This is a genomic window from Shewanella sp. TB7-MNA-CIBAN-0143 (genome assembly GCF_040310065.1).
Taxonomy (GTDB): Bacteria; Pseudomonadota; Gammaproteobacteria; order Enterobacterales; family Shewanellaceae; genus Shewanella.
In genome coordinates this window covers 288,358-346,028 of record NZ_JBEOPL010000001.1, presented here as the reverse complement: position 1 = coordinate 346,028, position 57,671 = coordinate 288,358, and the positions used below count along the sequence as shown (strand labels likewise).

Genomic DNA, 57,671 nt, shown 5'->3' with positions numbered 1-57,671 from the left:
GAAGAATAAACTCAATAGAACGCTCTACTGCCTTTTTCATAATAAAAAAGGGAACATCTTTTGTTTTGCCGTTTGAACTAGCCTTTTTGTTAATTGCTCTGATTTCACAGTTCGATATCGGAGGAATATCCGAAGGCATCATAGGAAGCAGATCAGGGTAGCGAGTAGCAAGCCGTAGTGTTCTATTTAGCGCAGAGATTTGCTTAACAACTGTCCCCGTTGTATTTAAGGCGTATACTGATTTTTTTTTGCCTGAATTCACCTGATTTCTAAAACCTTTCGAGTTATAATCATCTTGCAAACTATCCGAAATATCAGCCAACTCTCTGAAATTACTCCAACTATTGGTTGGAATGCCAAGGTCAAACATTAAATGCTTAATATTAAAAAGGCTCTGTTGTCTCACTTTTGGATAGAGACTCTTCTTGACATATCTGGATAGGTCACTGCTAGAAATATTTACATGCGCCTGGAATCTTTCTGTAAACCCTAAGTTATGAGCTGTAGTTAGGTACAAGTTCTGAGCAAAATCACGAACCATTTCTGATGTCGCATTTTTAGGATTACGTATATCTTGCTGCCATCTCAAAAATCGAATGAAATACATTAGTTTAGCTAAATACTTCTTGATTGACTGGTGACTATCCAATGCCTGATTGGTGGCTCTAGAGTCAACAACAGATAACAGCACTAGCCATTTTACAGTCTTAAGTAATTCAGGCTCGTCAACAAGTAATAATTGACAATCTAATATTAGCTCGAAATCAACATCACCTTTTTCACCGTTAAGTAACAATATCCATTTATTGTCACTAAATGGACTTAAAAGTTTATCACAAACAGGAGCTTCGATATTGCTAAAGTCAATCACCACTTCAAGCTTATTTAACGCGATTTTGTTCACTCTCACAAGTTGAAGACCTTCAAATAAGGGTTTTCGTCTTTCTGCAGATTAAAAAGCGTCTCCGCACCAGATAATTCGAAGCGAACATCTTGGTTACGCCTGTATGCATCGATCGCGTAATTATTAAATACCTTCCACAACTGCCACTTCTTCATCTCTGCTTCACTAAGTTGATCGAAGGCATACTCTAATGCAGCATTCCACAATAAAGTATTCAATATAGAGTGCTTGCTGGCAACAAGCACTGGTCGCCTATTGGTACAGGTTGGGCAAAACTCAACCTTATTACAAGCTTGGCCTTTTTTGGTATACGGCCCGTCGATTGGATCCGTACAATACACCCCACCGAACTGACTATTTAAGATTTTCTTGGCCCCTTCAACACTAGCAAGGTAGTCACTACGATCAATACCGGCAAAATCAATAAACTCATCAATCTGCATCGTTACTAGAGCCTCTAGTGAATTTTGAAACTTACGAATATCAAGTTCATTGTTGAAATTCAATGCTAAGTGCTTCAAATAAGCTGAGGTTGAGGACATATTAGTATGCCTACCTTGTTTCATAACCTTAAGAGGATCTTTAGTTAATAGGGCCGTTAATTGCATACTGCTTTGCCTGATCATACTGGGGGGTACCTGAACGGCACCATGAGTCAATTCAGATATGACTTTGGCAAAAGACTTTGTACTTGCTCCAGCACTTAAAGGGGCAGGAAAGTAACCACTATTATTTCTGTTTTGATTCTTGTACAAAGTTAAGAATAAACGATTTTTATTGTGATCTTTCGCCATATTCCTGTAGCGGCTTGTTGCGGACTGGAGATACCTTATGACTTTAGGGACACCTAGCCTCAATCGTTCGCAACCTTCAAACACTAGTACATCAATACGCTCCTCATTCGGATCAGCTTTTGTTAGCCCTATACGTCTCTTTGACATATTCGCACGGTTTTTATTATCAATTAAATGATACACACCCTCATTTTCAACTAAACAATCACTGTTTAGGTAGCGAATACTAGACTCATTATTTGAAGTATCAATATACAAAATACATTGAGCTAAAATTTGTGCTTCTGAATGAAGGTTAAAATGGTTGTTAATATCAATGATTAAATTACCTCCCATAACTCGGCATCGTCGGCTTAAATAACTATAAAGAATACGGTTATGGTATCTTCGAAGTTCTTTTTTCTCAAAGGAATCCCGAGGAACGACTCCTTCTTGATAGTGATATATATAAGCCGATAGGCCATCAATACCGTAACTTTCAATTAATAAGATTATTTCTTGAAACTTTAATTTTGAGCCAACTCCAGACGAGACTAGCTCTTCACGATAGAGCAATAATTCATGAATCTTGGCGGCTATCTCAATATTTTGTTTTTTATTCGCTGAGCGGATGGCAAGTAAATGCTTTGCAATAATCGTACGAAGCCGCTTTTCTGCGTTTATTCTAATAAGTTTTAGATTGTCATTTAAAAAAACACAGGTGGCTCTAATCAAATCATCAGTCGACTTAATTTTCACCCCTGTTGCGCTCATAACGCTGGATAGCATTGATCTTATTTGATTATTATCACAATCTAAGCCTAACTCATTAATTACGCTTTCGACTTCAGGTATCCCTTCCTTAGATCTAGCACGATTATTGGTGACCATAGAACGGGCTAGTCTGGGAGGTAATTTTAAACCTTTAATCCTAAGGCCGTGAGGCCAAATACCATTAGACGCGGAGTGTTTGAGGAAAGATGAGAGGATTGAAAGATAATTATGGGCATTAGTACCTTTGCCATAAGTTTTTATTACATGTTCTCTATATGCATCTAAGGCAAACTGCCAATCTAGATGAGCAACTTCTGCATGACCAACACGATTTAACTTCCTAATAAGGCTAATCGTAGATTGGGAGTTTTTACTCGCTAGGAAAGTTAAGAAAGTGTATAATCTGCCATAGATAGTACTGTCACCTGATATAGTAGTGTTAAGTGTTTTTGATACATACTCTTCAAACGACTCATCAAAACACCGCAAGAATGACTTACCTAAGGATTTAAACTCCTTTATATCAGAAAACTTTCTTGATTTTTTAGAGCGGTTTCGGTTCAAATTACTTTTGCTCTGTCATTAACTGAAAAAGGAGCTAATTATTAGCTCCTTTTATACCACATCCAGTCTTAAATTAGAAAACTTCACCAGTTTCTAAATCAATATTTTCATCACTAGCAGATGAGCTAGCTGGCGTTTTTGAACTTAATAGCATCGCACGTAATGTCGTATCAATTTCTTGTGCCACTTCAGGATGTTCAAGTAAGTATTTACCCGCGTTAGCACGTCCTTGACCAATTTTTTCGCCTTTGTAGCTGTACCAAGCACCGGCTTTATCAACCAGCTTGTGTGCAACACCTAAGTCAACTAGTTCACCGGTACGGTTAATACCTTGTCCATAAAGGATCTGGAATTCAGCTTGCTTAAATGGAGCTGCAATCTTATTTTTAACCACTTTAACGCGAGTTTCATTACCGATGACTTCATCGCCATCTTTAATCGCACCAGTACGACGAATATCTAAACGAACAGATGCGTAGAATTTAAGTGCATTACCACCAGTGGTCGTTTCAGGGCTACCAAACATTACACCAATTTTCATACGAATTTGGTTAATAAAAATAAGCAGTGTGTTTGATTGCTTAAGGTTACCAGCAAGTTTGCGCATCGCTTGGCTCATCATACGAGCAGCAAGGCCCATATGCGAATCACCAATTTCACCTTCAATTTCTGCTTTTGGTGTTAATGCTGCAACAGAATCGACAACGATTACGTCTACCGCACCTGAACGCGTTAACGCATCACAAATTTCTAGTGCTTGTTCGCCTGTATCTGGCTGTGAACAAAGTAAGTTATCAATATCTACGCCTAGCTTTTTGGCATAAATTGGGTCAAGAGCATGTTCAGCATCGATAAACGCACAGGTTTTACCTTCTCGTTGCGCAGCAGCAATAACTTCCAATGTCAAAGTAGTTTTGCCACTACTTTCAGGCCCATAGACCTCCACTATTCGACCTAAGGGGAGTCCGCCTGCACCTAACGCGACGTCTAATGAAAGTGAGCCGGTAGAGATAGTTTCAACATCCATTGTGCGGTCTTCGCCCAACTTCATGATCGAACCTTTACCGAATTGCTTTTCAATTTGACTTAACACTGCGACAAGTGCTTTTTGTTTATTTTCATCTGTTTTAGACATGTTATAACCCTTGCATATTTTTTGATTTAAGATGAATATTTATTCACCACCACCACTTGTTAATATATACAGCTCATATCAAATTAGTATATTGGGAACGCTATGAACCGGTTCTTTGCGTCGAACTTGTTCTAGGCAGCGATTAAAGAGGGGGTTAATCTAGGTGAACCATTTAAAGTTTGGCTTTGGTAAATTTCAACGATACGTCCCATTGGCAAACCGCCCGCACCGAGTGCGATATCCAATGAAAGCGAACCGGTAGAGATAGTTTCAACATCCATTGTGCGATCTTCGCCCAACTTCATAATTGAGCCTTTACCAAATTGCTTTTCAATTTGGCTTAAAACGGCGGCTAGTGCTTTCTCTTTATTTGGATCAACCTTCATTATAAAACCCTCTTAAGGCATTCAATACGTTTAGTAAAATGCTATTTCGACTTAGGTGAAGTGACGTGAATCATTTCAATATGTTCATCAGTATACTGTATAGTCATACAGTATCAAGTGCTGAGCTGATTTTTTTTTAAACCTTTGAGAATTGATCATTTACATCAATATTTTATCCTCATAAAATTTTTTGTTTGAATCTATTTATACGCTGGGGGCAAATATTGTTAAGATTAGCCCCATAAGATTTACGTCCTACGATTGATTAATAGTGAAGTGTTCATAATGACAGTGATTGATACCAGCGATTTAGAAAAACACACCCCGATGATGCGCCAGTATTTGGGCTTAAAAGCGGCCCATCCTGATATGTTATTGTTTTATCGAATGGGTGATTTTTATGAGCTTTTTTACGATGATGCTAAACGCGCTTCTGAAATGCTGGGTATTTCACTGACGGCTCGTGGAAAAAGCGGCGGTGACCCGATTCCCATGGCAGGCATTCCATATCACGCTGTCGAAGGCTATTTAGCAAAATTAGTTAACATTGGTCAGTCTGTAGCCATTTGTGAGCAAATTGGTGATCCAGCCACATCAAAAGGCCCTGTTGAGCGCCAAGTGGTGCGCATTGTTACCCCTGGCACCTTAACTGACGAAGCTCTACTGCAAGAAAAACAAGACAATTTATTGGCAGCACTGTATCAGGGTAAAAGCGGTTTTGGTTACGCGACTTTAGACATTTCGTCTGGTCGTTTTGTTGTTGCAGAATTACCCACTCGTGAAGCTTTAGAAGCCGAATTACAGCGGACTAATCCAGCAGAGTTACTTTACAGTGAAGATTTTGCTGACATGTTATTAATCAATAACATGAAAGGCATCCGTCGTCGCCCAGAGTGGGAGTTTGATTACGACACATGTATTAATTTACTGCTCAATCAATTTGGCACCAAAGATTTGCACGGTTTTGGTATTACTGATGCACGATTGGCGTTACAAGCTGCAGGTTGTTTAATGCAGTATGTAAAAGATACCCAAAAGATGGCGTTACCACATATCAACTCGATTGTGCGCTTTAATCAATCTGAATCTATTATTTTAGATGCCGCAACTAGACGTAATTTAGAGTTAACTCAAAATTTATCTGGCGGGCGAGAAAATACCCTATCATGGGTATTAGATAATACCGCAACCCCTATGGGTAGCCGTATGTTACAACGCTGGATCCATGAACCATTACGCAATCGTCAAACTATTCAATATCGCCATAGCGCAGTCAGTGAACTCATTGAGCAAGACTTATATCAAACCTTACATGAGCAACTAAAAAGCTTAGGTGATATCGAACGTATTATGGCTCGTTTAGCACTACGCAGTGCCAGACCACGTGACTTTTCACGTTTAAAGCAAGCACTAACGCTTCTGCCTGAAATCCAGCAAACATTAGCAACATGCCAACAACCTCGATTAAATACGTTAGTGCAATTACTGGGTGAATTCCCTGAACAACATGATTTATTAGAACGCGCTATTGTAGACAACCCTCCCATGTTAATTCGTGATGGTGGCGTTATCCGTACTGGCTATAATAATGAGTTAGATGAATGGCGTAAGTTGAGTGAAGGCGCCAGTGATTATTTAGTCGAACTTGAAGCTCGTGAGAAACAACAAACGGGGATTAACACCTTAAAAGTCGGCTATAACCGGGTTCATGGTTACTATATTGAAGTTAGCCGTTTACAGTCAGATAGAGTGCCACTGAGCTATCAGCGTCGTCAAACACTCAAAGGCACCGAACGATATATCACCCCAGAATTGAAAGAATACGAAGAAAAAGTACTTTCAAGCCAAGGCAAAGCACTCGCGCTTGAAAAACAACTGTGGGAACAACTGTTTGACTTATTGTTACCTAAATTACAAGAATTACAGCAGTTTGCAACGGCTGCTGCCGAGTTAGATATATTAAGTAACTTTGCCGAACGAGCACAATTATTTAATTATCAATGCCCACAAATGACCCACGATATTGGTATTAATATTGAAGCGGGCCGCCATCCAGTCGTTGAACGAGTTAGCCAAGCAGCATTTATTGCTAATCCGGTAGCGTTAACACCGCAGCGCCAAATGCTTATTGTCACAGGTCCGAATATGGGCGGTAAATCTACCTATATGCGTCAAGTTGCATTGATTACATTGATGGCACATATCGGCTGTTTCGTTCCAGCAGACCATGCTCAAATTGGTGAAATCGACCGAATTTTCACCCGTATTGGTGCATCAGATGATTTGGCATCGGGCCGATCAACCTTCATGGTTGAAATGACCGAAACGGCTAATATTTTACATAATGCTACTGCAAACAGTTTAGTGTTGATGGACGAAATAGGTCGCGGCACCTCGACTTATGATGGTTTAGCGCTCGCTTGGTCTGCTGCTGAATATCTAGCCAAAAACGTCAGTGCACTGACATTATTTGCTACTCATTATTTTGAATTAACTCAATTGCCCGAGCTGTTACCGTCAGTGATTAATGTGCATTTAGATGCAATAGAACACGACGACACAATTGCCTTTATGCATTCGGTACAAGAAGGTGCGGCAAGTAAAAGTTATGGTCTACAAGTTGCGGCCCTAGCGGGTGTGCCGGCCTCCGTCATTAAAGCGGCAAAACATAAGCTTCATCAACTTGAAAACCGAGATATGACATTATCTCAACAGAATCCAACTCAAGTGAGTATGAACTTATTACCTCCAATTCCAGAGCCATCACTAGCACTGAAAAAGTTAGCCCAAATTAATCCAGACGAATTGACACCTAAACAGGCGTTAGATTATTTATATGAGTTGAAGCGATTAAGTCACACGAACACCGAGCTACGAAAATAACTGGCCAAGTGAATTTTTGAACTGTGGAAGCCTGCAAAGGCTTCCATTTCAATGACGTATTAGGTGTTACATCAAACGAGTAACGCCCCTGAAATACGATGAAATGAACCAACAGTATTAAAACACCAGCAGTAATACCTAGGTTATATCGTCAAGTTGCCACTACACAACGCTTAAATTAAGTTGGCGATTAGTAGGATAAACCTAAGCGCATGAGCAAAATTAAAATGCTCATATAGGTCTTAACCCTAATATCGCAATACCTTAATTGACCTTATTGACACATTAATGATGACATATCATTTGTGTGTTGATCATAGTCAACCGCCTAATATTCACAATAAACGTTCACTGTCCATTAATCTCTGAATAATGCTTCAACCGACAGTCCTTGCGCCCCAAGTAAGTCTTTTAAGCGTTTAAGCGCTTCGACTTGAATTTGACGTACACGCTCACGTGTTAAACCAATTTCGGCACCGACATTCTCTAATGTTGAAGGTTCATATCCGAGTAAACCAAAACGTCTTGCTAACACTTCGCGTTGTTTAGTGTTTAATTCGTTTAACCAGCCCACTATCGAATTAGATAAATCTTCATTTTGTACCCGATAATCAGGGCCAACGGAATCATCATCAGCAATAACATCTAATAATGCCTTCTCATTATCGCCACTCAGAGGCGAGTCTACCGAAGTAATTCTTTCGTTTAACTTCAGCATACGGCTAACATCACCGGTCGACACATCTAACTTTTCGGCGATTTCTTCTGCGGTCGGTTCGTGATCAAGTTTTTGGGCAAGCTGTCTTGCTGTACGCAAGTACACATTTAATTCTTTTACAATATGAATTGGTAGACGGATAGTGCGAGTCTGGTTCATGATCGCCCGTTCAATGGTTTGTCTGATCCACCACGTTGCATAAGTGGAAAAACGGAAACCACGCTCAGGATCAAACTTTTCAACCGCTCGAATTAAGCCTAAATTGCCTTCTTCGATCAGATCGAGCAGCGCTAAACCACGATTGTTATATCTTCTGGAAATTTTAACAACAAGACGGAGGTTACTTTCTATCATGCGGTTGCGAGACTTTTCGCAGCCTTTGAGGGATTTACGTGAAAAAAACACTTCTTCCTCTGCTGTCAGTAGCGGAGAAAAACCTATTTCACCTAAATATAATTGAGTAGCGTCTAAATTTTTTTGTAAGTCATCTTGGACTTTTTCTTCAATATCAAGTTGTTGCACCAAATCGCGTTTACCGGTTGCAACTTCTGGTGGTTGTTTAGCTAGATCGACAAGATATTCTGCTGAAGCAGTATTATTTTTGCGGCTCATAATTGCTCTCCCAAACCTAATTTGTGGTATTTAATCTACTTCACTTGCTTATCCTCCGTTATTTATGTTGCTAAACAATTACTGTTTAGGTAGATATCGTAATGGGTTGACAGACTTACCATGAAATCGTACTTCAAAGTGAAGCATAACTTGGTGTGTCCCGGTACTGCCCATTTTTGCAACTGTTTGTCCTGCACTCACATATTGCTTTTCTTTAACCAATATCGTGTCGGCATGCGCATAAGCACTTAAAAAATCATCATTGTGTTTGATAATAACTAAGTTGCCATACCCGCGCAGTGCATTACCGGCATACACGACTCTCCCATCTGCTGCGGCTTTAATAATATCGCCGCGATTACCAGCAATCTTTATACCTTGATTGCCTTGTTCTGATGCCGAAAAATATCCAACTATTCGGCCTCTAACTGGCCAGTGCCATTGCTGAACTTGCTGTGGCAAATTAGCGACAGAACCACTCGCACTTTGGTTAATTGTTTGTTGGGTAGTTGTTACAGAATACGCAGGCTTCACTTTGTGATCAAGATCTTTTTTCGTTCTGACTGAAACGACTGCTGGGACTGGGTTTGGCGCAACCGTAGGTTTGATTGTTTTTAATATAGAACTATTCGAACTCGAAATATAGGGTTTAGTAACGGCTTGGGTTTGTACTGAATTAACAGAAGGTTGGGATGCTCGAGCAGGTGCCGATTGACTATTATTTGTAGTGGCTAAATTAAGCGTTTGCCCAGGATAAATAGTATAAGGAGCCGATAAACGATTCAAACGGGCAACTTCGACAAAATTACGTCCAGCCCCCCAAGCTATTGAATAAAGTGTGTCACCTTTCTGTACTTTATATTTATCGGTTTTTAATGAGCCTTTATGATACCGAGGACCATGATTTTTTGACGATAAGCTGTCTACCGGTGCGGGACGATCAGCTTGAAAGCTGCATCCAGTGAGCATGATTGCTAAGACCACAAAGTTGGGCCAACCGGTATTCATCAAACAAAGTCCTTAACGGGGAAATAGGTGATTGTTAAGCTAAATAAGCTTACTCCAAACGAAAATATCAATAATGGATAAAAATCATTTGTATCGTGTTAACTAAGCCAAATCTCCATTAATGAGAGGAACAAATTTAACGGCCTCTATTATCTCAGATTTGAATGTCTGTCCGATGCGGGTAATTTTGAGTAATTGCTGGGTGTCTTCTCCTACCGGAATAATCAATACTCCATGTTCGGATAATTGTTCAAGCAATGCTTGAGGTACTGTCGCAGCAGCAGCGGTCACCATTATGCCATCAAATGGTCCACGGTTTGACCACCCTTGCCAACCATCACCATATTTGAATGCGACATTATGTAAATCTAGACGTTTTAGTCTTTGACGAGCTTGTATTTGTAATGCTTTTATACGCTCAATTGTGAATAACTCTGGAATTAACGATGCTAAAACAGCGGCTTGGTAACCTGAACCAGTGCCAATTTCTAACACTTTTTGAGGATTATGTTGCAGCAACAGTTCAGTCATTCGAGCCACAATATAAGGCTGCGAAATTGTCTGTCCCTGCCCGATAGGTAATGCCGTATTCTCATACGCCTTATGAGCTAATGCACCATCAAGGAACAATTCACGTGGTGTTGTTGCTACAGCATGCAATACCGCAGGATGTCGAATCCCTGCCTCGGCCAGTTTTTTGGCCAAATTCATTGCTGATGTAGAAGCTACACGAGTCATATTTTTATTATCCAATCGGCTAATCCATCAAGTTGATTGTATGCCGTTAAGTCTACCGTGAGTGGCGTTATAGATACATATCCCGCAGCTACAGCACCAAAGTCAGTCCCTTCACCGGAATCTTGTTCACTGCCAACAGGACCAAGCCAGTATATATCTTTACCCGCTGGATCTTGGGTTTTTATCATACCTTCGGCTTTATGTCGCGCTCCTAAACGGGTAACTTTAATCCCTTTAATTTGTGCTAAAGGTAAATCTGGAACATTAACATTCAAAATTTGATCACGACTAATAGGATGTTGCAGCAACCCTTTTACAATTTTGGCTGCGTAAACAGCTGCTGTATCGTAATGGATTAATGATTTTCCAACCAGTGACACAGCAATGGCAGGTAAACCTAAAAAACGTCCCTCCATTGCCGCTGCAACAGTGCCTGAATATAAAGTGTCATCCCCCATATTCGCCCCGGCATTAATACCAGAAACGACAATATCAGGTTCGGTTTGACACAATTGCCTAATCGCGAGATGCACACAATCTGTCGGTGTACCATTAACCGAAACATAGCCATTTTCTAAGTTATTAATTCTTAATGGATTAGTCAAGGTTAATGAATTGCTCGCACCAGAGCAATTACGATCCGGTGCGACAGTTAATACTTGCGCAAACTCACTCAATGCGTGGGTTAATGCAATGATGCCGGGGGCTCTCACGCCATCATCATTACTGACTAAAATATTAATCATTAATTAACACTCTTCATTTTTTTGTGCTTGTTGCTCGGCAACCATGACTTTTCGTTGCGACTCTTGGACATCTTGGTAATCAGCGAGCTCGCGTAGCACCGAGGTGGCATAACTCCCTGCAGGCAACACAAATTCAAGTGTGAGCGTATCAGCATCAAACTGCCATTTCATTCCTTGAGGCTCAAGTAATAATGGCCGTCTCTCTTGCGATAAACCCGCTTCTTCGAGTCCCTGTAAATCGGCCGATAATTCAGCTAATGGCGTTAACTCTAAAGCTAATGCCTCACCTTGTGCTAATGGTGTTCCCCGTCCCCAGAGAGGAGCTGAAAGTTGAATATCTTTTTCAGCTAAGCGGCTGTTGAGAACATCATCCCATACTTCGGCGGTAAAATAGCTTTTACTGCCAGCTAACATCACGCAATCGCCAGCGACGGTATCGACCTGATGATTAGCTAAACGAAATGACACTACCTGATTGAATATATTGGAACGCACGGCCGATAAATACATGCTGCGCTTATGGCGATCTTTTATGTTTCGACTACCACTGAGCATTTGTCGACCTAAGATCAGGTTTTTACCATCATGGCCAAAGCGTTGCTCACCAAAATAATTGGGGACACCGAGTTTGGCTATCTGCTGTAAACGAGATTCGACATCAGCAGTATCATTGATATTACGCAATGTCAGTACAAATCGATTTCCAAGTAAGGCGCCGATGCGCAGTTTTTTACTGTGACGACTGCTCGACAGAATGGTTAATTTATCGTCATTTAGCTCTGTCCACTCTGGCGTTTCTTTACCAGGAATACGTATGCCGAACCATTGTTCAGTAATAGCATTTTTGTCTTTCTGACCGGCATAGGTCACTTCTTTGGGATGCACTTTAGCAAATTTAGCTAATATTTCAGCAACATATACGGTATTCATGCCATTTTTACGTACATGAAGCATATGATGCTCGCCTTCCCCTGTTGGGGTAAAAGGCAAAATTTCTTTAACAATAAAGTCGCTGTTATTGGTACGTAAATCAGCTTGGCTTATTGGTTTACCAAATAGATAATGTAATTCTTTCATGTGACAGAACTCTCTATATTTTGTAGGTTATTGGCTCTTCATCAACACAACAGCTTCAACAGCAATGCCTTCTTTACGTCCAGTAAAACCGAGATTTTCGGTAGTCGTCGCTTTAACATTAATATTATCGATATCTGTTTGTAAGTCAGCACTTAAGCACTGACGTATGGCTTCAATATGGGGTGCCATCTTAGGTGCTTGAGCAATAATGGTGACATCTAGATTACCTAAAACAAACTGCTTTTGCAGTGCAAGTTGATAACAGTGTCTTAATAGCACTCGACTATCGGCACCAGCAAAATTAGCATCAGTATCAGGGAAATGTTTACCGATATCACCTAACGCCATCGCCCCTAATATCGCATCACTAATGGCATGCAGTACAACATCACCGTCAGAATGGGCAATCAGTCCACAGTCATAAGGAACAGTAACACCACCTAAAATCAATGGGCTATCACCGCCAAATTTATGTACATCAAAACCATGACCGATACGAATATTCATTTAAAAACCTTATCTTAACTTGCTTTGAACTAATATTAACGAGTGTGGTTATTTCAGTTAATTATTGTTGCGCCAGAAACAGAGTTGCCAACTGTAAATCATCTGGATGAGTCACTTTGATATTATCCATTCGGCCATTAACCAATCCCGGCATAATACCAGCCCATTCCATGGCACTGGCTTCATCAGTAATAGGTACCTGCGCCGCTAATGCTGCCGATAAGTGGGTTCGTAAAATCGAGACCGGGAAATACTGCGGCGTTAATGCATGCCATAGCAACGAGCGGTCGACAGTATGAACAATATGACCACTGGCGTTACTGCGCTTCATGGTGTCGCGAACGGGTGCAGCAAGAATGGCACCCTGAGGATGAATAGCTACCGACTCAATCAATTGGGTAATATCTTGGTGGGTTACACAAGGTCTTGCCGCGTCATGAACAAGAGCCCACGCATCTGGATTATGACTATGCGCATAGTCTAACGCAGCTAAAACAGAATCAGCACGCTCTCCACCACCAACAACTTGGGTTAACTTAGGATGTTTAGATTGTGGCAATTGGCTAAAATAATTATCTTGTGGATGCAATGCAACAATAACCTGAGCTATATCAGGGTGAGCTAACAATGTATCTAATGTATGGCCGAGAATGCTTTGTTGGCCAAGCATTAAATATTGCTTAGGTTTGTCAGCCCCCATGCGACTGCCAACACCTGCAGCAGGCACAATTGCAATAATGGAACGAGGATTGTTTGACATATATGCAGTACCAATATTTAAAGTAATATGACTGAGGGTTAAACCTGCTGTGCAACCTGCGTTAACGATTAAATGGGTTCCGTTCACGTAGTTCGCTACCCACGACCCGATAAAACGTTTCGCCGTCTTTCACCATACCTAATTCGTTACGGGCACGTTCTTCAATGGCTTCTGTGCCACTTTTCAAATCGATAATTTCTTCTTTAAGAATTTGATTTCGAGCGACAAGCTTGCCATTACTTTGTTCTTGGCCTGCTATTTGGGTTTGCAATAAGACATATTCTGACAAATTGTTATCGCCCAACCAAAGCCGGTACTGTAAAAGTGACAATAAACAAATCAGTAAAAATATTAGTTGCTTCATAATATTAACTTATGTCGAAGTAATCCTTAGAAAATATGTCCGTTATAGTACAACAAAAAAGGCCACCGAGTGGTGGCCTTTTTAAGCTAAAGCAAAAATATTATCCTTGGCCTTTCACTTCTTTAAGACCGTTGTATGGTGCTTTTGAACCTAGAGCTTCTTCGATACGTAGCAATTGGTTATATTTGGCAACACGGTCACTACGGCTTAGTGAACCCGTTTTGATTTGGCCAGCCGCGGTACCAACAGCTAAATCAGCAATCGTTGAATCTTCTGTCTCGCCACTACGATGAGAGATAACAACAGTAAAACCTGCATCTTTAGCCATTTTAATTGCAGCCAATGTTTCGGTTAAAGTACCGATTTGGTTGAATTTAATCAAAATAGAGTTAGCGATGCCGTTGTCGATACCACGCTTAAGGATTTTAGTGTTTGTTACGAATAGATCATCACCTACTAATTGGATTTTATCGCCCATTAGTTTAGTTTGGTGAGCAAAACCATCCCAGTCAGACTCGTCCAGACCATCTTCGATAGAAACAATTGGGTAGCGTTCAGTAAGACCTTGTAAGAAGAAGTTAAATTCTTCAGAAGTAAACTTCTTGCCTTCACCTTTAAGATCGTAGATGTTGGCTTCTTTGTCGTAAAATTCAGAAGCAGCACAATCCATCGCTAACGTGATGTCTTTACCTAGCTCGTAACCGGCGTTGGCAACAGCAACTTTGATTGCAGCAAGTGCAGCTTCGTTAGATGCTAAGTTTGGAGCAAAACCACCTTCATCACCAACCGCAGTTGAGTGACCGTCAGCTTTAAGTACTTTAGCAAGGCTGTGGAATACTTCCGCGCCCATACGTAGGCCTTCACGGAAAGTTTTAGCGCCAACAGGTTGGATCATAAACTCTTGAATATCAACGCTGTTATCGGCGTGCTCGCCACCATTGATGATGTTCATCATTGGAAGAGGCATAGAGTAAACACCTGGTGTACCGTTTAGATCAGCAATATGAGCATATAAAGGGACGTGTTTAGCAGCAGCGGCAGCTTTTGCAACTGCTAGAGAAACAGCAAGAATGGCGTTAGCGCCAAATTTTGCTTTGTTTTCGGTACCGTCTAAGTCAATCATGATTTGGTCAAGTTCAGCTTGAGCCAATGCATCTTTACCTTTAAGTGCTTCAGCAATTGGGCCATTAACAGCAGCAACCGCTTTAAGAACCCCTTTACCTAAGTAACGTGCTTTGTCGCCATCACGCAGTTCTAATGCTTCGCGACTACCGGTTGATGCGCCAGATGGTGCCGCAGCCATACCAATAAAACCGCCTTCTAAATGCACTTCTGCTTCTACAGTTGGATTACCGCGCGAATCCATAATCTCGCGACCAATCACTTTAATGATGTTAGCCATAATTCCCTCGTACTTTGTGTAAGTAAATTAAAAAATTAAAAGAAATAAAAAGTTAATACCAATAAAAATACATAACAGACTTAAAAAAGCAGATTTATTGGTATATAACTTTCAGTTTAGTAATTTTAAATCGGTTAGTGCTTAGGATAAATCGAATTAGACTTTGCATCAACTTAGTTTTCACTGCAGTTACACGCCATCAATGCGATTATATGATCTAACGCAAGTATCTTGAATAAAAAAGCCGCTAATGGATACATTAGCGGCTGATTCATTAATCGATATCGCGTTTTTGATACGCATAAGAAGCGGCTATGAACCCTTCAAATAATGCATGACCGTCGCGCGGTGTTGAGGTGAATTCCGGGTGGAATTGACTCGCAACGAACCATGGGTGATTAGGCAATTCAATCATCTCAATCAGTTTACGATCAGATGATAAACCACTAAACACTAAGCCGGCCTTTTCTAGGCGATCGATGTAGTTGTTATTCACTTCGTAACGGTGACGATGACGTTCAACACAGGTTGCAGAATCATAGGCTAATGCCGCTTTTGTGCCTTCTTTTAAATGACATAGCTGAGCGCCTAAACGCATAGTGCCACCTAAATCTGAAGACTCATGACGCGTTTCGACATCCCCTTCTTCATTAATCCACTCAGTAATTAAACCCACTACCGGATAAGGTGTCTGTGGATTAAACTCAGTTGAGTGCGCACCTTCTAAACCTGCTACATGGCGAGCAAATTCAATTAATGCTACTTGCATACCTAAACAGATACCAAAGTACGGAAGATTGTTTTCACGAGCAAATTTGGCAGCAAAAATCTTGCCTTCTACGCCACGTTCGCCAAAGCCGCCTGGTACTAAAATACCGTCTAGGCCTTGCAATACTTCTTCGCCTTTAGCTTCAACTGTTTGTGAATCAATGTACTTAATGTTCACTGTTACACGGTTTTTTAAGCCTGCATGCTTTAAAGCTTCATTCACCGACTTGTATGCATCAGGGAGTTCAATGTACTTACCTACCATACCAATAGTGACTTCACCATTTGGATTGGCTTCTTGATAAATAACGTTTTCCCACTCAGACAAATCAGCTTCGTTACACGCTAAATTAAAACGTTTGATGACTAAATCATCTAATCCTTGCGAGCGTAATAACGCTGGGATTTTGTAGATGCTATCAACGTCTTTTAATGAAATAACCGCACGTTCTTCTACGTTGCAGAATAACGAAATTTTAGCTTTTTCATTGGCAGGAATTGCACGGTCGCCACGACAAACCAGTACATCCGGTGCAATACCAATTGAACGCAACTCTTTAACAGAGTGTTGCGTCGGCTTGGTTTTAATTTCGCCTGCAGCGCCTAAGAACGGCACTAAGGTTAAATGCATAAATAGTGTACGTTCGCGTCCTAATTCAGAACCTAATTGACGAATAGATTCAAGAAACGGCAATGATTCAATGTCACCTACCGTGCCACCGATTTCTACAATAGCTACATCATGGCCTTCACCACCAGCTAACACTTTTTCTTTAATCGCGTTAGTAATGTGTGGAATAACCTGAATGGTTGCGCCTAAATAATCACCACGACGTTCTTTACTAATCACTTCTTCGTAAATACGACCAGTAGTAAAGTTATTGCGACGATTCATTTTAGTACGAATGAAACGTTCGTAATGACCTAAATCGAGATCGGTTTCAGCACCATCTTCAGTCACGAAAACTTCACCGTGCTGAGTTGGGCTCATGGTACCCGGATCGACGTTAATATAGGGGTCAAGTTTCATAATGGTTACATTGAGGCCACGCGCCTCTAAAATTGCCGCGAGCGAAGCTGCTGCAATGCCTTTACCTAGTGATGAAACAACGCCACCAGTAACGAAGATATACCTTGTAGTCATGCTGAACCTGAGAAAATGTGTTGGAAAAAACGTGCTTGTAAGAAAGCACTAGGACGGGGCGATATTATAGCAAAGCCACCTCGTTTCGACAAACTTAAACGCGCAAATTTTAGCTTAATTTATGTTTTCGTGTTGTTTTACTACATTCCAGTAGTGGTCTAATTCTTCCAGGCTATGCTGTTGTATCGGTTTTCCACTATTGTCTACACATTGCTCAACCCCTCTAAATCTGCGTTCAAATTTATGATTGGCTTGACGTAGTGCTTGTTCAGGATCAACGTTTAAATGACGGGCAAGGTTGACTACAGCAAACAATAAATCACCCATTTCATCAACAATTCTCGGTTGATAAAATTCAGGATCTTGATGTCGTAGATTAACTTCTACCAGTACTTCATCGACTTCTTCATGTATTTTGGCGACAACAGGCTCAAGCTCGGCCCAATCAAAGCCGACTTTAGCCACTCGATGTTGAATTTTTCGTGCTCTAGATAACGCCGGTAATGCTTGAGGGATATCATCTAACGCTGAGTGCAGTTGTTTTTGCTGACGTTCATTGGCTTTTAACACATCCCACGCTTGGCTTAAATCGTGAGTATTGGTGATGGCACCAACAACGTTGTTTTCTGACTGAGCAAATACATGTGGGTGACGGCGAATGAGCTTATCGCTAATTCGCGCCACTACCGTCGAAAAATCGAACTTACCTTGCTCTTGCCCTAATTGGCAATAAAACACTATCTGAAACAATAAGTCGCCCAGTTCATCAGGTAACTCTTCCCATGCTTGTCGCTCAATAGTATCAACAACCTCGTAAGCTTCTTCTAAGGTAAAGGGCACGATACTGGCAAAATCTTGCGCCTGGTCCCAAGGGCAACCAGACTCGGGGTTGCGCAATTGCTGCATGATGGTCAGTAACGATTGGATATCTGCCACAGAAACGGTCCTCTATTGTAAAGATAAAATCTAATGAAAAAGGCACCTAACAAGTAGATGCCTTCAAGGTAAGTCCATGATGTTAATTACGTTATAATCGGCGCGACTCAATCACACCATCAACAAGCGACAGTTTACCGAGAATCCGTGATAAGCCATCTAAATTATACAATTCAAGTTCAAGCTCTACGGTGGCCGTTTGGCTTTTAACATCAGAAGATGAACTCATGGCCATCACATTGGATTTCTCTGCCGCTAGCACTGTGGTTAAATCTCGTAATAAGCCACTGCGATCATGGGCAAGTACTCTAACGCGAATACGATAACCACCAGAGTAGTTTTCACCCCAAATCACATCGACACTGCGTTCTGGGTGGGCACGCATTAATTCTTTCACTTGCTCGCAATCACTACGGTGCACAGAAATACCCCGTCCCATAGTAATATAACCAAAAATTTCATCGCCGGGAACGGGTTGGCAACAACGCGCAATGTGGCTCATTAAATTACCAACACCATTAACTTCGACTTGGCCTTTACTCGACTTTTTAGGCTTATGCGACGCTTTCTTTATAATGTCTTCAAGTAAGTTTTCGTCAGTGTCTTCTACTTTGCGAATTTTGGTATCGGTAAAATTAACCACTTGATTTAAGCGTAAATCGCCGCCACCGATAGCCGCCAGCATGTCATCCATAGAGTTTAAATTAAAGCGCTCTACCGCCACTGCCGCATCTTTAACTTTAAGACCCACTCGGGCTAATTCAGACTCAAGCATTTCTTTACCCGCGGCAATATTTTTATCGCGGTCTTGTTGCTTAAACCAATGTTGAATTTTTGAACGCGAACGTGACGACTTGATATAACCTAAATTAAGATTGAGCCAGTCACGTTTTGGATTGGGTGTTTTTGACGTGATAATTTCAATGCGCTCACCCGTTTCAACTTGGTAAGTGAATGGCACAATGCGGCCGTCGACTTTTGCACCAATACACTTATGACCCACTTGAGAGTGAATATAATAAGCAAAGTCGAGTACGGTAGAACCTAAAGGTAAGTCAACGACTTCACCACTTGGGGTAAATACATAGACTCGGTCTTCAAATACTTGGCTACGGACTTCGTCAACCAAATTACCACTTTCAGCGACATCTTCTTGCCACTGTAAAATTTTACGCAACCAGTTAATTTTTTCTTCGTAACCGGTTTGTTTGGTATTGCTGGCACCTTCTTTGTATTTCCAGTGCGCGGCAACCCCAAGTTCAGAATCTTGATGCATCGCCTCGGTACGAATTTGAATTTCTACGGTTTTGCCTTCAGGACCAACAACTACGGTATGAATAGATTGATAGCCGTTCGGTTTTGGATTTGCTACGTAATCGTCAAACTCACGCGGAATGTGGTGCCAAAGGTCATGCACAACCCCTAACGCGCCATAGCAATCTTGTAATCTTTCGGTGACAATACGTACAGCTCGGACGTCAAAAAGCTCATCAAACTTGAGATCTTTGCCCTTCATTTTTCGCCAAATACTGTAAATGTGCTTAGGGCGGCCGTACACTTTGGCGCGAATATCATCGCTATCTAAACGCTGCTGCAACTGAGTCACAAACTTGTCGATAAACACTTCGCGGTCGACACGTTTACCATCAAGCTGTTTGGCAATGTCTTTGTAAACAGTTGGATGCAAGTAGCGAAAAGAAATATCTTCAAGCTCCCACTTTAATTGACCAATGCCTAAGCGATTTGCTAATGGCGCATAAATATCAGCAATTTCTCGTGCTAATAATACCCGAGTTTCTTCATCGGCGTTTTTTACCGCACGCAGTAAGCATACGCGTTCGGCTAATTTGATCACTACGGCACGAACATCTTCAACCATGGCCAATAACATTTTTCGGATGTTATCTATTTGAGGTTCGGCATCGCGCGAATTTTGACTGACTTTTAATGCGCCAATGGCATTCATGGTCACAACGCTGGCAACTAACCTTGCAAGGTTTTCACCGTATTGCTCTAGGATTTGTTCGTCATTGAGAACGCCAGTATCGAATAGCAAAAATAATACTGCGGCTTGTAGCGTTTCAATGTCCATATTCAGCGGCGCTAAGATTTCGATCATTTCGCGAGCACGCGCAAGCAGCTCAGTATGGGCCAGTTTGTTTTTAACCGGTAAGGCCTCAACTTGCTGGATCAATACCAATAACTTCTGAGCATCATCTTTGTCGTCGAGATAACGAGCGACCCACTCATCTAATTGGAATACTTGCGTATTAAAATGTGCTTCGCGAACAGATACCATGAACCCTTCCTTAGCCGCATGACCGACTGACATCCAACCATATGCACATGGCATAGTGTGCATATATGGTGTTAACACCAACTGAACAACCTATCTTGAAGCGCAATATTATTTTGTCAATTCAATAGCGTTCAGTTGGCCAATTTTTTAGCATACTTATCGTAAGCGGCTAAAAAATCGTTGTTTAAATATTTAAATCAAATAACACCATGGCTTCAATATGATGCGTCTGCGGAAACATATCGACTAATCCTACTTGGGCAATTCGATATCCACTGGCTAATAATACACTACTGTCACGCGCTAAACTTGCCGGATTACATGAAACATACACCACTTTTTTAGGTTGCATTTTCTGTAACCATTGTAAACTTTCAAAAGCACCTGCTCGAGCAGGGTCCAGCAACAGTTTATCAATTTTGCCTAACCATGTTTGTGTCGATAGATCAGCACTTAAATCCGCATGATAGAAAGTCACATTATCCAATTGGTTGTCGACAGCGTTTTGCTTGGCTTGTTGCACCATTTCAGGCACGCCTTCAACACCAATGACTTCTGCTGCCTTTAATGCCAACGGTAAACTGAAATTACCCACACCGCAGAATAGGTCTAAAATACGCTCACCTGGTTGAGGGTCTAACCATTGGATGGCTTGATCGACCATGGCCTGATTAATAGCACCATTAACTTGGACAAAATTACCAGGAGTGAATGAACAACGAACAGCCTCCTGTGCAAGATGATAATAAGGTAACGCGACAGCTTCATCACCCGCGGCATCAACAACAGGCAGCAAGGGGAACAATTGGGTTAATTGACCAGCATCATCTTGCAATAATAAGTTAAGCTGGTGTTTTTCGGCAAAGCCCGTTAACCAGCGAATATCGGAAGCCGGTAATACTTTAGTCACTCTTAGTACCGCAAAATTACCGTTATCAGCTTGGGTGAGTTCAACGTGCCCTAAACTGGCCTTAGCTTTAAGTTGATTTAAATTAGCCGCTAATGGAGTAATCAAAGCAGACAATGACTCAGATAACACTGGGCACTGCTGAATGGAAACAATTTTATTGCTATTTCCGGCGCGAAACCCAAGTTGTAACCGCTGAGTATTTTTATCAAATAATGTGGCCAATCTTGCGCGTCGGCGATAATGCCAGGCCTCACCCACTATAGGGTCAGCGATAATATCAGCATCAATGGCTTTAGCACTCGACAGCTTGCTGATTAAATCAACCAAGGCGGTTTGCTTATGCTCGCGTTGCGCATTAGTGTCCATGTGCTGCAAATCACAACCGCCACATTGTTGATAATGTGGGCAATGAGGTTTGATTCGATTAGCCGATGCAGACTCAATAGTGATGAGCTTGGCTTTAGCGTAGCTTTTCTTTTGTTCGACAAATTGCACCGTAGCCGTCTCTCCCGGTAACACTCCCGGAATAAACACTATTTTGCCTTGATGTTGCGCTATGCCTGCACCTAAATGGTCAAGTTGAGTGACACTGAGGCTTAACTTTGCTGATAATTGCTTAGATTTGTTCGGTTTTGCTTGGAAAAATTGTGCCATTTCGGCCTCAGGTATTGAATAAAAAACTAGTCAAGAGTGCGCCATATCTGGCAGTCTAGACGGAATAACAGCGATTTAGTAACAGGGATATACCTAACAGCCATGAAAAGTGCCAACAATATGACCAAATACAGCCTACGCTCTTGGGTTCTGGTACTTGCGTTAGCGCCCACTATTGTAGTGGGTATTCTACTTGGAAGTTATTTCACGATAAACCGCTTTTATGAATTGGAACAAACCTTAATTGAAAAAGGCAGCAACATTGTTGAGCCATTAGCCATTGCCAGTGAATTTGGTATTATCACTCAAGACCGTGAATCAACTAAACTTTTACTCGCCGCCTCGCAGATAAACAATGCATCGCTAATCTTATCTATTGCTGTTTTTGATGCCGAAAACCAACTCTTTGTCACTTCGCACTACCACAAAGATTTTGAAACGATGCGTTACAAACAAACGCTGGCAAACTTAATCGGTACAGAACATGAAACGATTGGCGATACCTTAGTCATTCGTGTGCCAATAATATCCCATACTGGGTTAGAACAAAAACATGTTGCCAGTATAAATCGTCAAAGTAACAGCGACATCGATAATAATGCCTCTACCAATGGTGTCGTTGCGCCAATTTACAATAATCAACAAGAGCGAATATTAGGCTACATATCAGTATTACTAAATAAAGAGAACGCCTTGCTCGAACAACATCGAGCGGCTATAGCGGCGTTTATTATCGTATTAATCGGCGTGCAATTTAACCTATTTTTTACCTTCCGCTTAGTCAAACACGTGAACTACCCCATTACCGAAATGGTGCGAGTGGTAGCCAAAATTCGTGAAGGTAAACTCGACACTCGCCTAGAAGGCAATTTGATTGGGGAACTGGATCTACTCAAACGAGGGATCAACGCAATGGCAAGTTCATTGTCTGAATACCACGATGAAATGCAGCAAAATATTGATCAAGCGACCTCTGATTTACGCGAAACCCTCGAGCAGATTGAAATTCAAAACGTTGAACTCGATATTGCCAAAAAACGCGCGCTTGAAGCGAGTCGGATTAAATCAGAGTTCTTAGCCAACATGTCGCACGAGTTACGAACGCCACTCAATGGTGTCATCGGATTTGCACGACAGTTATTAAAAACACCACTGCATACTAGCCAGCTCGACTACATAAAAACCATTGAACGCAGCGCCAGTAACCTACTGGGTATTATTAACGATATTCTCGACTTCTCTAAACTGGAAGCCGGTAAAATGATATTAGAAAAAATGCCTTTTGCACTGCGAGAAACGCTAACTGAAACCCTGACTATTATTGCCGGTAGTGCACAAGAGAAAGGCCTAGAACTGGTTATCGACATTGATGCTAATGTGCCAGAAAGTGTCAGTGGCGACGCGATGAGAGTCAGCCAGATTATTACTAACTTAGTTGGTAATGCTATTAAATTTACCGACAAAGGCAGTGTCATACTTAAAATACACTTAGTGGGTCAGGACGAAGATAACATTACCCTGCGCTGCGAAGTTATTGATACCGGTATTGGTATTGATGAGAGTCAGCAAGAATATTTATTCCAAGCATTTGGTCAAGCCGACTCATCCATTTCACGTCGCTTTGGAGGCACAGGATTGGGCTTAGTGATTACTAAACGCTTAATCAACCAGATGGGTGGCCAGATAGGCTTTACCTCGGCCCCAAATAAAGGTTCAAATTTCTGGTTTATTCTGCCACTTGGGATCAGTCAATTTGAAATTGGCGAAGTGTTGCCGGTTGATGCATTGCAACATAAATCAGTCTTATTATATGAACCACGGGAATTAACCCGCGATACATTAAATCGCCGCTTAGTGTCGTGGCAATTAATTATCACTAATGTGGCCAATCCAGAAAATCTCACCTCCGTGTTACAAACTAAAAACAGCAAATTTGATTACATCATCATGAGCTGCCATGGTTTTGCCGACAATGCGTCTTTTATCCATTTATTACAGCAAGCCAAACAACATACTGACTGCCTGATTTTATTACATGACTGTCTAGATCAAGACATGATAATCAATGTGCTAAAAGTCAACGCAGATGTGTTGCTCAGCACCCCAGTGAGCGATTTTACCCTAGCGCATCATTTAATATATCCACCAGTACCTTCTACTTTTGTCAGTTTACCTGAGCAAATAAATCTTGATGTAACACAACGCCTCAATGCATCAGTATTAGCCGTTGACGACAACATGGCCAATCTAAAGTTAATTGATACTTTGCTCAAAGAACTAGTCGACAATGTGGTGACCGTTAATAATGGCGCCGATGCGATTCAACAAGCTAAAAAACAAGCATTTGACTTAATCTTCATGGATATTCAAATGCCAGGAACCGACGGCATAACCGCAACCCAGCAAATACGTTCAGAATCACTCAACCGTAATACGCCGATTATTGCAGTAACGGCACATGCTATAGCAGAAGAGCGTGAGAATATTTTAGCTAGCGGTATGGATGGTTTCTTGCCTAAACCGATTGATGAATTATCACTTAAAAGCGTTATCAGCCGCTGGATAATTAAACCTCAATTTACTCATTTCGACACCCATGTTCTCAATTGGGATTTATGTTTAACCCAAGCAAACCAGAAAACTGATTTAGCCTTAGACATGTTAAAGATGTTAGTTAATTCATTACCGGAAACAACCGCAACTATCGATAAAGCATTAATAGCCAGAGATGCAGAGACACTGTTGCAGGCAGTGCATAAACTGCATGGTGCAACATGTTATTGCGGTGTACCGACAACACAAAAGCTCTGCCGGGATATTGAGTCAGCATTAAAGCATAAAATTGACATCGATGACCTAGAACCTGAAATACTAGAGTTACTTGATGAGTTAACTAAGGTAGAATCAGCTGCAAATCAAGTGATAAACCAGCTATCAGTGGATGTTCCCAATGACCAGTAAAACCGGTTTTTTTAAACGCCTAAAGGCATTGTCGTTACCTCAGAAGCAACTTTTTGCACTCGCACTGTGTCAAAGAATGCTCCCAAACTATCAATTATTTTCTGAAGTATGTGAATTTGGCCAACCGCAGGTATTAAGTACTGCGCTAGAGTTATTATGGCAAAGCCAATATGACAAAAAGCTTAAGTTCAATATTGATGTGCATTTACAGCGCCTCGATGAAAACACCCCTGATCCTAGCGAGTTTGAAGCCTATGGTGCTTATCCCGCCATGGATGCGGCTGTAGCCATTGCCACCTTAATGGGTGCGATAGATGGAAAAATTGAAGAAGATATTACTAACATCAGTAAGTTATCATCAAGTACTGTCGCCAATTATATTGAAGCTATTAGCGATGAGTCATTAATGGATGAAGAACTCGATGAGTTTGTTTTTTCTCACCCAGTAATGGAACAAGAAAAAGAATTACAAGGCATGTTACTCGACATTGTCGAAGCTAATCCAGACATAACCAGCGAACTGGTTAAAGGTTTACGTAAAGATATTATCGAAGCCGGTGTGTCTAATATTGGTATTAGCCTGTAGCAAAAACTTGTAGCACGGATCGGTTACTGCCAATAAACGTCATTTAGCCTGAAATTATTCAGGCTTTTTATTAGGTGTCGCGCCATGAGAAGAATTTTTTATCAAGGTTTCACTTTCAGTAACACCAATGGTAAAACTGATAACTGGACGCTAGTGATTGGCAATCAAGTACGAGTGGGTTCGTTATTTGAGTTAAGGCGGCAAGTGCATTTTTTTTCTGAACTTGGAATATTACCTCCACCGAAAATATCAAAAGCGAATTTAGCCTTAAAATCTGACAAATAATCACTCGTTTAACTTTAGCCTAATTGCATCCGCCTATCGAAAAGCAGTAAAGTGACCTTATTATCATTTTGCTAAGGAATTGCGAGGGATGTCCAGTATTCTTACCCCGCTAATCGCTGTATTTATTATTATGCTGCTCGGCAGTATTGTTCAAAAAATGCGACTGTTGCCAGCAGACACCGATTTGATCCTCAATCAGTTTGTTTATTACATTGCTTTCCCCGCTATATTACTGATTGTGCTAGCTGAAACGCGCATTGAAGACATTATTCAATGGGGCTTTATCGGTGGGTTTAGTCTGGCGATGATCATCACTTATGCTTTAGTGATTGTTGTATCACTAATTCGCACACCTAAAAAACAAGCAGTTGCCGCCATGCGCGCATTAAATGCTACGTTTGGTAATACCGCATTTATTGGCATTCCATTGCTGAGTTTATTATTCCCAGGTCATAAAATGGCATTAGTCGCTGCAGCGATTGCCAGCTTGTTGTCGGTGTTCATGTTTGCTTTTGCTTTAGTATCAATTGAGCTAGCCAGCCGTGATAAACAATCAACCGACCATGCCATCGTCATCATGGCTAATGCCCTGTATAAAAATCCAATCGTGGTTGGCAGTGTTATTGGCATCGGTTTATCAGCACTGCATATTACCTTACCGGATAGTTTGGCCTTAATGCTACATCAGGTGGGAAATACCTCTAGCCCATGTGCACTGTTTGCTATAGGAATGGTACTTGCCAAAGCATTACGACATCAATCTGGCACAAAAATGTTCAGTGTTGGTTTGATTGCGGAACTGAATTTAATCAATTTACTCAAGCTAATTATTCAACCTTTAATTGCCTTTGGTTTACTCAAACTGTTCGGCGTAGAAAAGGAATTACTGACCATGGGAGTCATTTTGGCAGCGTTACCGACAGCAGCAAGTGTGTACCTTTTGGCCGACCGCTACCAAATTAACGCCAATGTCAGCGCCCAAGGTATTTTATATGGCACATTAATCACTTTTATCAGTTTGCCGATAATAGAAACACTTTTAAAATCCATTGCTTAATGATCAATCAAATCTAGATGATAAAATAGTCAGCGATAATTATTCCTCAACCACTTTACTGTATATAAAATCAGTATATACTGTTTATCAATACAGTAGTTTGGTAGTTTCATTGACAGGAATTCATTATGCTTTGCCAACTCAGCATCAACAATTTTGCTATCGTGCGTTTTTTAGAGCTCGACTTTAAAGCCGGTATGACAAGCATCACCGGCGAAACAGGTGCAGGCAAATCGATTGCTATCGATGCGCTTGGGTTATGCCTTGGTAATCGAAGTGATGCCAACACTGTCAGGCCTGGAGCCTCCAAAACCGAAGTGAGTGCACGATTTACCCTTCATGATGTACCTTTAGCCAAACGCTGGCTTGAAGATAGCGATCTTGATGCTGAAGATGAGTGCATATTACGTCGAACCATTAACAGTGATGGCCGCTCAAGAGCCTACATTAATGGTAATCCTGTGCCCGTGACGCAATTAAAAGCCATCGGTCACCTATTGATTGGTATTCACGGCCAGCATGCTCATCACGCAATGCTTAAAAGCGAGCATCAATTAAACCTACTCGACCACTATGCTAACCACAAAATACTGCTCGATAGCGTTAGCGCTAGCTATCAACGCTGCAAACAAGTGGAAAACGAGCTAAAGCATCTTGAACAAGCTCAGTACGAACGTATTTCGCGTCAACAACTACTGCAATATCAAGTAGAAGAGCTTAATGAGTTCAACTTAGGCTTGGAAGAATTTGATGAAATAGAACAAGAACACAAACGCTTAGCCAATGGCACAGATTTAATTGAACGTTGCCAAGCAGGTTTGCATTTATTGACCGAAAGTGATGAAGGCAATATAGAATCTCTGCTTAATAAAGTGGCCAGTATTGCTGATACGCTTCAAGGATATGATGAATCCCTTGCGCCTATCAGCACTATGATCAGCGATGCGTTAATTCAAGTACAAGAAAGCGCTAGCGAAATTGAAAGTTATTTAAGCAGTTTAGAGCTTGATCCAGAACATTTTGCCTATTTAGAAAAACGTCTTTCAACGGCAATGCAATTGGCGCGCAAACATCATGTGAGTGCTGATAAGTTGGCGCTACATCATCAAGCATTGATGAGTGAATTAGCCGAACTTGCTGATGACGAAACTAAATTAGATGGTATAAGACAACAACTTGAAGCCACCAGATATGCCTACTTAACCAATGCACAAAAACTGAGTCAAAGTCGTAGCCGTTATGCTAAAGAATTGGACAAGCTAGTCACCCAGTCTATCCATGAGCTCAATATGCCTAAGGGTAAATTTACCATTCAGATTAATCATAATCCGGACAACATTTCAGTTAATGGCTGCGATAGCATTGAATTTATGGTGACCACAAACCCTGGGCAACCATTACAACCGATTTCTAAAGTGGCCTCTGGCGGTGAGTTATCGCGTATTGGATTAGGGATTCAAGTGATCACGGCTAAAAAAGTCGCCACTCCGACACTGATATTTGATGAAGTTGATGTGGGTATTTCTGGACCAACAGCATCGGTAGTCGGTCGTATGTTACGCAGCCTTGGCGAATCAACTCAAGTATTGTGTGTCACCCATTTGCCGCAAGTTGCAGGTAATGGTCATCAACATATGTTTGTTAATAAATTTAATAAAGGTGGCAACACCGAAACGACCATGCAGACGTTGGATAAAGACCAACGGGTGAATGAACTTGCGCGCTTATTAGGTGGTGATGTCATTACCGAAAATACCTTGGCGAATGCCCGTGAGTTGTTGCAATAATCGTTATGCACTTATAAAAAGCAAATCAATATGTTAACGTAAAGTTAAAATAGATTTACGGATAAATCATAATGATGAAAGTAATAAAGGGCTTGGGTATTTTTGTCGGGCTAATATGCAGCTTACTGGTATTTACCGTTGTCTGTTTAATGGCCATTAATGCAACAGACAGAACAAAGTCACCTAACACTCTTTTAGTTGAAAACTGGCTAAAACAGCAACCTATCGACCCTAGCGAAAATGGCTATGAGTATGCAATTACTATCGTAGGCACAATAGGAGACGATAAAACAAATGATAAAAAACCATTAATCAGCTTCAGCGAGCAAGAAGTTGAGTTAACTGACAACTTTAAAACGGCTTGTTATCAAACGGATTTGATAATATGCAGTCAATTTATTAGCGATAATAGCGATAGTATTAGAAATGTCATTGGCGCTCATAAAGCTAATATACAACAATATAATACATTATTAGATATGCCTTATTGGCAAGAAGAACCACAGTCTTTAACCCCAAACAATCAAGCTCATTGGGGTCTGCTTTTTAAGTTAAGAGATGTTCGTCAGCTTGCTGCGATAATAAGTGTTGATACATCTGACAACAAACTTGACCAACAAGCTACAGTGGCATTTTTAAACAAAGATGCACATTTTTGGAATATGGTTTATCACTCATCTCGCTCAACACTCAATCATATGATTGCCGTTAACATGATCAAATATCAGCTTAATTTAGCTAGCACCTTAGCTAAAACCACTGATGCAGCTGTTGCAACCAAAGTCACAGCTTGGCAAACATCTTTCGAATTAACTGATAGTGATTTTGAACGGATATTTTCTGGAGAATGGCTTTTTGCCCATAACGTTACAGAACAAATGTTAATTGAAGTGCAATCTGATAGCGTGGCTTTTTATGAGAAATGGTTAGCCTATGCGTTGCTTAAGCCAACAGACAGTGACAATCTCATGGCTGAGTATATTGTCAGCTTAGTAAAGGAACCGGTTTCAACTACCTCGATGCACACGCTCAAAGAACCAAATTATTGTGCTAACGACAATTATTTTCAGCAATTATGGATGTTACGCTACAATCCGATTGGTAAACTATTTAATTGCACTGTTTATGGAACAGATTACAAACAACGTTTAACCAATATGAATACAGAGTTAGAGCAATTGCGGACGAATCTACTTACCGCAAAATCATCCTAGTAAGTAGCTGCAACTGATTTAGTATGAGTATTATCGACAAAAAAGAGCACAAATGTGCTCTTTTTATGTATTTAGGTACCATTTATAAGTGCATTTATAATTCTTTGCTAATCGTTGATTATGATCAGCTACTTACAATCAGGTATTGATAATCAGTTATAGATAATCAGTTATAGATAATCAGTTATAGATAATCAGTTATAGATAATCAGTTATAGATAATACACCGCTAGTTGCACACCTATTAACGAAAAGATTCCCGCCAATACATCATCAATCATTATCCCAAAACCGCCATGTACTTTGGCATCGAGCCAGCGAATAGGCCATGGTTTGACGATATCAAAAAAGCGAAATAGTACAAAACCAAGTGCTAACCACATAAAACCTAAAGGCGCTGCAATCATGGTGATCATCAACCCAACCACTTCATCCCACACAATAGCACCATGATCATGTACGCCCATATCTTTAGCTGCTTTGCCACAAATATAAAAGCCAGCGAGCATGCAAATACAGGTAATGGTCAGGTAATTAGTTAAGCTTAACTGTTGCATGAGCAACACTATGGGCACCGCGGCTAAGGTACCAAAGGTACCCGGTGCTTTTGCCGCTTTACCGCTGCCAAAGCCTAATGCCAAAAAGTGAATTGGATGGGCTAAAGACAGCTTTTTTACGAATTTATCTTGGGTTAATAATCTCATAGTACTTCAATTAAAAATGCACAAAGCCACGTGAAATCGGGTTAAATTCCAACCCATTTTCGACTAGTTTTAATTTATCACCTGCACAGATTTGACCAATTTTTACAAATTTGACACCAGCATGAATTAACGCGGTATCAATTGCGCCGCGTTGTGATTCTGGAACCGTAAACAATAACTCGTAGTCTTCACCACCCGTGAGTGCATAGCTTAATGCATCTTCATGACTAAGATTGGCTTTAATTGAGTTTGATAACGGAATTAGATTCACATCGATGATGGCGCCCACTTTCGATGCCGTTAATATATGTCCAATATCAGACATTAAGCCATCAGATAAATCGATAGCACTGGTGGCAAGTGTACGCAGAGCTTGGCCAGCTAAAACACGAGGCGTTGGATAATAATGACGATTAATCAGATATTCTTTATCTTCAGTGTTAACCGTTTTAACGCCTCTGAGGATATCAAGACCTAAAGCTGAGTCACCTAAAGTGCCGGTGACATAGACCCAATCACCAATTTTTGCACCATCACGAGTTAATGCAGTACCTTTAGGAACTTGGCCATTAATCGTAATACTGATACTGCGAGGTCCACGGGTAGTATCACCACCAATTAAGGCAATACCATAATATTCTGCAATCTCAAACAGGCCTTCACTAAAATGTTCCAACCAAGGCTGGTCAACATTGGGGAGCGTCAGTGCTAAGGTAAACCAGGCTGGTTCTGCTCCCATGGCGGCGAGGTCAGAAAGGTTAACCGCTAACGATTTATAACCTAAAGCATGAGCAGGAATGCTTGCTAAAAAGTGGACATTTTCAACGAGGGTATCACAAGAAATCGCTATCGATTTATTGTCTGCAGGATTCACTAACGCACAGTCATCGCCGATGCTTAACTCTACATCGCGCCTTTTTAGGCCTTTATTGCGGAAGTAATGTTCAATGAGTTGGAATTCTTTCACATTCAGTCTGGTACGGTAAACCGTCCACCTCAATTTTGAAACAATTAATAACAAATGAAAACGGTATCCGAAGATACCGTTCTGGTGTTACTTATGCTTCACTAACTTATCAAGCAAGCCGTTGACAAATTTGTGACTATCTTCAGCACCAAACGCTTTCGCTAACTCGATACCTTCGTTAATCGCCACTTTAAACGGCACATCTTTACGGAAGGTCAACTCATAAGTTGCCAGACGCACAATGGCTTTTTCTACTGGTGACACTTCTTCAAAATTACGATCAAGATGCGGCTTTAACAGCTCATCAATTTGCGATGTTTTTGATGCTACACCAGTTAACAACTCACGAAAATAAGCGACATCAACACCGTCAGTGTTCTGTTCAGTTAAAAACTCATGTTCTACGTCAGCAACTTTGTTTTTACTTAACTGCCATGAATAAATGGCTTGAACGGCTAAACGGCGGGCCTTACGGCGCTCTGAAGGTTTCATACTTTTCCTACTATTACAGCTGTTGTTCTAGTTGTTGCAGTACATTAACCATTTCAAGCAAACTAAGGGCTGCTTCGCCACCTTTGTTGCCTGCTTTAGTACCCGAGCGCTCAATAGCTTGCTCAATGGTATCAGTAGTTAATACACCGAATGAAACAGGAAGATCATACTCTAATGCAACTTGTGCAAGACCTTTGTTACATTCACCAGCAACAAATTCAAAATGAGGTGTACCGCCACGAATGACAGCACCTAATGCAATGATACCGTCAAACTTTCCACTTGCTGCAACACGTTTTGCTGCAAGCGGTAATTCAACTGCACCAGGTACGCGAACAACAGTAATGTTGTCGTCACTGACCTGGCCGAAACGCTTTAATGTGTCTATTGCACCATCAAGCAGACTTTCAACTAAAAAGCTATTGAATCGCGATATTACGATCGCCACTTTGGCATTTTTCGCTTCGATATTACCTTGAACTACGTTCATTCTATCTTACCTAAATTAGCTAAAGCACCCGGCTCGGGGCAAAAAGAGGCGTTATGATATCACAGCCAAAAGCCCTGAGCGCTATGCAATTAATGAATTTGTTAAATTTACCACAAGCCAAAATTATTCAGCTATATAATCAGTCACTTCTAAACCAAAACCAGACAGTGAATGATAACGTTTTGGCGAACTGAGTAAACGCATAGTGCTGACACCTAAACTCGACAGAATTTGAGAGCCTACGCCAACACGACGAGATGTTCCTTGCCACATTGCTGGCGCAGGAGATTGACCATTATCTTCAGCTTCAAAGGCTTTTACTTTGGCCAATAAATTACTTGTATGTTCATCATTACCCAGTAGTACTAAAACGCCACCTTCGGAAGCAATCCGCTCCATGGCTTTTTCTAATGGCCAACTGCGCTTTTGATCACGTTCAGAATGCAGCAAATCATTAAAGGTGTTTTGCAAATGCACACGCACCAAACAATTCGGTTTTACTTCATCTTTAACCAAGGCGTAGTGTAATTGATTATCGATAGTGTCTCTAAACGTCACCATAGTAAATTCACCAAAACGAGTGGGTAATTTACACTGAGCTTCACGTACAACGGTAGTTTCGTTAGTGTTACGGTATTCGATTAAATCGGCAATAGTACCGATTTTAATCCCATGTTTTTCACTGAATATTTCTAAGTCTGGACAGCGCGCCATGGTGCCATCTTCGTTTAAAATCTCAACAATGACGCCTGAAGGTTCACAGCCAGCTAAGCGCGCTAAATCGCAACCCGCTTCAGTGTGGCCAGCGCGGGTTAATACTCCGCCCTCTTGTGCCATCAACGGAAAAATATGTCCAGGTTGCACTAAATCAGAGGCTTTGGCGTCTTTGGCAACGGCAGCTTGTACGGTCACTGCACGGTCATGAGCAGAAATACCTGTTGTGACTCCGGTCGCCGCTTCAATTGATACGGTAAAATTAGTCGAGAACTGGGCATTATTATTGGTAACCATTAAAGGCAAATTAAGCTGCTGACAACGCTCTTTGGTCATTGTTTGGCAAATTAATCCACGGCCATAGGTTGCCATGAAATTGATTGCTGCTGGCGTCACTTTATCAGCGGCCATGATCAAATCACCTTCATTCTCTCTGTCTTCATCATCCATCAAGATAACCATCTTACCTTGACGAATATCTTCAATGATTTCTTCTATGCTATGTAGCGCCATTGTCAGACCTTTATTTAGTAAGTGTTTGATTTAAACCTTAGGCATTAAATCTATTGGTATTGCATATTATGTATAGGGTACAAATGGTGTTTTACTGTCGCGATTAACGTAAAAAACCTGATTTAGCGAGTAACTCCATGGTCACGCCCGATGAAGGCTGCACATGGTTAGTTTCCGGTTGCATTAAACGTTCTAAATAACGCGCGATTAAATCGACTTCGATATTGACACTATCGCCTACTTTTAAATCCACCAGCGTGGTTTCACCTGCAGTGTGAGGTACAATCGTTAATCTAAAACGAGCACCATCGACTTCATTAACAGTCAGGCTCACACCATCGATGGTGATCGAACCTTTGTGAGCAATATAGCGACTTAATTGGGCCGGTACCGATAACCAAAACTCTAGTGATTTACCTCTGTAAGCGCATTGCTCAACTTTTGCAATGCCATCAACGTGTCCACTTACCATGTGTCCACCTAATCGAGTGGTTGCCGTAACCGCTTTCTCAAGATTAACCTTTTGACCGACCTGATAACGACTAAAGCCAGTTAAGTCAACGGTTTCAGCTGATATATCAGCCACGTAACCATCACCTAAACGCTCAACAACGGTCAAACACACGCCATTGGTTGCTATACTGTCACCTAGCTTTACGTCGGTTAAATCCAGCTTACCGCTGGCAACTGTTAAGCGGATATCGTTACCTTTGCGATCAATTTTACGTAATGTGCCAAGGGCTTCGATTATTCCTGTAAACATAATACTCACTTTTTGCAGTTAAACTTTGCTGTTGCTCAGGTTTTGGACTGAACAACACGCACATTAATAGGGTTGATTATATCTGAGGATATAACGCTTATCTTGTCCAACGTTGCGTTCATCAATTAATTGCAGTGCTGGCGTTTGCTCCATTGTACTGTAATTAGGTAACTGCAACATATTACGTCCGTGGCTACCTAATAGTTTAGGCGCCTGGTAAAGCACAATATCATCAACGAGCCCTTGGGCGACAAATGCTCCGGCTAAGGTAGCACCGGCTTCAACTAAAACAGAATTAATATGCTGACCTAAATATGTTAGCAAAGCTAACAATGGGATTCTGCCTGACGAGTCACACGTTAACTGAAGAAATGATACGTGATCGGGAAATGCAGCTTTAGTGCTTTCGGGATAATCACAGCCAGAAACCAGTAAAATAGGACTTTGAATTGAAAATAATTGTTGTGTTGCTGTTAATCTTGCGCGACTGTCGAGCACAACCCTTAGAGGTTGGAAGATTTCATCTTTTGTATGGAGAGTGGTTAACTCACCTAACGCCTCATAGCGCACATTAAGGCTTGGGTCATCGACAAGAATGGTTTCAACACCAGTGATTAATGCACAATGGCTAGCGCGGTATTTTTGCACATCAGCTCTTGCTGCACTGCCAGTAATCCACTTCGACACGCCATTAGACAGAGCCGTTTTACCATCTAAACTGGCTGCTATCTTTACCGTTATCCAAGGAAGTCCTGTTTTCATCCGCTTCATAAAACCCAGATTAAGGTCATAGGCTTGTTCGCTGAGCAATCCAACATCAACGTTAATACCAGCCTCACGTAACAGGGTTATACCGCGACCAGACACTTGTGGATTTGCATCGGTCACCGATACCACAACTCTGGCAACTTTGGCATTAATTAAGCCTAAAGCACAAGGTGGTGTGCGGCCATAATGACTGCAAGGTTCAAGAGTGACATATGCGGTGGCACCTTCAGCAGACAAGCCATTATCATGCACCATTTTCAGCGCATTAACTTCGGCATGCCCTTGGCCAGCACGTTGATGATAACCCTCACCAATAATCTTATTCTGATAAACAATGACACAACCAACACAAGGATTTGGCCGAGTGGTATAACGGCCTTTCTCGGCAAGCGCGATGGCACGGCTCATCATTTGGGTGTCAAAGGTGGACCAGTTAGACATGGGAGATAATCTCTTATTGCTTAAATGCCATTAAAACCATTAAAACAGATATTATTAAGCAGCATTACTTTTGCAATTTAGCAATGGCTTCACCAAATTGGGATACATCTTCAAATGCGCGATAAACCGATGCAAAGCGGATATATGCCACTTTATCAAGGCTCATCAACTGTTCCATCATCAGATTACCAATCATTTCAGAATTCACCTCACGCTCACCTGTCGCGCGCAGTGTTGATTTGATTTTAGTCAATGCTTGTTCAATTTCATCAATTGAGACCGGGCGTTTTTCGACCGCACGTAGCATGCCGCCACGCAATTTTTCTTCATCGAATGGTTGTCGAGTGCCGTCACGTTTGATGACTCTAGGCATGACTAATTCTGCGCCTTCAAACGTGGTGAAACGTTCATGACATTCGGTACATTCCCGGCGGCGACGTACTTGGTGACCATCAGCCACTAATCGAGAATCTATAACTTTGGTATCGGTCGCGCTACAAAAAGGGCAATGCATTGAACCTCCTGCAGAAAAAAACAAAATGGCCGCTAACAATTAGCGGCCATTAAAGTTTATCCTATTTGTTGAGCAAGGTTAACCTAAACCTTTTCAACAGGCATCAAGTGACGATTAACCGTATACAGGGAATCGGGCACATAATGCCAACACTTGACCTTTCACTCGTTCAGCCACTTCGGCGTTAGATGCATCATCAAGAATGTCACAAATCCAACCGGTCAATTCTTTCGCTTCTGCTTCTTTAAAACCACGACGAGTAATTGCTGGCGTTCCAATACGAACACCAGAGGTGACAAACGGTGAACGTGGATCATCAGGTACTGAGTTTTTGTTGACGGTAATGTTGGCATTGCCCAATGCAGCATCTGCTTCTTTACCGGTTAAATCACGACCAATTAAATCAACCAACATTAAATGGTTTTCTGTACCGCCAGAAACAATTTTGTAACCGCGAGCTAAAAATACTTCAACCATAGCTTTAGCGTTTTTAACCACTTGCTGTTGATATACTTTAAACTCTGGCTCTAATGCCTCTTTAAATGCAACCGCTTTACCTGCGATTACATGCATTAAAGGGCCACCTTGGCCACCAGGGAATACCGCTGAGTTCAACTTTTTATACAACACTTCATCATCGGCAGCAGAAATAATAATCCCGCCACGTGGACCCGCTAATGTTTTATGAGTTGTTGAGGTAACCACATGTGCATGTGGGACAGGGGTTGGATAAACATCTGCAGCCACTAAGCCTGCAACGTGAGCCATATCAACAAGCAAATAAGCACCAACTTTATCAGCAATCTCACGCATTTTAGCCCAATCGACTATGCCTGAAAATGCCGAAAAACCGCCGATCATCATCTTAGGCTTGTGCTCAATGGCTAAACGCTCCATTTCGTCATAATCAATTTTGCCAGCTTCATCGATACCGTAAGGAATGATGTTGTAAAGCTTGCCTGAAAAATTCACTGGTGAACCATGGGTCAAATGACCACCATGAGCAAGGTTCATCCCTAAAACAGTATCACCCGGTTGTAACAACGCCATAAACACTGCGCTGTTTGCTTGTGAGCCTGAATGAGGCTGTACGTTGGCATAAGTTGCACCAAATAATTCTTTTGCGCGTTCAATAGCCAATGTTTCAACAACATCAACGTATTCGCACCCACCATAATAACGCTTGCCTGGATAACCTTCAGCATACTTGTTAGTTAACTGAGAACCTTGCGCTTCCATCACACGTGGACTGGTATAGTTTTCAGATGCAATCAATTCAATGTGTTCTTCTTGACGACAAGTTTCATCTTCAATGGCTTTAAATAATTCTGGATCATAATCCGCAATATTCATCGCTTTCTTCAACATAGTAGCTCCAACATCATTATCTATATAGTAGGGTTGCGCGGTATTCTACTCTGCAACGATAATGATTTACAGTACAAACAACATGAAATTCACTGTGTTCTGAATACAAAACGATTCATGTTGATAACACCAAGCTAGCAGATTGTTTAGCGAATTGAGTCTAAAAAGCACGCTAGATAAAATCACACAATTGCCTGTTGAGTTCAGCACATAATACAGTAGAATTATCACCATCTTTGTTGACAATTAGACAGTATAATTATGGCTCAATTTGTATACAGCATGCTTCGTGTGGGTAAAATTGTCCCACCCAAAAAGCAAATATTAAAAGACATTTCGTTAAGCTTCTTTCCTGGCGCTAAGATTGGTGTGCTCGGGTTAAACGGTTCAGGTAAATCAACATTGCTGCGCATCATGGCGGGAATAGATACCGAAATTGAAGGTGAAGCACGCCCAATGCCTGGGTTAAAAATTGGCTACTTACCGCAGGAGCCGCGCTTAAACGAACAACAAACTGTGCGCGAAGCCGTCGAAGAAGCCCTAAGCGAAGCTAAAAATGCACTAATACGCTTAGACGAGGTCTATTCTGCTTATGCTGAGCCCGATGCAGACTTCGACGCACTTGCAAAAGAGCAAGGCGAATTAGAAGCCATCATCCAATCTCAAGATGCGCATAATCTTGATCATATTCTTGAACGTGCAGCTAACGCATTACGTCTGCCCGATTGGGATGAGAAAATTGCCGTACTCTCTGGTGGTGAACGTCGCCGAGTGGCCATTTGTCGCTTATTGCTTGAAAAACCAGAAATGCTATTACTCGACGAACCAACCAACCATTTGGATGCAGAATCAGTGGCGTGGTTAGAGCACTTTTTACAAGAATATAACGGCACTGTGGTGGCGATTACCCACGATCGTTACTTCTTAGATAATGCTGCTGGCTGGATTTTAGAACTCGACCGCGGTGAAGGTATTCCATGGGAAGGTAACTATTCATCTTGGCTTGAACAAAAAGATGCGCGCTTGTCCCAAGAATCGTCCACAGAAAGCGCCCGCCAAAAAACCATTGCTAAAGAATTAGAGTGGGTACGCCAAGGTGCTAAAGGTCGTCAATCAAAAGGTAAAGCCCGTATGGCTCGCTTTGAAGAATTGAACACCAACGATTACCAAAAGCGTAACGAGACCAATGAACTGTTTATTCCACCAGGGCCTCGTTTAGGCGACAAAGTCATTGAAGTGACTAATTTAACCAAGTCATATGGTGACCGCGTACTGATTGATGATTTGACATTCACGGTTCCTAAGGGCGCTATCGTCGGCATTATTGGTGCTAACGGTGCGGGTAAGTCAACCTTATTCAAAATGATCTCAGGCGAGGAACAACCAGACAGTGGCTCTATTTCTGTCGGTGATTCGGTTCAAATTGCGTCGGTTGATCAGTTTCGTGATTCGATGAATGACAAAAACACCGTGTGGCAAGAAATTTCAGGCGGCCAAGATATTATGCGCATCAACAACACTGAAATTTCTAGCCGTGCTTACGTAGGCCGCTTTAACTTCCGTGGTGGCGATCAGCAGAAAATAATTGGTTCATTATCGGGTGGTGAGCGCAACCGAGTTCACTTAGCTAAGTTATTACAAGCCGGTGGCAACGTATTATTACTCGATGAACCCACCAACGACTTGGACGTTGAAACTTTACGAGCGTTAGAGGAAGCGTTATTAGAGTTCCCTGGTTGTGCAATGGTTATTTCCCATGACCGTTGGTTCCTTGACCGTATTGCGACCCATATTTTGGATTACCGTGATGAAGGTAAAGTGAGCTTCTATGAAGGTAACTATACTGAGTACTCAACTTGGTTAAAAGCCACCTTAGGCACCGATGTAGTAGAACCGCATCGATTAAAATACAAGCGTTTAAATAAATAATTAGTCTGCAATAAAGTGTTGAATAATAAAGCAGAGCCTCAGCGCTCTGCTTTATTATATTAGCCATTATTTAAAAGGTTATTACAAAACTAACGATCGAAATCTCGACAAGTGTCAAAAATTTGTCAATTTATTGTGAGCAATGCACCACAATCTGTTTGTAAAGCCAAAATAACTTCAGTATTATAAATTATTAACGGATTATTTTACTCTTTGCTGATTACACTCAGCGCAATACAGAGTGTCGATGGTTCCAGCTTGTAGAGAAATTTAATGGAGATATCAGTGAGATACGGTTCAATTAGCCTTGCTTTATTGTGCTTATACGCAAGCAACTCATTTGCGGCACTCGAAGTCATTACCACATCAGAAAAGCAGACTCTCAATAAAATTGAAAATCAATACGATATCGATTCTCTGCTAATCACTGTTAATGACAAATTCTCACAGCTTAATAAAAAAGCCTATGACGTTGAAGGTCTGAAAAAAACAATTGTTTCAGAACAGCAGCGCTACGATGAGCTTATTACAGAATTACCTAAGGTTATTCGGGCTAAAACAGGGCTTCCAGAAACCTATAAACAAATTGAAGAGTCTGTCAATTTAGTCGATGAATTAACCCTAAAGGCAGAAGAAGACAGTAAACGCCTTGAAACTGAAAAGGTTGAAATATTAACTGAATATGAGGCGATAAATAAAAAACGTGCCGCTAAAAGTCAGCAACTATTTAAACTCAAAACTGATATTACTAATCGTTTAATTGCAGATTTATCTAAATCAAGCAGCACACTGCCAGTCAATATTAATGGTTCGACTGAGTGTTCAAAATATCAAACTATCGCAGATTGTTTGAAAGAGTCTAAAAGCAGCATTTTATCCAATACTCGTAATGAGTCGCCGTTTTTAAATGACAAAAGTGTTTTATTGTCATATGAAGTTATCGACGCCAATATGAATATGAGAGGCGATTTGCATTATAAAGTGGCAATGAACTTTAAGCCTTCTTATAACGATAAAATTGACTCAATGTTAAATGAAGAATTAGGCCTTAAGTCGGCGATGGTTACCTTAATCAGTAACGTACCAGCAGATTGGTATATCAATGGCACCAAAGTAGGCACGGGTAAAAAACTTTTTCACGAGATCCCTTTAGGGAAACACGGCATTTTAGCGTCTTACCAAAATCAAGATAAATCAAGCGTCGAAAATGTTGAAGGCAATGGCGTATTTAATTATAAATTTGCCAATGTTGCTGCGTCTAATACAGCCAGCAACCAAGCTAAAGCAGAGACAGCAGAAGTCCCAAAAGGCATTCTTAAACCATCAGCTAAACCGCAGCCTGTAGTCCAAAAAACTAAGGCTAAATACACCTTGTTTTCAGACCAAACCAGTATTAAGTTAAGTGATGATGATGCCAAAAAGAAATCATCCGATAAAGGTTATGAATACTTTATGGGTGTTACACCTGTCAATAAAAAGCAAAACATTGAATTTACTAACGAGCCTATCGAGAAGTAATGTTTCAACCAGTGTTTTAACATAACTATTTGTTCAGCCTGGCTGACATAAATCAAAGCCATATCTTCGGATATGGCTTTTTTTGTTGCTATAGCATCATCAAAACCCACTATTGATATGCGCCTTGTTACAAAGAAAATTAAAAGATTTACATTACTTTACGCTGAATTAAGCAAATATAATTACAATAAGCTTGCATCAATCACGGGCTAGTCGTTAGCCAATGTCGTCTTGTAACGACATCATCAATTATTGCTTATAGAGATGTGTACTTAAATGATCAAAAAACTTAGCCAATGTCTTTTTTCGACTACCGTATTGATGATGGGATATGTTGGGTTTATTTCCAATGGTATTGCCGCGCCCACACCTCCTCGCGCTGAAAAAGTGGTTCCTGTCGTCACCGCCACCGTTGAACAACATGAGCTTTCGCAATCAATTACCTTAATAGGAAAACTGGCGGCAACTCACTCGGTAATGATAGCGCCACAAGTCGCAGGAAAAATAGACAGCATAGCCGTCACATCTAATCAATACGTCAATAAAGGCCAAGCACTACTGACACTTGATAACCGCAAAGCAAAAGCCAGCGTGACCGAAGCGCAAGCCTATTATCAAGATGAAGTGCGTAAGCTTAATGAGTTTAACAAGTTGATTCACGTTAATGCCATCACTCAAACAGAAATAGAAGCGCAAAAGTCCAGTGTTGATATTGCTTTCGCTCGCCTTGAATCAGCTAAAACCGATCTGGATTACCATACTCTAGCCGCGCCATTTTCCGGAAACACTGGTTTGGTTAACTTCAGCCGCGGCAAGATGGTCAGTATCAATGAGTCACTATTATCACTTGATGATTTATCCGTGTTACAGCTCGATTTACAAGTGCCGGAGCATTATCTCTCTTTGTTAAGTACAGGAATGTCGGTAAACGCTTCCAGCAGAGCATGGAATAAAACCATTTTTACTGGCAAGATTATCGCTATTGATCCACGCGTCAATTCACAAACACTCAATCTCAATATTCGTAGTCAGTTTGATAATCAAAAGGGTCAATTAAAGCCCGGTATGATGATGTCAGCGACACTGGTATTTCCAAGCGTGTCTTCCCCTATTGTTCCGGTACAAGCACTTGAATATTCTGGTACCAAACGTTATGTCTACGTAATCAACCAGGACAATATCGCCACACGCACCGAAGTGATGTTAGGCGCCAGAATTGACGACCAAGTGTTACTGGAATCTGGCATTAACATCGGCGACCACATCGTCGTTCAAGGGCTGGTAAATATGCGTGATGGTGTCAAAGTAAAAGACTTAGCTAAGCAAGCTCAAACAAGCCCTGTTAAACAGGAGCAACAATAATGTGGCTAAGTGATACGGCGGTAAAGCGCCCTGTAGTTGCGATTGTATTAAGTTTATTACTGTGTGTTTTTGGCTTAGTGTCGTTCTCTAAACTGTCGGTTAGAGAAATGCCCGACGTACAAAATCCGGTAGTGACCGTCATGACCACTTATAGCGGTGCATCTGCCACTATTATGGAAAGTAAAATCACTAAGAGCCTTGAAGATGAATTAACTGGCATCAGCGGTATTGATGAAATCACCTCAACCACTCGAAATGGCATGTCACGTATTTCAATCGAGTTTGAACTAGGTTGGGACTTAACCGAAGGCGTCAGTGACGTACGAGATGCCGTTGCCAAAGCACAACGTCGCTTACCCGATGAAGCTGATGATCCGATTGTATCTAAAGATAATGGTACTGGTGAGCCGTCGATTTACGTCAACTTAAGCTCTGAAAATATGGATCGTACTCAACTCACTGATTACGCCCAGCGAGTATTAGAGGACAGATTTAGCTTAATTACTGGGGTTAGCTCAGTCAATATTTCTGGTGGCTTATACAAAGTCATGTATGTACAACTAAAACCGCAATTAATGGCCGGTAGAAATGTAACTACCAACGACATTATTAGTGCGTTAAATACCGAAAATCTTGAAACACCCGGTGGCGAAGTCCGTAACGACACCACCGTCATGTCAGTCAGAACAAAACGGCTATATTACAGCCCAGAAGACTTCAACTATTTAGTTGTCCACACTGCTGACGATGGCACACCTATTTATCTTAAAGATGTCGCTAGCGTGTTCATTGGGGCAGAAAATGAAAACTCGACCTTTAAAAGTAACGGCATCGTTAACCTAAGCCTAGGCATAGTGCCGCAATCTGATGCCAACCCATTAGATATATCATTGCAAGTACAACAAGAAGTCGACAAAGTGCAGAGTTTTCTGCCAAAAGGAACGCAGTTGGTTGTCGATTATGATGCCAATGTGTTTATTGCGCGCTCGATTAATGAGGTTTACAACACCCTATTCATTACTGGGGTATTGGTTATTCTTGTGCTGTACATTTTTATCGGTCAAGTACGGGCAACACTCATTCCTGCAGTCACAGTACCAGTATCATTAATTGCCGCATTTATGGCGGCATACAGCTTAGGTTATTCCATTAACTTATTAACCCTAATGGCGCTTATTCTAGCCATTGGTCTAGTGGTTGATGACGCCATCGTTGTGGTTGAGAATATCTTCCACCATATTGAACAAGGTGAAAAACCGATACTTGCGGCCTATAAAGGGACTCGCGAAGTCGGTTTTGCTGTGATATCAACTACCCTAGTACTGGTGATGGTATTTTTACCTATTTCATTTATGGATGGCATGGTCGGGTTATTGTTTACTGAGTTCTCCGTGATGCTGGCAATGTCGGTGCTGTTTTCATCCCTTATCGCCCTTACCCTTACCCCAGTGATGAGCAGTAAACTATTAAAAGCCAATGTGAAGAAAAATCGTTTTAACATTGCGATCGATAATGGCTTTAATCGTTTAGAGCAACGGTATCGTAGTATGGTCAAATGGGCATTGCACTGGCGCATGGCAGCACCATTCATTATTATCGCCTGCATCGGTGGTAGCTATTTACTCTTGCAACAAGTCCCTTCTCAACTCTCACCACAAGAAGACCGCGGGGTATTATTTGCGTTTATTAAAGGCGCCGAAGGCACCAGTTATAATCGCATGGTTGCCAATATGGACATCGTTGAAAACCGATTAATGCCACTATTGGGTCAAGGAGTAGTGAAATCATTTAGCGTTGAAGCGCCAGCATTTGGCGGTCGAGCGGGAGATCAAACCGGATTTGCGATTATCCAGTTAGAAGACTGGCAAGATCGTGATACCGATATTAAACAAGCGTTAGCGTTAATCAGCCAAACGTTAAAAGACATTCCAGATGTCATGGTACGGCCAATGTTGCCAGGATTTAGAGGCCAATCAAGTGAACCGGTTCAATTTGTACTGGGCGGCTCTGACTATTCTGAGTTATTTAAATGGGCTCAAGTACTACAACAAGAAGCCGATGCAAGCCCTATGCTGGACGGGGCTGATTTAGATTACGCAGAGACCACACCAGAACTTGTTGTGACGGTAGACAAGCAACGAGCTGCAGAGTTAGGCATTAGCGTTTCAGAAATAGCGACAACCTTAGAAATCATGTTGGGCGGCCGCAGTGAAACAACCTTTGTTGAACGTGGCGAAGAATATGATGTGTACCTTCGCGGTGATGAAAACAGCTTTAACAGCGTCACAGACCTCAGTAAGATTTACTTTAGAAGCAGCAAAGGCGAATTAATCACCCTTGATACCGTCACTAAAGTTGAAGAAGTTGCCTCGCCGCAACGATTAAGTCATACCAATAAGCAAAAATCGATCACCATCAAGGCAAATTTAGGCGAAGGTTATACCCTTGGCGAAGCCCTCGACTTTTTAGAACAACGCGCAATAACATTACTGCCAAACGATATTTCAATTGCCTACACGGGTGAGTCAAAAGACTTTAAAGAGAACCAAGCTGGAGTGCTCATTGTATTTGCTTTAGCACTGCTGATTGCTTATCTGGTATTGGCGGCTCAATTTGAAAGTTTTATCAATCCTGCAGTGGTGATGTTTACCGTTCCCATGGGGATTTTTGGTGGCTTTATTGGCTTAGTGCTCACTCATCAAGGGATGAATATCTATAGCCAAATTGGCATGATCATGTTGATTGGTATGGTAACTAAAAATGGTATATTAATCGTTGAGTTTGCTAATCAGCTACGCGACCGAGGCTTATCGCTCGACAATGCCATTATTGACGCATCGGCTCGTCGCTTAAGACCCATTTTAATGACAGCCTTTACCACCCTTATTGGTGCCATACCATTAATCGTATCAACCGGCGCGGGGAGTGAAAGCCGTATTGCGGTAGGAACTGTGATATTCTTCGGCATGGCATTTGCGACCGTTGTCACCCTATTGGTGATACCCGCAATGTACCGACTTATTTCTTCGTCAACTCACTCTCCAGGGTTTGTTGAAGCACAACTTAATGACGCCATTGCCGCTCAAAAAGCGCAACAGCCTTAATCTTCACAGGTGTAATAATGACAACGCTTGCCGTATTTGTAGATGTGCAAAATATTTATTACACCTGTAAGCAAGGTTTTGGCCGTTCATTCAATTACCGAGCTTTATACAAACATTTGTCGGCACAGGGCACTATTAGCCACGCAATAGCTTACGCTATAGCACCAGCCGATGACGGTCAGGTTAAATTTCAAGATGCACTAAAACATATTGGTTTTACGGTTAAAACCAAACCTTATATCCAGCGCAGTGATGGTTCCGCCAAGGGAGATTGGGATGTTGGGATTACCATCGACATGCTAGAGATAGCGCCCACGGTAGATGAGGTTATTTTACTGTCTGGTGATGGTGATTTCGATTTATTACTCAAAAAAATCAATCAAACGACCACATGCTACACCCATGTATTAAGTGTTGATCGCCTCACTGCAAAATCATTAACCGATCAAGCCCAGCACTTCACCGCAATCGATGCCTCGCTTCTTATTTAAATACAAACAATGACAATAATCACCCACTTTAAGCACAAGCGACAAAGCTAACACATACGACAAAAATATCGCTAAGATTGATACCAACAGGAATTAGTTTGATTTATTCCTCAGCCATTCAGCCTTCACTTACACAAGTTTCTTCTCATCAATACAGTTTAAATTTGATGAAAGGAAGATGAGTAGATCCCAAACCCACAAACAATGTTATTATTTTGTTGTGTAAAATAGTGACTGTATTTACAATATATCATCCTGTTATTATAGGTATCAAAATCAGTTTTTTATAAAAATAATAATAAGGTCTCTGATGGTGTTCTTTTTCCAAAGATGGTTATGCTCGCTGTTATGCTTACTTCTTTCAGTTGCCTTTATTTCAGCCACAAACGCAGAACAGTTTCAAATAGATAGGCTCAATATTGCTGACGGTTTACCGTCAACCATGATCACCTCTATCTATCAGCAAAAAAATGGATTTTTATGGTTTGCAACCGATGCTGGTGTGAGCCGTTATGATGGCCAAGAGTTTATAAATTTTCAGTTTTCACCGGGATCCAAAAGACATATATCGAATAACTTTGTGACAGATATTATCGAAGACGCCCAAGGCAATATCTGGTTCGCTACTGAAGACGGTCTTAATCAACTCACCGTCGATGATGAACTTAACACCTACCCCACCTCACAACAGCCTTTCGCTCAAAACACCAATTGGATAATGCGTTTATACTTGGATTCAAAACGTCAGCTATGGATAGGTACTGGCAGTGGGTTACAATATAAAACAGAGCATGGAACCGATTTTATCTCGGTTCCATTATATTTAAACCAACAAGATACTCCTGTAGAAACATCTATTTACAGCATAGTAGAAGACACTCAACACCGTATTTGGGTAGGGACCGACCATGGTCTCGCATTATTAGAACCCAACAGTACAACAATGCAGCTATATCAATCAGATAAAGCACAAGCAATATCCACTACAGGTTCAGCCGTTACTACGGCAGATTTATTTAATGATTACATTCTGACGAGTCAAATAGATAATCATGGTCAACTTTGGTTTGGTAGCCAACATTTTGGCTTAATTAAATTTATGCCTAACGACAACACATTCCAGCATTTTTTTAGTCCAAAACAACCAAAGGTTGGACAAATTCCCAGTAACTACATCTCCAGCATAGCGATTGAAGACGATCAACATATCTGGATTAGTACCGATAAAGGTGCGGCAAATTTAACTGTCGCATCCGAACATTTTGACTGGTTAACCTCACAAACGTTTAATCAACAATCATTACCGACCAATGATGTTGATGATGTATTTATCGACCATTCAGGAATCATTTGGTTTGCGACTAACCAAGGTGCGGCCTTTTACACGCCATTGAAAAAATCAAGTCGACTGTATAAACCCCTTGCCAGCCAATCAGAGCTATCAGGAGGCAATGTTTACGCAATAGCCTTAACGCAATCAGGTGATGCCTGGGTAGCAACAAATAAGGGTATCGATAAGATAAACATCGATAATAAAACGGTTGAATTAGGACCTTTAAAAGATAAAACCACTCCATCATTAATAAACAATATTTGGAACGTAACAACAGACAAAGATAATAATCTGTGGTTTTCTGACGCTGAAGGCCTGAGTTTTTATGATCAACGCTCTGACACTGTGCAACACTTTAGTAATAAAGTGAATAATCCCTATGGCTTTCCTAATACTGATTTCTATACTGTTGACCCAGACCAAGAAGGCAATGTGTGGATCACTGGCTATTTAGACGCTGGCGTAATGCTATTTAACCCGCAAAAAGGTTTAATAAAACATTATTTTAACGATGCGGATAATCTTTATACTTCAGGTGGGAATTTCACCTTCGACAGTTTAATCGCTACCCAAGGTGAGTTATGGTTAGCCACCACCAATGGTATTTTCATTATCGATCCTAAAACGGATATCACCTCGCACTTAAGCTTAGGTAATGAAAGAGAGAACATCCGAATAGGCGGTATTTACCAAGATAAACAAGGCATTATATGGGCAGCAACCCAAGGTCTCGGGTTAGCAAAAATAATTCCAACATCAAATGTACCTCAGGGATTTACCATTGAATACATTACACGTCAGCAAGGCCTACCAGATAACCGTTTAAAAGCCGTCATTGGTGATGACCAAGGTAATTTATGGCTAACGAGCCAGCATACGTTGATCAAATATACCCCCAAAACCGCTAAAATAAGTGTTTATCCCAGCGTGATTAACACCGACAACTTAACCTTTAATGAAGCCGCAATAGCCATTTATCAACACCAGTTACTATTAGGTACTAATAAAGGGGTGATACAGATAGATATCGACACTATTAGCCAAAATGATTTTGCGCCTCCGGTGCATATCACTTCGGCAAAAATAGCCAATAAATCGTATATTAATATTAACAGCCATAACCCTCCCCCGAAGCCGATACTTGATTACGACAACAACATGATCCAGTTTTCATTTGCATCATTAGACTATACCGCCCCTGAACGGAATCAATATCGATATATGTTAGCCGGGTTCGATCAGGATTGGCTGACCACATTACTACCTCGGGCGATGTACACTAATTTAGCCGCTGGTGATTATGTGTTTAAAGTACAAAGCACCAATAGCGACGGTATATGGAGCAACCAACAGGCAGAATTTGCATTTAACATTAAAAAAGCCTGGTGGTATTACGCATTAATTGCTTCGGGCACCATGATTATATTGATTATGATTTTGTTTGCGTTATCTCGAATAAAACAAATGAGAGAGCTCAGTCGCCGGGCTAACTTTGACAGCTTAACGGGATTGGCAAACCGGTTTCATTTTAATCAACAACTGTCATTACTTATGTCTAATCCATACAACACCGCCGCTGTGGTGTTTATCGATTTAGATCACTTTAAAGAAGTTAACGATTCTATGGGCCATGACGTAGGCGATGAGCTCATTATCCAAGTAGGTAAACGGCTTCAGCATTGTTTAAGCCAACAAGATGTATTGGCTCGACTCGGCGGAGATGAATTTGCCTTAATCATTCCATACGAGCAAGTTGCGGCCGACGTGAACCGAGATTTAGTTAATATCATTGAACGAGTTCGTCAAACGCTCAACAAAGGCTATCAAATCAATCAATATTGGCTAAACAGTTCTGCCAGTATTGGTGTGGCATGCTTCCCTGAAGATGGTAAAGATGCCAAAACATTATTAAAACATGCTGATACCGCCATGTACGCAGCTAAACAAAATGGGCGAAACGGAAGTTACTTTTTTAACGAAACATTATCCACGGCACTATTAGAAAGATTATTGATTAAAGATCAGCTAAATAATGCCATGTCAGATGCGCAACTTGAAGTGCATTACCAGCCAAAATGTTGCGTTGATACACATGAGATTGTCGGTTTAGAGGCGTTACTTCGTTGGAATCACCCTCAACACGGGATGATATCTCCTAGCCGCTTTATTGATCAAGCTGAAGACAGTGGCTTAATTATCGATATTGGATTATGGGTACTTGAACAAGCCTGTCAGCAAGGATATCGTTGGCTTCAACAAGGGATACTGAGAGGCAATATTTCGGTTAACATTTCACCGGTACAATTATCACAACCGACTATTGTTGATGACATTGCTGCCATTTTAGAACGAACCGCCTTCCCGGCTCATCATCTTGAACTTGAAATAACCGAGTCATTACTCATTAAAGATTTAAAAACAGCACAAGACGTTCTATTAGCACTCAAACAATTACGCGTACGTATTGCCCTAGATGATTTTGGCAAAGGTTATTCGTCATTAAACTATTTGACCCAGTTCCCCATTGATACTTTAAAAATTGATAAGGGGTTTTTAAGCAGTATTTTGCCTGAAGAAACCAGCAATATAGTATTACGAAACATCATTACCTTAGGTAATGAGCTGAAATTAGATGTCATTGCAGAAGGCGTCGAAACTCATGCTCAACTGCTTAAATTGAAACAGTACAATTGTAAAATAGTTCAAGGTTTTTTATTCAGTCATGCTCTTGATGTCACTCAATTAGAAGTATGTCTTCTACATAACAAGTTAACCTTATGTGAATATGTTGAAGTTGAAAACGAATAATGAGAGCGGCAACTTATTAGCGATTCATGCATAAGCAGCACCCAAACTGTTAACGACTTACTGCGACGTCTGCAAACACACATAACCTTCACTAACGATGCTGTTACCTATCAATCTGTATTCTAAACTAACCCTAATAAGGTGCCTTAAACTCTCGTTATTGATGCGAAGACACATTCATTTCAAGGCAGATAATTGCCTGTGAAATGCTTATTCATATCGCATTACATTGTTATTATTTAAATCAACAATGAGAGGGCTCACATGATTGGGAATATCACTTTATTTGCAAAAGTGTTATTCTTGCTGGGCCGTAGCAGGACACTTCTATAAAGGATTATATGTCGTTAATACGTTACAAAAAACTAATTTTTGATTACATTCCCATGCCCAAACGAGCTCGTTTATTCATCCAATTGATATTCATATCAGTGGGAGTTCTATATACATTTAACTCGACCATCGCCGTGGCGGAACCACTAAAAATCACTTTAGCTGCAGAAGATAGTTGGCCTCCTTTTGCCGATGAAGTGGGTAATGGTATTTCCCATAACCTTATTAGACAGGCTTTTAAGCAAGTTGATGTTGACGTTTCTACTATTGTCGTACCCTATACTCGTGGTTTGATTATGACCGAGCGAGGTTCGGTTGATGGCGTTTTTAATGTAACAAAAGAGCAAAGCACTATTAACCGATTTATATTCGGTAATGAACCTTTGTTTACGGTAACAGCTTCTTTTTTCTTTGCCAAAGAACACCCTACCATTGCGGATAATAAATGGCAGATCCCAATAAAAAGCACGATTGGTATTGTGAGTGGTTATGAGTACGGCGACGAATTTACGACGCTTGTTGAACAGCTGCAGCTACACGTCATCACGGTAAATAGCCAGCGCCAATTAATCAATTTATTATTAGTAGGCAGAATTGATACCGCCATTATGTATGATCTTGTTGCTGATGTTTACATCGAACAGATGGGTGTTAGCCGTAATATAAAAGCTAAGTTTAATAATCATACCAGTAAAATTTTCGTCGCATTTTCTAAACTTAACCCTCAAGCAGAGCACATTAGCCAATTACTCGACAAAGGGCTGCTAACGTTACAAAGACAAGGTAAGTACCAGCAGCTACTTCTGCCTTCAAATGATTAACGACATAACCACAATATCAATAACATAAGGTCATAGTGTAATGAGTCACCCCTCTGTAGAGCACAAGTACAGCCCAGTTCACTCTTTTTCTGTACAAATTTATTATGAGGACACCGACTTTTCTGGTGTGGTATATCATCCTAACTTCTTAAAGTATTTCGAGCGTGCGCGTGAACATGTCATCGGCGCAGATGTACTCAGCCAACTTTGGCAGCAACAACAATTGGGTTTTGCCGTTTATCGCAGCGATATGTTATGTCACGATGGGGTTGAGTTTGCAGATATTATTGATGTGCGCACACAATTTTATTTTGAAAGTAAATATCGTACCGTATGGAAACAACAAATATGGCGGCCTAATGCTAAAAAACCTGCAGTAACCGCTACAATTGAAATGGTCTGCATGAACCAGAAGCGTCAACTTTCACCTATGCCTGTAGAATTAATCGCTTATTTATCAGCAGGATTTAAGTAATTAACCATCAGACACAACGACATTTAACGTTGAAGAGAGTTAACTTTTAGGATCACTAAAGTGTGGATTATTAATTTTTTGATAATTAAGTTGCGGATAAAGATGTTCAAACTCACTGGCAGTAAATGGTTTAGCAAAGTAATCACCTTGAATAGTGTCTACTCCAAAAAGATGTAATGCATCTAAAACAGACTTAGATTCAACCCCTTCAACCGTCACTTCAAAACCTAAATTTTTAGCCAGCTCGATACTGGTCTTAACAATTTGTTTCGCCGCTTGAGATGTTTCAAATTCATCTAAAAAGGCTTTATCAATTTTCACTTCATCAACGGGCAAATGACGCAAATAAGCTAAAGAAGAATGACCAGTACCAAAATCGTCAATCGCAAGTTTAACTCCAATATCACGTAATTGATTTAAGGTAACAATCGTTTGCTCGAGCGATTTCATTAACACACTTTCAGTAATTTCAATGGTAATGGTTTCGGCAGGAACCAGATACTGGGATAGTTTGGTGGCGACATCGGCAGCAAGGTTTGGATTATCTAAATCAGTAGATGACAAATTAATGGCTACATTAACGTAAACCCCCATATTTCGCCATTTGGCTTGTTGAGCCAATACGTTATCTAACACCCAACTACTCAGAATATCGATCATTCCGGTCTGTTCCGCTAATGGAATAAATTCATTTGGAGAAATTAATCCTAAGCCTTCATGTTGCCAACGAATTAACGCTTCAACCTGCTTACATCGGCCGCTTTTTATGTCTAGCTTTGGTTGAAATACCATAAATAATTGACCTTGCTTTAACCCTTTAGGCAAGCCATTAATAATCAACAATTCTCGGTATTGTGCTTTATCATCATCTTGATCGTAAAAAGCAATCGGCTGTTTTAATGCTTTGGCTTTCTTCAGTGCTAAATCTAAACGGCGCAGCATCAAACTGACATCGGCATGATGCTCATTGAGCGACAATACTCCGAGCTGCATTTTGATACTGATTGGCTGTTGTTCTATTTCAAATGGACTTTGTAAATCATTTTTTATCGTTTGCAACTGCTCGACAGTCAACGGTTGCTGGAAAAACAACAAAAATTCATTACCGTTCATACGTGCGATGAACTGTGCTTTACAGTTCAGGTTATCTATCCGCTTGGCAAAAGCTTTCAGCAATTTGTCACCAAATAAAAAACCAAATAAATCATTCACAAAACGAAATTGTCGAATATCCACCAGCACTAACATACCTTCTGAAATAGGCATTTTTGACAACATTTTACGTTTAAAGCCGACACGATTAGCTAATCCGGTTAACTTATCTCGTTCGGTGCTAAATAGGCTTGATTGATGTAAATGATGAAGGACATTAATGAGCGGTTTTAACGATTTGGCAGGAGAATCTATGTTAAATGAATCTTGATTGAGTAATTGTAATTCTAACGAGTGAGTTAATTGTTTAATAAAACGGTGCTGACGCCAATGGAGAAATGCAATGGTGCACAGCATAATCACAATCATAAATAACACTGTTATTAGCAAATAATTCATTAAGTATTCATCATGTTACAGTTTTAGCCATCGGTTATTTAAACATCAAAAACATCTCACTTAGATATTAATCATTTAATGTTAGCTCATTGATTAATACCCGTGAAACTCACTTAACATAGCATTATTCGTAACTTTGCTTAATTGAATGGTACATATCAATAAACTCATCACTAGCAAGATCTTCTGGTGTTACAGGTAAACCTCGTAGAACAAAGACACCTAACCTTTCTTCTAACTCTTCACCGGCTCTAAGTTCACCAGTATAAAATGCCGCAGAACGAATAAAGTCGAGATAAGTCACTTTTTCAGGCATATAATGAAGATCAGCCCAACGCTCCACCACTTCCATAACTTCTGGGGCAAAGTCCCACGTTTTTAATACCGCACGACCAATCGGCCCCTGCATTTTACGTACGAGACTTCGTAAGTCATCAATTCGGCTAAACAATTCTGGGTGAACTTCTGCTTCGGTTAATACTGGTAATGCACCAATATTATGTACCAATCCCGCAAGGGTAAGCGTATCACGGTCTAGTTTTTTAGTGGGATGACGTTTGTTATACATTTCAAGCATCGCACAAGATGAAGCCGTCACTTCAATAGAGGTTTTCCATACTTCATCCATCACCTCCCACACCATTTCGTTGGTTGAGATAAAGAGCTGTTCCATGGCAACTGACGTGGTAATGGATTTAATTTGCACCAAACCAATACGATTAACTGCGGCATTTATGCTTTCTGCTTTATTACCACGAGAATATAAAGCGCTGTTTGCCACTTTAATAATACGGGCTGAAATAGCCGCATCTTGTCCAATAATATCTGCTACTTGTTTAAGGCTCGAATCTTGACGAGATACCACTTCTTGAACACGCATGGCCACTTCAGGTAATGTTGGTAAAACTAAAGCATCATCTTTGAGCTTTTTTAATAGTCCAACCAAGAGTTGATGTTCCGTAGACATGGGTTCTCCATAAATAAATAGTCTCTAATGTTGGATTATATACCCAAACCGATAACATTTGCGATTACTCAACTGACGACAACTCAATTATTTATATCTTTCTGTGCTGATTTAACAGTTATAAATTCCTTCGATACAATAAAAATACAACCAACCTCACAAATACCAAGGCTATATTTGTCCTCGCTAATATCCTTAAGTAAGCTTCGCCCCTTTCATCACACAATGTTCAATTAGGTCAAAAAACATGTTTAAACCTGAATTATTATCTCCTGCTGGTACGCTTAAAAATATGCGTTACGCCTTTGCTTATGGTGCTGATGCTGTTTACGCAGGCCAACCTCGTTATAGCTTACGAGTTAGAAATAATGATTTCAAAATGGAGACACTTGCCAGCGGTATTGAAGAGGCTCACGCCCTCGGTAAAAAACTGTATGTGGTGAGTAATATTGCCCCACATAATGCCAAGCTAAAAACCTATATTAAAGACATGCAACCGGTGATCGCGATGAAACCTGATGCGGTGATCATGTCTGACCCTGGGCTTATCATGATGGTCCGCGAAGCGTTTCCTGAACAAGTGGTTCACTTATCGGTTCAAGCAAATGCGATTAACTGGGCATCGGTTAAATTCTGGCAACAACAAGGCATCAAGCGAGTCATTTTATCGCGTGAATTATCATTGGATGAAATTGAAGAAATTCGCCAACGTTGTCCAGATATTGAATTAGAAGTGTTTGTGCATGGCGCACTTTGCATGGCGTACTCTGGCCGTTGCTTGCTCTCTGGTTACATGAATAAACGCGATCCTAATCAAGGAACCTGTACCAACTCATGCCGTTGGAAATACGATGTACACCCAGCACAACAAACAGAGACTGGCGATATCATCCCTGTGGCTCCAACCGTACAGTTTGAGAGCCCTACATTAGGTTCGGGCCAACCTAGTAGCGACATAGTGCTACTGCAAGAAGCTGGTCGTCCTGGCGAGTACATGCCTGCGTTTGAAGATGAACATGGCACCTACATTATGAACTCAAAAGATTTACGGGCTATTCAACATGTGGATCGTTTAACCAGAATGGGGATTGATTCATTAAAAATTGAAGGTCGTACTAAATCTTTTTACTATGTCGCGCGCACCGCACAATTATATCGCCAAGCAATTGAAGATGCCGCTACAGGCAAAGACTTTGATCGCACATTAATGAACAACCTTGAAGGTTTGGCGCATCGTGGCTATACCGAAGGGTTTTTACGTCGTCACGTTCATGACGAATATCAAAACTATCAATATGGCCATTCTGTGAGTGATAGCCAGCAATTTGTTGGTGAATTCACCGGTAAACGAAATGCTGAGGGTTTGGCTGAAATTGATGTAAAAAATAAATTTTCAGTCGGTGACAGTGTTGAAATAATGACAACTGAAGGTAATTTTGTTATCACTATTGAATGGTTAATAAATCGCAAAGGCGAATCGATTGACTCTGCTTTAGGCTCAGGCCATTTTGTGTTTCTAGCGCTTCCAGCAGCTATTAATATCGACAAAGCCATGTTAATGCGTAATTTACCTGAGGGAATGGACACCCGAAACCCTCATCAACCAGCTTAAATTAAGGTTTTTATGGCACTAATCATTGACGATAGCTGTATCAATTGTGATATGTGCGAACCCGAATGTCCTAATGAGGCCATTACTATGGGTGAAGAGGTGTATGAAATCGATCCTTCGTTGTGCACCGAATGTGTCGGTCATTACGACAAGCCAACTTGCGTGTCTGTTTGTCCTATAGATTGTATCGATCCCGACCCAAAACATGTCGAGTCACATGATGCGCTATTACTAAAATACGCTGCTCTCACGGGCAATGTGTAACCTCAGGATTGAGCAACTAAGAGCTAATATATAGTGCCTAGGTACCTAGCATCTAATATCTAATATCTAATATCTAGTATCTAGTATCTAGTATCTAGTATCTAGTATCTGCAAAAACGGCGCTTAATGCGCCGATTTTTATAGTCAAATAACACCATCACTATTCACTGGCTGTTAATGTTTGTAATACTTTTGCCAGTTGCTCAATGCCGATCCGAGCGGGTTTGGGTAAGTTATCTAACTCTATAGACAACAATAAATTTTTAACCTCTAACCCTAACTCTGTATCCCCTTCTATACGTAATTTACGCTGAAAAAATAGCGTGTCGGGATCTTCTTTGCCTGCTGCAACCAAAATTAACTCAGGCACATTGGCACTTAATGTCACATCAGGCTGAGTAAAAGCACGCACTCGTAGTTGTTGTTCGACACCCACCTCAAAACGCAAACCAATATCATCAACACAAATGCCTACCCACTTTTGTTTGAGAAAATGGAGTTCATCTGCCTTCAATTGTTCCGCAAACACTAAATTAAGCAGCTTATTAATGACGATTATTTTTAACGTTTCAGGCATCAAGTTTAGCGAGCGACGGCTTACTTGAGGCGCAAAATGTAACAAGCGCGCCGATAATTGTTGTGTAAATGCGTGAGCCATCGAGAGTACCTACTTGTAAATTGAACCAATAATCAAGTCAGTTTACTGGCAATTTATCTAACGAAACCTGTTTTAAATCAAATCATGTTAACTCAATCACATTTACACTCCTGTTCTTTGAAAAAAATGAGAACACCAACATGGAACTCTTATGCCCTGCAGGTAATTTAGCGTCGCTCAAAGCCGCTCTGAACGCTGGCGCTGATGCGGTTTACCTCGGACTAAAAGATGACACTAATGCGCGCTCGTTTGCAGGTCTAAACTTTTCTGCAGTACAACTGGCACAAGCGACAAAACTGGCCCAAAGCCAAGGGCGAAAGGTATTTTTAACCCTTAACACTTTTCCGAAACCCGGCGAAGAACAGCGCTGGTATCAGGCCGTTGATTTAGCCGCACAATTAGAAATGGATGCCCTCATCGTAGCTGACTTATCATTACTCGATTATGCCCACCAGCATTATCCGCACCTTCCGCTACATTTATCGGTACAAGCCAGCGCCACAAACTTAGGGGCTCTGTCATTTTATCAACAAGCTTTTAATATCGAACGAGCAGTATTGCCACGAGTGTTGTCGATTAAACAGGTTAGAGATTTAGCTAAAGTGAGCCCTGTTGAGCTTGAAGTATTTGCTTTTGGTAGTTTATGCATCATGGCTGAAGGACGCTGCCATTTATCATCATATGTAACAGGACAATCACCTAATACCGGCGGCTCATGTTCCCCGGCTAATCATGTGCGCTGGCAAGATTCTGGCAGCG

46 protein-coding genes and 1 pseudogene (2 of these 47 only partly in view) are annotated in these 57,671 nt (G+C 41.0%); 18 read left to right on the top strand and 29 right to left on the bottom strand.

The features are described 5' to 3' along the window. The 4 genes and pseudogenes from AAEY97_RS01460 to recA (AAEY97_RS01445) form a co-directional block, all read right to left on the bottom strand. A protein-coding gene (locus tag AAEY97_RS01460; RefSeq protein ID WP_350995984.1) for a site-specific integrase crosses the window boundary here: on the bottom strand, positions 1-910 show its beginning. Its footprint begins 1,301 nt before the window's first position; 910 of the gene's 2,211 nt are visible here — the first part of the coding sequence; its start codon is at positions 908-910; its stop codon lies beyond the left edge, outside the window. Further along, on the bottom strand, positions 907-3,015 hold the full coding sequence (locus AAEY97_RS01455) for a hypothetical protein (protein WP_350995981.1): 2,109 nt from the start codon (positions 3,013-3,015) through the stop codon (positions 907-909). Before AAEY97_RS01455 ends, AAEY97_RS01460 begins: the two co-directional genes overlap by 4 nt. Positions 3,016-3,088: 73 nt before the next feature. Further along, a complete protein-coding gene (gene recA / locus AAEY97_RS01450) occupies positions 3,089-4,150 on the bottom strand; it encodes a recombinase RecA (protein WP_350995978.1) in 1,062 nt (353 codons plus the stop codon). 134 nt (positions 4,151-4,284) lie between these two features. Next, positions 4,285-4,536: pseudogene (gene recA, locus AAEY97_RS01445) on the bottom strand (recombinase RecA); the annotation flags it as partial. Positions 4,537-4,821: 285 nt separating this feature from the next. Here recA (AAEY97_RS01445) and mutS point away from each other — a divergent pair. After that, positions 4,822-7,419 carry a DNA mismatch repair protein MutS gene (gene mutS, locus AAEY97_RS01440; protein WP_162022556.1) on the top strand — a complete coding sequence of 866 codons (2,598 nt, stop codon included), beginning with the start codon at positions 4,822-4,824 and terminating at the stop codon, positions 7,417-7,419. A 358-nt stretch (positions 7,420-7,777) separates the two neighbouring features. Here the strand turns inward: mutS and rpoS are convergent, their stop codons facing one another. The 13 genes from rpoS to rlmD all read right to left on the bottom strand — a co-directional run bounded on the left by rpoS (position 7,778) and on the right by rlmD (position 22,062). Next, a complete protein-coding gene (gene rpoS, locus AAEY97_RS01435) occupies positions 7,778-8,749 on the bottom strand; it encodes an RNA polymerase sigma factor RpoS (RefSeq protein ID WP_101085622.1) in 972 nt (323 codons plus the stop codon). Between the two features lie 78 nt (positions 8,750-8,827). After that, positions 8,828-9,760, bottom strand: a complete 933-nt coding sequence (locus AAEY97_RS01430) for a peptidoglycan DD-metalloendopeptidase family protein (protein WP_443024112.1) — start codon at positions 9,758-9,760, stop codon at positions 8,828-8,830. A gap of 99 nt (positions 9,761-9,859) precedes the next feature. Further along, positions 9,860-10,495, bottom strand: coding sequence for a protein-L-isoaspartate(D-aspartate) O-methyltransferase (locus tag AAEY97_RS01425; RefSeq protein WP_101086297.1), 636 nt, complete (start codon positions 10,493-10,495; stop codon positions 9,860-9,862). Further along, entirely contained in the window at positions 10,492-11,241 is a 750-nt protein-coding gene (gene surE, locus AAEY97_RS01420) for a 5'/3'-nucleotidase SurE (protein ID WP_162022554.1), read from the bottom strand. Before surE ends, AAEY97_RS01425 begins: the two co-directional genes overlap by 4 nt. A gap of 3 nt (positions 11,242-11,244) precedes the next feature. Next, positions 11,245-12,318 (bottom strand): tRNA pseudouridine(13) synthase TruD, encoded by a 1,074-nt coding sequence (truD, locus tag AAEY97_RS01415; protein WP_350995972.1) that lies wholly within the window; start codon positions 12,316-12,318, stop codon positions 11,245-11,247. A gap of 27 nt (positions 12,319-12,345) precedes the next feature. Next, positions 12,346-12,825, bottom strand: coding sequence for a 2-C-methyl-D-erythritol 2,4-cyclodiphosphate synthase (gene ispF, locus AAEY97_RS01410; RefSeq protein ID WP_101085630.1), 480 nt, complete (start codon positions 12,823-12,825; stop codon positions 12,346-12,348). 61 nt (positions 12,826-12,886) lie between these two features. Next, the gene (gene ispD, locus AAEY97_RS01405; RefSeq protein WP_162024290.1) at positions 12,887-13,585 is read right to left on the bottom strand and encodes a 2-C-methyl-D-erythritol 4-phosphate cytidylyltransferase; all 699 of its coding nucleotides are present in this window, start codon (positions 13,583-13,585) and stop codon (positions 12,887-12,889) included. Positions 13,586-13,646: 61 nt separating this feature from the next. Beyond that, complete coding sequence (gene ftsB / locus AAEY97_RS01400) at positions 13,647-13,949, bottom strand: cell division protein FtsB (RefSeq protein WP_101085633.1); 303 nt, start codon at positions 13,947-13,949, stop codon at positions 13,647-13,649. Between the two features lie 100 nt (positions 13,950-14,049). Further along, on the bottom strand, positions 14,050-15,351 hold the full coding sequence (gene eno / locus AAEY97_RS01395; RefSeq protein WP_101085635.1) for a phosphopyruvate hydratase: 1,302 nt from the start codon (positions 15,349-15,351) through the stop codon (positions 14,050-14,052). Between the two features lie 274 nt (positions 15,352-15,625). Then, positions 15,626-17,263, bottom strand: a complete 1,638-nt coding sequence (gene pyrG, locus AAEY97_RS01390) for a CTP synthase (protein ID WP_101085637.1) — start codon at positions 17,261-17,263, stop codon at positions 15,626-15,628. Positions 17,264-17,377: 114 nt separating this feature from the next. Continuing rightward, a complete protein-coding gene (gene mazG / locus AAEY97_RS01385; protein ID WP_350995968.1) occupies positions 17,378-18,199 on the bottom strand; it encodes a nucleoside triphosphate pyrophosphohydrolase in 822 nt (273 codons plus the stop codon). A gap of 91 nt (positions 18,200-18,290) precedes the next feature. Then, the gene (gene relA / locus AAEY97_RS01380; protein WP_350995966.1) at positions 18,291-20,498 is read right to left on the bottom strand and encodes a GTP diphosphokinase; all 2,208 of its coding nucleotides are present in this window, start codon (positions 20,496-20,498) and stop codon (positions 18,291-18,293) included. 184 nt (positions 20,499-20,682) lie between these two features. Continuing rightward, a complete protein-coding gene (gene rlmD / locus AAEY97_RS01375; protein ID WP_350995963.1) occupies positions 20,683-22,062 on the bottom strand; it encodes a 23S rRNA (uracil(1939)-C(5))-methyltransferase RlmD in 1,380 nt (459 codons plus the stop codon). 102 nt (positions 22,063-22,164) lie between these two features. Here rlmD and barA point away from each other — a divergent pair, with 102 nt between their 5' ends. From barA to AAEY97_RS01345, 6 genes are all read left to right on the top strand, one after another. Then, a complete protein-coding gene (barA, locus tag AAEY97_RS01370; protein WP_162022550.1) occupies positions 22,165-25,023 on the top strand; it encodes a two-component sensor histidine kinase BarA in 2,859 nt (952 codons plus the stop codon). Continuing rightward, positions 25,013-25,609 (top strand): YjaG family protein, encoded by a 597-nt coding sequence (locus AAEY97_RS01365; protein WP_101085646.1) that lies wholly within the window; start codon positions 25,013-25,015, stop codon positions 25,607-25,609. Before barA ends, AAEY97_RS01365 begins: the two co-directional genes overlap by 11 nt. 84 nt (positions 25,610-25,693) lie before the next feature. Next, on the top strand, positions 25,694-25,894 hold the full coding sequence (locus tag AAEY97_RS01360) for a DUF3319 domain-containing protein (protein ID WP_101085648.1): 201 nt from the start codon (positions 25,694-25,696) through the stop codon (positions 25,892-25,894). 88 nt (positions 25,895-25,982) lie between these two features. Further along, positions 25,983-26,951 (top strand): AEC family transporter, encoded by a 969-nt coding sequence (locus tag AAEY97_RS01355; RefSeq protein WP_101085650.1) that lies wholly within the window; start codon positions 25,983-25,985, stop codon positions 26,949-26,951. A 128-nt stretch (positions 26,952-27,079) separates the two neighbouring features. Continuing rightward, a complete protein-coding gene (gene recN / locus AAEY97_RS01350) occupies positions 27,080-28,738 on the top strand; it encodes a DNA repair protein RecN (protein ID WP_350995961.1) in 1,659 nt (552 codons plus the stop codon). Between the two features lie 71 nt (positions 28,739-28,809). Beyond that, the gene (locus tag AAEY97_RS01345) at positions 28,810-29,952 is read left to right on the top strand and encodes a hypothetical protein (protein WP_350995959.1); all 1,143 of its coding nucleotides are present in this window, start codon (positions 28,810-28,812) and stop codon (positions 29,950-29,952) included. A gap of 212 nt (positions 29,953-30,164) precedes the next feature. On the opposite strand, the gene AAEY97_RS01340 is transcribed toward AAEY97_RS01345, so the two are convergent. The 9 genes from AAEY97_RS01340 to glyA form a co-directional block, all read right to left on the bottom strand. After that, positions 30,165-30,656, bottom strand: coding sequence for a phosphatidylglycerophosphatase A family protein (locus tag AAEY97_RS01340; protein ID WP_350977719.1), 492 nt, complete (start codon positions 30,654-30,656; stop codon positions 30,165-30,167). Between the two features lie 10 nt (positions 30,657-30,666). Further along, positions 30,667-31,623, bottom strand: a complete 957-nt coding sequence (gene thiL, locus AAEY97_RS01335; RefSeq protein WP_350995957.1) for a thiamine-phosphate kinase — start codon at positions 31,621-31,623, stop codon at positions 30,667-30,669. 87 nt (positions 31,624-31,710) lie between these two features. After that, positions 31,711-32,115 (bottom strand): transcription antitermination factor NusB, encoded by a 405-nt coding sequence (gene nusB / locus AAEY97_RS01330; protein WP_101085664.1) that lies wholly within the window; start codon positions 32,113-32,115, stop codon positions 31,711-31,713. A 13-nt stretch (positions 32,116-32,128) separates the two neighbouring features. Beyond that, positions 32,129-32,605, bottom strand: a complete 477-nt coding sequence (gene ribH, locus AAEY97_RS01325) for a 6,7-dimethyl-8-ribityllumazine synthase (RefSeq protein ID WP_011636512.1) — start codon at positions 32,603-32,605, stop codon at positions 32,129-32,131. Between the two features lie 123 nt (positions 32,606-32,728). Next, the gene (ribBA, locus tag AAEY97_RS01320; protein WP_101085667.1) at positions 32,729-33,832 is read right to left on the bottom strand and encodes a bifunctional 3,4-dihydroxy-2-butanone-4-phosphate synthase/GTP cyclohydrolase II; all 1,104 of its coding nucleotides are present in this window, start codon (positions 33,830-33,832) and stop codon (positions 32,729-32,731) included. 103 nt (positions 33,833-33,935) lie between these two features. Beyond that, a complete protein-coding gene (locus tag AAEY97_RS01315) occupies positions 33,936-34,595 on the bottom strand; it encodes a riboflavin synthase (protein WP_101085669.1) in 660 nt (219 codons plus the stop codon). Positions 34,596-34,658: 63 nt separating this feature from the next. Beyond that, positions 34,659-35,804: a bifunctional diaminohydroxyphosphoribosylaminopyrimidine deaminase/5-amino-6-(5-phosphoribosylamino)uracil reductase RibD gene (gene ribD / locus AAEY97_RS01310; protein WP_350995954.1), complete on the bottom strand. Its 1,146-nt coding sequence runs from the start codon at positions 35,802-35,804 to the stop codon at positions 34,659-34,661. A 64-nt stretch (positions 35,805-35,868) separates the two neighbouring features. After that, positions 35,869-36,318: a transcriptional regulator NrdR gene (gene nrdR / locus AAEY97_RS01305; RefSeq protein WP_011636508.1), complete on the bottom strand. Its 450-nt coding sequence runs from the start codon at positions 36,316-36,318 to the stop codon at positions 35,869-35,871. 114 nt (positions 36,319-36,432) lie between these two features. Further along, entirely contained in the window at positions 36,433-37,686 is a 1,254-nt protein-coding gene (gene glyA / locus AAEY97_RS01300) for a serine hydroxymethyltransferase (RefSeq protein ID WP_101085673.1), read from the bottom strand. Between the two features lie 261 nt (positions 37,687-37,947). Here glyA and ettA point away from each other — a divergent pair, with 261 nt between their 5' ends. From ettA to AAEY97_RS01260, 8 genes are all read left to right on the top strand, one after another. Then, positions 37,948-39,615 carry an energy-dependent translational throttle protein EttA gene (gene ettA / locus AAEY97_RS01295; protein ID WP_011636506.1) on the top strand — a complete coding sequence of 556 codons (1,668 nt, stop codon included), beginning with the start codon at positions 37,948-37,950 and terminating at the stop codon, positions 39,613-39,615. A 285-nt stretch (positions 39,616-39,900) separates the two neighbouring features. Continuing rightward, positions 39,901-41,133, top strand: coding sequence for a hypothetical protein (locus tag AAEY97_RS01290; protein ID WP_335690021.1), 1,233 nt, complete (start codon positions 39,901-39,903; stop codon positions 41,131-41,133). A gap of 324 nt (positions 41,134-41,457) precedes the next feature. Continuing rightward, positions 41,458-42,495 carry an efflux RND transporter periplasmic adaptor subunit gene (locus AAEY97_RS01285; RefSeq protein ID WP_335690496.1) on the top strand — a complete coding sequence of 346 codons (1,038 nt, stop codon included), beginning with the start codon at positions 41,458-41,460 and terminating at the stop codon, positions 42,493-42,495. After that, positions 42,495-45,599, top strand: coding sequence for a multidrug efflux RND transporter permease subunit (locus AAEY97_RS01280; protein ID WP_350977735.1), 3,105 nt, complete (start codon positions 42,495-42,497; stop codon positions 45,597-45,599). Before AAEY97_RS01285 ends, AAEY97_RS01280 begins: the two co-directional genes overlap by 1 nt. Before the next feature lie 17 nt (positions 45,600-45,616). Further along, complete coding sequence (locus AAEY97_RS01275) at positions 45,617-46,090, top strand: LabA-like NYN domain-containing protein (protein WP_350995950.1); 474 nt, start codon at positions 45,617-45,619, stop codon at positions 46,088-46,090. Positions 46,091-46,400: 310 nt separating this feature from the next. Then, positions 46,401-50,231 carry an EAL domain-containing protein gene (locus AAEY97_RS01270; RefSeq protein WP_350995947.1) on the top strand — a complete coding sequence of 1,277 codons (3,831 nt, stop codon included), beginning with the start codon at positions 46,401-46,403 and terminating at the stop codon, positions 50,229-50,231. A gap of 467 nt (positions 50,232-50,698) precedes the next feature. Continuing rightward, a complete protein-coding gene (locus AAEY97_RS01265; RefSeq protein ID WP_242445095.1) occupies positions 50,699-51,385 on the top strand; it encodes a substrate-binding periplasmic protein in 687 nt (228 codons plus the stop codon). A gap of 40 nt (positions 51,386-51,425) precedes the next feature. Then, positions 51,426-51,860 carry an acyl-CoA thioesterase gene (locus AAEY97_RS01260; protein WP_192114431.1) on the top strand — a complete coding sequence of 145 codons (435 nt, stop codon included), beginning with the start codon at positions 51,426-51,428 and terminating at the stop codon, positions 51,858-51,860. Positions 51,861-51,899: 39 nt separating this feature from the next. Here AAEY97_RS01260 and AAEY97_RS01255 read toward each other — a convergent pair whose 3' ends face one another. Beyond that, the gene (locus AAEY97_RS01255; protein ID WP_350995943.1) at positions 51,900-53,411 is read right to left on the bottom strand and encodes a putative bifunctional diguanylate cyclase/phosphodiesterase; all 1,512 of its coding nucleotides are present in this window, start codon (positions 53,409-53,411) and stop codon (positions 51,900-51,902) included. A gap of 124 nt (positions 53,412-53,535) precedes the next feature. After that, positions 53,536-54,378: an HDOD domain-containing protein gene (locus AAEY97_RS01250; RefSeq protein WP_101085693.1), complete on the bottom strand. Its 843-nt coding sequence runs from the start codon at positions 54,376-54,378 to the stop codon at positions 53,536-53,538. A 247-nt stretch (positions 54,379-54,625) separates the two neighbouring features. Between AAEY97_RS01250 and trhP the strand changes: the two genes are divergently transcribed. Together trhP and AAEY97_RS01240 are read left to right on the top strand one after the other, a co-directional pair. Next, complete coding sequence (gene trhP / locus AAEY97_RS01245) at positions 54,626-55,990, top strand: prephenate-dependent tRNA uridine(34) hydroxylase TrhP (protein WP_101085695.1); 1,365 nt, start codon at positions 54,626-54,628, stop codon at positions 55,988-55,990. Between the two features lie 12 nt (positions 55,991-56,002). Beyond that, positions 56,003-56,254, top strand: coding sequence for a YfhL family 4Fe-4S dicluster ferredoxin (locus tag AAEY97_RS01240; protein ID WP_059746450.1), 252 nt, complete (start codon positions 56,003-56,005; stop codon positions 56,252-56,254). Between the two features lie 160 nt (positions 56,255-56,414). Here AAEY97_RS01240 and ubiT read toward each other — a convergent pair whose 3' ends face one another. After that, positions 56,415-56,912, bottom strand: a complete 498-nt coding sequence (gene ubiT, locus AAEY97_RS01235) for a ubiquinone anaerobic biosynthesis accessory factor UbiT (protein WP_350995940.1) — start codon at positions 56,910-56,912, stop codon at positions 56,415-56,417. A gap of 140 nt (positions 56,913-57,052) precedes the next feature. Here ubiT and ubiU point away from each other — a divergent pair, with 140 nt between their 5' ends. Next, on the top strand, positions 57,053-57,671 hold the 5' portion of the coding sequence (gene ubiU, locus AAEY97_RS01230; RefSeq protein ID WP_101085701.1) for a ubiquinone anaerobic biosynthesis protein UbiU. 383 nt of this gene lie beyond the right edge of the window; 619 of the gene's 1,002 nt are visible here — the first part of the coding sequence; its start codon is at positions 57,053-57,055; its stop codon lies off the right edge, out of view.

What these genes read in the sequence shown, in the direction of transcription:
- recA (WP_350995978.1), bottom strand. Translation starts at nt 4,150, where the DNA reads ATGTCTAAAACAGATGAAAATAAACAAAAAGCACTTGTCGCAGTGTTA.
- mutS (WP_162022556.1), top strand. Translation starts at nt 4,822, where the DNA reads ATGACAGTGATTGATACCAGCGATTTAGAAAAACACACCCCGATGATG.
- rpoS (WP_101085622.1), bottom strand. Translation starts at nt 8,749, where the DNA reads ATGAGCCGCAAAAATAATACTGCTTCAGCAGAATATCTTGTCGATCTA.
- AAEY97_RS01425 (WP_101086297.1), bottom strand. Translation starts at nt 10,495, where the DNA reads ATGACTCGTGTAGCTTCTACATCAGCAATGAATTTGGCCAAAAAACTG.
- surE (WP_162022554.1), bottom strand. Translation starts at nt 11,241, where the DNA reads ATGATTAATATTTTAGTCAGTAATGATGATGGCGTGAGAGCCCCCGGC.
- truD (WP_350995972.1), bottom strand. Translation starts at nt 12,318, where the DNA reads ATGAAAGAATTACATTATCTATTTGGTAAACCAATAAGCCAAGCTGAT.
- ispF (WP_101085630.1), bottom strand. Translation starts at nt 12,825, where the DNA reads ATGAATATTCGTATCGGTCATGGTTTTGATGTACATAAATTTGGCGGT.
- ispD (WP_162024290.1), bottom strand. Translation starts at nt 13,585, where the DNA reads ATGTCAAACAATCCTCGTTCCATTATTGCAATTGTGCCTGCTGCAGGT.
- ftsB (WP_101085633.1), bottom strand. Translation starts at nt 13,949, where the DNA reads ATGAAGCAACTAATATTTTTACTGATTTGTTTATTGTCACTTTTACAG.
- eno (WP_101085635.1), bottom strand. Translation starts at nt 15,351, where the DNA reads ATGGCTAACATCATTAAAGTGATTGGTCGCGAGATTATGGATTCGCGC.
- pyrG (WP_101085637.1), bottom strand. Translation starts at nt 17,263, where the DNA reads ATGACTACAAGGTATATCTTCGTTACTGGTGGCGTTGTTTCATCACTA.
- relA (WP_350995966.1), bottom strand. Translation starts at nt 20,498, where the DNA reads ATGGTATCTGTTCGCGAAGCACATTTTAATACGCAAGTATTCCAATTA.
- rlmD (WP_350995963.1), bottom strand. Translation starts at nt 22,062, where the DNA reads ATGGCACAATTTTTCCAAGCAAAACCGAACAAATCTAAGCAATTATCA.
- barA (WP_162022550.1), top strand. Translation starts at nt 22,165, where the DNA reads ATGAAAAGTGCCAACAATATGACCAAATACAGCCTACGCTCTTGGGTT.
- AAEY97_RS01365 (WP_101085646.1), top strand. Translation starts at nt 25,013, where the DNA reads ATGACCAGTAAAACCGGTTTTTTTAAACGCCTAAAGGCATTGTCGTTA.
- AAEY97_RS01360 (WP_101085648.1), top strand. Translation starts at nt 25,694, where the DNA reads ATGAGAAGAATTTTTTATCAAGGTTTCACTTTCAGTAACACCAATGGT.
- AAEY97_RS01355 (WP_101085650.1), top strand. Translation starts at nt 25,983, where the DNA reads ATGTCCAGTATTCTTACCCCGCTAATCGCTGTATTTATTATTATGCTG.
- recN (WP_350995961.1), top strand. Translation starts at nt 27,080, where the DNA reads ATGCTTTGCCAACTCAGCATCAACAATTTTGCTATCGTGCGTTTTTTA.
- AAEY97_RS01345 (WP_350995959.1), top strand. Translation starts at nt 28,810, where the DNA reads ATGATGAAAGTAATAAAGGGCTTGGGTATTTTTGTCGGGCTAATATGC.
- AAEY97_RS01340 (WP_350977719.1), bottom strand. Translation starts at nt 30,656, where the DNA reads ATGAGATTATTAACCCAAGATAAATTCGTAAAAAAGCTGTCTTTAGCC.
- nusB (WP_101085664.1), bottom strand. Translation starts at nt 32,115, where the DNA reads ATGAAACCTTCAGAGCGCCGTAAGGCCCGCCGTTTAGCCGTTCAAGCC.
- ribH (WP_011636512.1), bottom strand. Translation starts at nt 32,605, where the DNA reads ATGAACGTAGTTCAAGGTAATATCGAAGCGAAAAATGCCAAAGTGGCG.
- ribBA (WP_101085667.1), bottom strand. Translation starts at nt 33,832, where the DNA reads ATGGCGCTACATAGCATAGAAGAAATCATTGAAGATATTCGTCAAGGT.
- AAEY97_RS01315 (WP_101085669.1), bottom strand. Translation starts at nt 34,595, where the DNA reads ATGTTTACAGGAATAATCGAAGCCCTTGGCACATTACGTAAAATTGAT.
- ribD (WP_350995954.1), bottom strand. Translation starts at nt 35,804, where the DNA reads ATGTCTAACTGGTCCACCTTTGACACCCAAATGATGAGCCGTGCCATC.
- nrdR (WP_011636508.1), bottom strand. Translation starts at nt 36,318, where the DNA reads ATGCATTGCCCTTTTTGTAGCGCGACCGATACCAAAGTTATAGATTCT.
- glyA (WP_101085673.1), bottom strand. Translation starts at nt 37,686, where the DNA reads ATGTTGAAGAAAGCGATGAATATTGCGGATTATGATCCAGAATTATTT.
- ettA (WP_011636506.1), top strand. Translation starts at nt 37,948, where the DNA reads ATGGCTCAATTTGTATACAGCATGCTTCGTGTGGGTAAAATTGTCCCA.
- AAEY97_RS01285 (WP_335690496.1), top strand. Translation starts at nt 41,458, where the DNA reads ATGGGATATGTTGGGTTTATTTCCAATGGTATTGCCGCGCCCACACCT.
- AAEY97_RS01280 (WP_350977735.1), top strand. Translation starts at nt 42,495, where the DNA reads ATGTGGCTAAGTGATACGGCGGTAAAGCGCCCTGTAGTTGCGATTGTA.
- AAEY97_RS01275 (WP_350995950.1), top strand. Translation starts at nt 45,617, where the DNA reads ATGACAACGCTTGCCGTATTTGTAGATGTGCAAAATATTTATTACACC.
- AAEY97_RS01270 (WP_350995947.1), top strand. Translation starts at nt 46,401, where the DNA reads ATGGTGTTCTTTTTCCAAAGATGGTTATGCTCGCTGTTATGCTTACTT.
- AAEY97_RS01260 (WP_192114431.1), top strand. Translation starts at nt 51,426, where the DNA reads ATGAGTCACCCCTCTGTAGAGCACAAGTACAGCCCAGTTCACTCTTTT.
- AAEY97_RS01255 (WP_350995943.1), bottom strand. Translation starts at nt 53,411, where the DNA reads ATGAATTATTTGCTAATAACAGTGTTATTTATGATTGTGATTATGCTG.
- AAEY97_RS01250 (WP_101085693.1), bottom strand. Translation starts at nt 54,378, where the DNA reads ATGTCTACGGAACATCAACTCTTGGTTGGACTATTAAAAAAGCTCAAA.
- trhP (WP_101085695.1), top strand. Translation starts at nt 54,626, where the DNA reads ATGTTTAAACCTGAATTATTATCTCCTGCTGGTACGCTTAAAAATATG.
- AAEY97_RS01240 (WP_059746450.1), top strand. Translation starts at nt 56,003, where the DNA reads ATGGCACTAATCATTGACGATAGCTGTATCAATTGTGATATGTGCGAA.
- ubiT (WP_350995940.1), bottom strand. Translation starts at nt 56,912, where the DNA reads ATGGCTCACGCATTTACACAACAATTATCGGCGCGCTTGTTACATTTT.